General features: G+C 71.5%; 51 protein-coding genes and 2 pseudogenes (2 of these 53 cut by a window edge). 11 read left to right on the top strand and 42 right to left on the bottom strand.

Annotation, left to right across the window (positions count from 1 at the left end):
* From ACNTMW_RS16780 to ACNTMW_RS16790, 3 genes are all read right to left on the bottom strand, one after another.
* On the bottom strand, positions 1–2141 hold the 5' portion of the coding sequence (locus tag ACNTMW_RS16780) for a sodium-translocating pyrophosphatase (protein WP_426634555.1). The gene continues 205 nt to the left of window position 1, outside the view; 2141 of the gene's 2346 nt are visible here — the first part of the coding sequence; its start codon is at positions 2139–2141; the stop codon falls past the left edge of the window.
* Positions 2142–2620: 479 nt separating this feature from the next.
* On the bottom strand, positions 2621–3097 hold the full coding sequence (locus ACNTMW_RS16785; RefSeq protein ID WP_426634556.1) for an ATP-binding protein: 477 nt from the start codon (positions 3095–3097) through the stop codon (positions 2621–2623).
* A 4-nt stretch (positions 3098–3101) separates the two neighbouring features.
* Positions 3102–3464, bottom strand: coding sequence for an STAS domain-containing protein (locus ACNTMW_RS16790; RefSeq protein ID WP_426634557.1), 363 nt, complete (start codon positions 3462–3464; stop codon positions 3102–3104).
* Positions 3465–3628: 164 nt separating this feature from the next.
* Here ACNTMW_RS16790 and ACNTMW_RS16795 point away from each other — a divergent pair, with 164 nt between their 5' ends.
* Positions 3629–6049: a DEAD/DEAH box helicase gene (locus ACNTMW_RS16795; RefSeq protein WP_426634558.1), complete on the top strand. Its 2421-nt coding sequence runs from the start codon at positions 3629–3631 to the stop codon at positions 6047–6049.
* An 83-nt stretch (positions 6050–6132) separates the two neighbouring features.
* On the opposite strand, the gene ACNTMW_RS16800 is transcribed toward ACNTMW_RS16795, so the two are convergent.
* The 7 genes and pseudogenes from ACNTMW_RS16800 to ssd all read right to left on the bottom strand — a co-directional run bounded on the left by ACNTMW_RS16800 (position 6133) and on the right by ssd (position 10864).
* Positions 6133–6501 (bottom strand): Rv3654c family TadE-like protein, encoded by a 369-nt coding sequence (locus tag ACNTMW_RS16800; protein WP_426634559.1) that lies wholly within the window; start codon positions 6499–6501, stop codon positions 6133–6135.
* Between the two features lie 65 nt (positions 6502–6566).
* Complete coding sequence (locus ACNTMW_RS16805) at positions 6567–6884, bottom strand: TadE family type IV pilus minor pilin (protein ID WP_426634560.1); 318 nt, start codon at positions 6882–6884, stop codon at positions 6567–6569.
* 173 nt (positions 6885–7057) lie between these two features.
* A complete protein-coding gene (locus ACNTMW_RS16810) occupies positions 7058–7234 on the bottom strand; it encodes a DUF4244 domain-containing protein (RefSeq protein WP_426634647.1) in 177 nt (58 codons plus the stop codon).
* A 48-nt stretch (positions 7235–7282) separates the two neighbouring features.
* A complete protein-coding gene (locus ACNTMW_RS16815) occupies positions 7283–7930 on the bottom strand; it encodes a type II secretion system F family protein (RefSeq protein ID WP_426634561.1) in 648 nt (215 codons plus the stop codon).
* A gap of 74 nt (positions 7931–8004) precedes the next feature.
* Positions 8005–8601, bottom strand: a complete 597-nt coding sequence (locus ACNTMW_RS16820; protein ID WP_426634562.1) for a hypothetical protein — start codon at positions 8599–8601, stop codon at positions 8005–8007.
* 116 nt (positions 8602–8717) lie between these two features.
* Positions 8718–9746, bottom strand: a pseudogene (locus tag ACNTMW_RS16825) (TadA family conjugal transfer-associated ATPase); the annotation flags it as partial.
* 23 nt (positions 9747–9769) lie between these two features.
* The gene (gene ssd, locus ACNTMW_RS16830; protein ID WP_426634563.1) at positions 9770–10864 is read right to left on the bottom strand and encodes a septum site-determining protein Ssd; all 1095 of its coding nucleotides are present in this window, start codon (positions 10862–10864) and stop codon (positions 9770–9772) included.
* 785 nt (positions 10865–11649) lie between these two features.
* Between ssd and ACNTMW_RS16835 the strand changes: the two genes are divergently transcribed.
* Both ACNTMW_RS16835 and ACNTMW_RS16840 read left to right on the top strand, forming a co-directional pair.
* Complete coding sequence (locus ACNTMW_RS16835; protein ID WP_426634564.1) at positions 11650–12480, top strand: HAD family hydrolase; 831 nt, start codon at positions 11650–11652, stop codon at positions 12478–12480.
* 685 nt (positions 12481–13165) lie between these two features.
* The gene (locus ACNTMW_RS16840) at positions 13166–13825 is read left to right on the top strand and encodes a hypothetical protein (protein ID WP_426634566.1); all 660 of its coding nucleotides are present in this window, start codon (positions 13166–13168) and stop codon (positions 13823–13825) included.
* On the opposite strand, the gene ACNTMW_RS16845 is transcribed toward ACNTMW_RS16840, so the two are convergent.
* Positions 13794–14546: a Fic family protein gene (locus ACNTMW_RS16845; RefSeq protein ID WP_426634567.1), complete on the bottom strand. Its 753-nt coding sequence runs from the start codon at positions 14544–14546 to the stop codon at positions 13794–13796. The genes ACNTMW_RS16840 and ACNTMW_RS16845 overlap by 32 nt on opposite strands.
* 311 nt (positions 14547–14857) lie before the next feature.
* Here ACNTMW_RS16845 and acs point away from each other — a divergent pair, with 311 nt between their 5' ends.
* Together acs and ACNTMW_RS16855 are read left to right on the top strand one after the other, a co-directional pair.
* The gene (gene acs, locus ACNTMW_RS16850; RefSeq protein WP_426634568.1) at positions 14858–16822 is read left to right on the top strand and encodes an acetate--CoA ligase; all 1965 of its coding nucleotides are present in this window, start codon (positions 14858–14860) and stop codon (positions 16820–16822) included.
* A 205-nt stretch (positions 16823–17027) separates the two neighbouring features.
* Positions 17028–17948 (top strand): alpha/beta fold hydrolase, encoded by a 921-nt coding sequence (locus tag ACNTMW_RS16855; RefSeq protein WP_426634569.1) that lies wholly within the window; start codon positions 17028–17030, stop codon positions 17946–17948.
* 45 nt (positions 17949–17993) lie between these two features.
* Here ACNTMW_RS16855 and ACNTMW_RS16860 read toward each other — a convergent pair whose 3' ends face one another.
* On the bottom strand, positions 17994–18359 hold the full coding sequence (locus ACNTMW_RS16860; RefSeq protein WP_426634570.1) for a hypothetical protein: 366 nt from the start codon (positions 18357–18359) through the stop codon (positions 17994–17996).
* On the bottom strand, positions 18356–20551 hold the full coding sequence (locus tag ACNTMW_RS16865; protein ID WP_426634571.1) for an SseB family protein: 2196 nt from the start codon (positions 20549–20551) through the stop codon (positions 18356–18358). The genes ACNTMW_RS16860 and ACNTMW_RS16865 overlap by 4 nt, the downstream gene beginning before the upstream one ends.
* A 338-nt stretch (positions 20552–20889) precedes the next feature.
* Between ACNTMW_RS16865 and mycP the strand changes: the two genes are divergently transcribed.
* Positions 20890–22131 (top strand): type VII secretion-associated serine protease mycosin, encoded by a 1242-nt coding sequence (gene mycP / locus ACNTMW_RS16870; protein ID WP_426634648.1) that lies wholly within the window; start codon positions 20890–20892, stop codon positions 22129–22131.
* A gap of 164 nt (positions 22132–22295) precedes the next feature.
* On the opposite strand, the gene ACNTMW_RS16875 is transcribed toward mycP, so the two are convergent.
* The 3 genes from ACNTMW_RS16875 to eccB all read right to left on the bottom strand — a co-directional run bounded on the left by ACNTMW_RS16875 (position 22296) and on the right by eccB (position 24499).
* Entirely contained in the window at positions 22296–22583 is a 288-nt protein-coding gene (locus ACNTMW_RS16875; RefSeq protein ID WP_426634572.1) for a WXG100 family type VII secretion target, read from the bottom strand.
* 19 nt (positions 22584–22602) lie between these two features.
* The gene (locus tag ACNTMW_RS16880; RefSeq protein WP_426634573.1) at positions 22603–22929 is read right to left on the bottom strand and encodes a WXG100 family type VII secretion target; all 327 of its coding nucleotides are present in this window, start codon (positions 22927–22929) and stop codon (positions 22603–22605) included.
* A 148-nt stretch (positions 22930–23077) separates the two neighbouring features.
* Positions 23078–24499 carry a type VII secretion protein EccB gene (gene eccB / locus ACNTMW_RS16885; protein WP_426634574.1) on the bottom strand — a complete coding sequence of 474 codons (1422 nt, stop codon included), beginning with the start codon at positions 24497–24499 and terminating at the stop codon, positions 23078–23080.
* A 63-nt stretch (positions 24500–24562) separates the two neighbouring features.
* Between eccB and eccE the strand changes: the two genes are divergently transcribed.
* The 3 genes from eccE to rarD all read left to right on the top strand — a co-directional run bounded on the left by eccE (position 24563) and on the right by rarD (position 28091).
* Entirely contained in the window at positions 24563–26581 is a 2019-nt protein-coding gene (gene eccE, locus ACNTMW_RS16890; protein ID WP_426634575.1) for a type VII secretion protein EccE, read from the top strand.
* Between the two features lie 78 nt (positions 26582–26659).
* Positions 26660–27040: a phage holin family protein gene (locus ACNTMW_RS16895; RefSeq protein WP_426634576.1), complete on the top strand. Its 381-nt coding sequence runs from the start codon at positions 26660–26662 to the stop codon at positions 27038–27040.
* Positions 27041–27155: 115 nt separating this feature from the next.
* Positions 27156–28091, top strand: coding sequence for an EamA family transporter RarD (rarD, locus tag ACNTMW_RS16900; protein WP_426634577.1), 936 nt, complete (start codon positions 27156–27158; stop codon positions 28089–28091).
* 111 nt (positions 28092–28202) lie between these two features.
* On the opposite strand, the gene ACNTMW_RS16905 is transcribed toward rarD, so the two are convergent.
* The 21 genes and pseudogenes from ACNTMW_RS16905 to mqnC form a co-directional block, all read right to left on the bottom strand.
* Positions 28203–29045 carry an anti-sigma factor gene (locus ACNTMW_RS16905; RefSeq protein ID WP_426634578.1) on the bottom strand — a complete coding sequence of 281 codons (843 nt, stop codon included), beginning with the start codon at positions 29043–29045 and terminating at the stop codon, positions 28203–28205.
* A complete protein-coding gene (locus ACNTMW_RS16910) occupies positions 29042–29554 on the bottom strand; it encodes a sigma-70 family RNA polymerase sigma factor (protein ID WP_426634579.1) in 513 nt (170 codons plus the stop codon). Before ACNTMW_RS16910 ends, ACNTMW_RS16905 begins: the two co-directional genes overlap by 4 nt.
* A gap of 216 nt (positions 29555–29770) precedes the next feature.
* Complete coding sequence (locus ACNTMW_RS16915) at positions 29771–30547, bottom strand: IclR family transcriptional regulator (RefSeq protein ID WP_426634580.1); 777 nt, start codon at positions 30545–30547, stop codon at positions 29771–29773.
* A gap of 433 nt (positions 30548–30980) precedes the next feature.
* Complete coding sequence (locus ACNTMW_RS16920; RefSeq protein ID WP_426634649.1) at positions 30981–32018, bottom strand: polyprenyl synthetase family protein; 1038 nt, start codon at positions 32016–32018, stop codon at positions 30981–30983.
* Between the two features lie 32 nt (positions 32019–32050).
* On the bottom strand, positions 32051–33631 hold the full coding sequence (nuoN, locus tag ACNTMW_RS16925; RefSeq protein WP_426634581.1) for an NADH-quinone oxidoreductase subunit NuoN: 1581 nt from the start codon (positions 33629–33631) through the stop codon (positions 32051–32053).
* Positions 33628–35178, bottom strand: a complete 1551-nt coding sequence (locus ACNTMW_RS16930; protein WP_426634582.1) for an NADH-quinone oxidoreductase subunit M — start codon at positions 35176–35178, stop codon at positions 33628–33630. Before ACNTMW_RS16930 ends, nuoN begins: the two co-directional genes overlap by 4 nt.
* On the bottom strand, positions 35175–37076 hold the full coding sequence (nuoL, locus tag ACNTMW_RS16935) for an NADH-quinone oxidoreductase subunit L (protein ID WP_426634583.1): 1902 nt from the start codon (positions 37074–37076) through the stop codon (positions 35175–35177). Before nuoL ends, ACNTMW_RS16930 begins: the two co-directional genes overlap by 4 nt.
* Before the next feature lie 25 nt (positions 37077–37101).
* Entirely contained in the window at positions 37102–37401 is a 300-nt protein-coding gene (nuoK, locus tag ACNTMW_RS16940) for an NADH-quinone oxidoreductase subunit NuoK (RefSeq protein ID WP_426634584.1), read from the bottom strand.
* Positions 37398–38174, bottom strand: a complete 777-nt coding sequence (locus ACNTMW_RS16945; protein ID WP_426634585.1) for an NADH-quinone oxidoreductase subunit J — start codon at positions 38172–38174, stop codon at positions 37398–37400. Before ACNTMW_RS16945 ends, nuoK begins: the two co-directional genes overlap by 4 nt.
* Positions 38174–38797: an NADH-quinone oxidoreductase subunit NuoI gene (gene nuoI, locus ACNTMW_RS16950; protein ID WP_426634586.1), complete on the bottom strand. Its 624-nt coding sequence runs from the start codon at positions 38795–38797 to the stop codon at positions 38174–38176. Before nuoI ends, ACNTMW_RS16945 begins: the two co-directional genes overlap by 1 nt.
* Before the next feature lie 2 nt (positions 38798–38799).
* Positions 38800–40182 carry an NADH-quinone oxidoreductase subunit NuoH gene (gene nuoH / locus ACNTMW_RS16955; RefSeq protein ID WP_426634587.1) on the bottom strand — a complete coding sequence of 461 codons (1383 nt, stop codon included), beginning with the start codon at positions 40180–40182 and terminating at the stop codon, positions 38800–38802.
* Positions 40179–42650, bottom strand: a complete 2472-nt coding sequence (locus ACNTMW_RS16960) for an NADH-quinone oxidoreductase subunit G (RefSeq protein ID WP_426634588.1) — start codon at positions 42648–42650, stop codon at positions 40179–40181. The genes nuoH and ACNTMW_RS16960 overlap by 4 nt, the downstream gene beginning before the upstream one ends.
* Positions 42651–43967 carry an NADH-quinone oxidoreductase subunit NuoF gene (nuoF, locus tag ACNTMW_RS16965; RefSeq protein ID WP_426634589.1) on the bottom strand — a complete coding sequence of 439 codons (1317 nt, stop codon included), beginning with the start codon at positions 43965–43967 and terminating at the stop codon, positions 42651–42653. It abuts the gene before it with no gap.
* 116 nt (positions 43968–44083) lie between these two features.
* Positions 44084–44758 (bottom strand): annotated as a pseudogene (gene nuoE, locus ACNTMW_RS16970) (NADH-quinone oxidoreductase subunit NuoE); the annotation flags it as partial.
* On the bottom strand, positions 44755–46074 hold the full coding sequence (locus ACNTMW_RS16975) for an NADH-quinone oxidoreductase subunit D (RefSeq protein WP_426634590.1): 1320 nt from the start codon (positions 46072–46074) through the stop codon (positions 44755–44757). The gene ACNTMW_RS16975 and the pseudogene nuoE, both read right to left, overlap by 4 nt.
* Positions 46071–46808 carry an NADH-quinone oxidoreductase subunit C gene (locus ACNTMW_RS16980; RefSeq protein WP_426634650.1) on the bottom strand — a complete coding sequence of 246 codons (738 nt, stop codon included), beginning with the start codon at positions 46806–46808 and terminating at the stop codon, positions 46071–46073. Before ACNTMW_RS16980 ends, ACNTMW_RS16975 begins: the two co-directional genes overlap by 4 nt.
* 169 nt (positions 46809–46977) lie before the next feature.
* The gene (locus ACNTMW_RS16985; protein WP_426634591.1) at positions 46978–47670 is read right to left on the bottom strand and encodes a NuoB/complex I 20 kDa subunit family protein; all 693 of its coding nucleotides are present in this window, start codon (positions 47668–47670) and stop codon (positions 46978–46980) included.
* A gap of 2 nt (positions 47671–47672) precedes the next feature.
* A complete protein-coding gene (locus tag ACNTMW_RS16990) occupies positions 47673–48038 on the bottom strand; it encodes an NADH-quinone oxidoreductase subunit A (RefSeq protein ID WP_426634592.1) in 366 nt (121 codons plus the stop codon).
* A gap of 168 nt (positions 48039–48206) precedes the next feature.
* The gene (locus ACNTMW_RS16995; RefSeq protein WP_426634593.1) at positions 48207–49469 is read right to left on the bottom strand and encodes a geranylgeranyl reductase family protein; all 1263 of its coding nucleotides are present in this window, start codon (positions 49467–49469) and stop codon (positions 48207–48209) included.
* Positions 49470–49775: 306 nt separating this feature from the next.
* Complete coding sequence (locus ACNTMW_RS17000) at positions 49776–50468, bottom strand: demethylmenaquinone methyltransferase (protein WP_426634594.1); 693 nt, start codon at positions 50466–50468, stop codon at positions 49776–49778.
* 503 nt (positions 50469–50971) lie between these two features.
* Entirely contained in the window at positions 50972–52162 is a 1191-nt protein-coding gene (gene mqnC, locus ACNTMW_RS17005) for a cyclic dehypoxanthinyl futalosine synthase (protein WP_426634595.1), read from the bottom strand.
* 144 nt (positions 52163–52306) lie between these two features.
* Between mqnC and ACNTMW_RS17010 the strand changes: the two genes are divergently transcribed.
* The gene (locus tag ACNTMW_RS17010; protein ID WP_426634596.1) at positions 52307–53266 is read left to right on the top strand and encodes an aldo/keto reductase; all 960 of its coding nucleotides are present in this window, start codon (positions 52307–52309) and stop codon (positions 53264–53266) included.
* A gap of 104 nt (positions 53267–53370) precedes the next feature.
* Here the strand turns inward: ACNTMW_RS17010 and paaE are convergent, their stop codons facing one another.
* Genes paaE through paaA form a run of 5 tightly spaced genes read right to left on the bottom strand, consistent with a single transcriptional unit; the run spans position 53371 to position 57048 of the window.
* Positions 53371–54501, bottom strand: coding sequence for a 1,2-phenylacetyl-CoA epoxidase subunit PaaE (paaE, locus tag ACNTMW_RS17015; protein ID WP_426634597.1), 1131 nt, complete (start codon positions 54499–54501; stop codon positions 53371–53373).
* Between the two features lie 3 nt (positions 54502–54504).
* On the bottom strand, positions 54505–54981 hold the full coding sequence (gene paaD / locus ACNTMW_RS17020) for a 1,2-phenylacetyl-CoA epoxidase subunit PaaD (RefSeq protein ID WP_426634651.1): 477 nt from the start codon (positions 54979–54981) through the stop codon (positions 54505–54507).
* Complete coding sequence (gene paaC, locus ACNTMW_RS17025; protein WP_426634598.1) at positions 54975–55682, bottom strand: 1,2-phenylacetyl-CoA epoxidase subunit PaaC; 708 nt, start codon at positions 55680–55682, stop codon at positions 54975–54977. Before paaC ends, paaD begins: the two co-directional genes overlap by 7 nt.
* A complete protein-coding gene (gene paaB, locus ACNTMW_RS17030) occupies positions 55679–55957 on the bottom strand; it encodes a 1,2-phenylacetyl-CoA epoxidase subunit PaaB (RefSeq protein ID WP_426634599.1) in 279 nt (92 codons plus the stop codon). Before paaB ends, paaC begins: the two co-directional genes overlap by 4 nt.
* Positions 55954–57048 (bottom strand): 1,2-phenylacetyl-CoA epoxidase subunit PaaA, encoded by a 1095-nt coding sequence (paaA, locus tag ACNTMW_RS17035; RefSeq protein WP_426634600.1) that lies wholly within the window; start codon positions 57046–57048, stop codon positions 55954–55956. The genes paaB and paaA overlap by 4 nt, the downstream gene beginning before the upstream one ends.
* A 322-nt stretch (positions 57049–57370) precedes the next feature.
* Here paaA and ACNTMW_RS17040 point away from each other — a divergent pair, with 322 nt between their 5' ends.
* Positions 57371–57671: the beginning of a hypothetical protein gene (locus ACNTMW_RS17040; RefSeq protein WP_426634601.1), read on the top strand. Its footprint extends 629 nt past the window's final position; 301 of the gene's 930 nt are visible here — the first part of the coding sequence; the start codon lies at positions 57371–57373; the stop codon falls past the right edge of the window.

The raw sequence follows: 57671 nt of genomic DNA on the forward strand, positions 1-57671 counted from the left end.
ACCAGGTTCATGACCTTCATCAGCGGGTTGATCGCCGGGCCGGCGGTGTCCTTGAACGGGTCACCCACCGTGTCGCCGATGACGGTCGCGGCGTGCGCGTCGGAGCCCTTGCCGCCGTGCGCGCCGTCCTCCACCATCTTCTTCGCGTTGTCCCAGGCACCACCGGAGTTGGCCAGGAACAGCGCCATCAGCGTGCCGGTGCCGACGACACCGGCCAGGTAGGCGGCCAGCGGACCGATACCGAGGCCGAAGCCCACCGCGACCGGGGCCATGACCGCGAGCAGGCCCGGCGTCATGAGCTCGCGCTGGGCGTCGCGGGTGCAGATGTCGACGACCTTGCCGTACTCCGGCCGCTGTGCGCCGGTCATGATGCCCGGCAGCTCCCGGAACTGGCGGCGCACCTCGAACACCACCGCGCCCGCGGACCGGGACACCGCGTTGATGGCCAGGCCGGAGAACAGGAACACGACCGCCGCGCCGACCAGCAGGCCGACCAGGTTGCCCGGGTTGGCCAGGTTGAGGATCTGGTCCATCGACGTACCGACGTTGGCGTTGCGCAGCGCGGCGGTGACGGTGTCGGTGTACGACCCGAACAGCGCGGTCGCGGCGAGAACCGCGGTCGCGATGGCGATGCCCTTGGTGATCGCCTTGGTCGTGTTGCCCACCGCGTCGAGTTCGGTGAGGGTGTGCGCGCCGTGCTCGTCGATCTCACCGGACATCTCGGCGATGCCCTGTGCGTTGTCGCTGATCGGGCCGAACGTGTCCATGGCCACGATCACGCCGACCGTGGTGAGCAGGCCGGTACCGGCCAGCGCCACCGCGAACAGCGACAGCGTGATGGAGCCGCCGCCGAGCAGGAAGGCGCCGTACACGCCGGCGGCGATGACGATCGCGGAGTACACCGCGGACTCGAAGCCGACGCTGACACCCGCCAGTACCACGGTCGCCGGGCCGGTCAGCGCGGTCTTGCCGATGTCCTGTACCGGGCGTCGGCCGGTCTCGGTGAAGTACCCGGTGAGAGCCTGGATGACCGCGGCGAGCACGATGCCGATGACCACGGCCACGATGGCGATCATGCGAGGATTGCGGCTGACGTTCTCCAGCGGGGAGTGGTGCAGGCCGCCGAAGGTGGTGGGCAGGTAGGCGAACGCCGCGACGGCCACCAGGATCGCCGAGATCAGGGCGGACGCGTAGAAGGCCCGGTTGATCGCGGTGAGGCCGGACCGGTCGGACTTGCGCAGCCGGGTGATGAAGACCCCGATGATCGCGGTCAGCACGCCGATCGTGGGGACGATGAGCGGGAAGACCAGCCCTTCGTCGCCGAACGCCGCCTTGCCGAGGATGAGCGCGGCGACGAGGGTCACCGCGTACGACTCGAACAGGTCGGCTGCCATACCGGCGCAGTCACCGACGTTGTCACCCACGTTGTCGGCGATCGTCGCCGCGTTGCGCGGGTCGTCCTCGGGGATGTTCTGCTCGACCTTGCCGACCAGGTCGGCGCCGACGTCCGCGGCCTTGGTGAAGATGCCGCCGCCGACCCGCATGAACATGGCGAGCAGGGCGGCGCCGAAGCCGAAGCCCTCCAGAACGGTGGGGGCGTCGCCCTTGTAGAGGTACACGACGACCGACGCGCCGAACAGGCCGAGACCGACGGTGAGGAACCCGACGACACCGCCCGTCCGGAACGCGATCAGCATCGCCTTCTCCCGGCCGCCCTCGGCCTCCCGGGCGGCCGCCGCGACCCGCAGGTTCGCGCGGGTCGCCATCGCCATCCCGGCAGCGCCGATGAACGCGGAGAAGGCCGCGCCGATGATGAAGAAGAGCGCGCGGCCGATCTTGATCGCCGTCTCGCTGCCTGCCGACTCGTTGACGGGGAGCAGGAACAGCAGCACGACCGCGATGACGACGAAGATGCCGAGGGTCTTGAACTGACGGAACAGGTACGCCGTAGCGCCCTCCTGTACCGCCCCGGCGATCTCCTGCATTTTCTCTGTACCCCGGCCGGCGCCGAGCACCACCTTCACCAGTGCCGCCGCGAAACCGAGGGCCACCAGGGCGATGACCGCGGCGATGATGATGTAGGTCAGGTTGTTGCCGGTAAGGGCCACCTCGCCGTCCTGGGCGAGATATTGCCTGGACATTCGCGTCCTCCTGATACCAAGCACATGACAGGTACCGCGGGCGACACGCCAGCGATCCAGTCTTCACGCGGGGCGTCCCGACATCCACTTCGCCCCCCGTGCGGGACCCGGGATGTCACATATGACCCGCGTACTGTAGCCGCATTACGTGTGCCCGGTCACACCGACGACCCCCGTGTCGCATCGGTGATCGTTAACGTAGTAGCTGCGGTACCTACTGGGAAGTAGCCGCAGTACCCGCTGGAACCGCTCCCAATCAGGTTGGCAGTGCCGGAACGAAGCGGTGACCTGCATGATCGGTACGGGATGACCCGCGAGGTGCCCTGCCTGACGCAGCGGTCCGGCTCCGGCCGGAACCGCGCAGCGGCTGCCGTTTTGCGCAGCGCAGGGGGCGGCGGGCGCTCTGTCCCGGGCCGGATGGATCTCTCGGGCGCCGGTGGGCTTACGGTGCCGGGCCGGTCTTACGCGTGCCGGGCCGGTCAGGCGTCGGTGGGCTTACGCCTGACCGGCCAGGACATGCTGACCTCGGTGCCCACGCCGTCGGCGGCCGGGTTGACCTTGAGGTCGTCGACGAGACCGGCCAGCAGCGCGAGCCCCATCCGGGCGGCGACCGCCTCTTCAGAGAGCGCCTCGGCCCCCCCGGGCGCGGTAGGCGCATCCACCAGGAAAGCGGCGGGGTCGGTAGCCGCCGCGGCGGCACCCGGACCTTCGGTGGCCCGGTCGACCACTCGTACGGTGAACCGGTCGCCGTCGTCCATCGCCATGTCGACGAGGCTTGCCGTGCCCTGCGAACGGTGCAGCGCGACCGCGCGGGAGCATGCCTCGCCGATCGCCAGCCGGATCTCCTCCAGCAGCTCGTCGGCCACACCGGCACGACGGGCCACCGCGACCGCGACGAGCCGTGCGGTGCGGACGTGAGCCGGTGCCGGGGAGAACGACAGGCGGACCGTCGGCATCGCGTTACGCCGGCTGGCCCGCGTCAGGACCCGTCGCCGCGGTGGCCGCCTCGACCGAGTCGTACAGCGCGAAGACCCGGTCCAGCGCGGTGATCCGGAAAATCTTGAGCAATCGCTCGTGGCCGCAGACCAGGGCCAGCGTGCCGCCTGCGGCGCGCAACCGCTTCAGCGCACCCACCAGGACACCCAGTCCCGTCGAGTCGAGGAACTCGACGCGGCTCAGGTCGACGATCACGCTGCGGGCTCCGGCCTCGACCAACTCGACGAGGCGCTCACGCAGGCGCGGCGCGGTGTAGACGTCGACCTCGCCACCGACCTCGAGCACCGTGTGATCGCCGACGGTGCGGGTCGACAGCGACAACTCCATGCGGACCTCCTCAACCGTGACACCGCAGGCGCGGTGCCAAAGTCCCTGCGGGCATCTAACCACCGGCCGACCGGCCGGGCGACGCGTCCCTGGTCGTTCGGGCATGGTGAACCGTGTCCGAACGGCTGGACCGACGTGGACGATATCGCCCGGGCGGTGTCAGAGTGCAGGTCGTGACGAGCGTATTGCCCCAGCCTGCCGAACTGTTGGACCGGCTGCTGCACGGACGGCAGGCGACGCCGCTCACCCACGTCGAACGCGTACCGGCACGCCCCGGTGTCCGCGCGGCCTGGCCTGAATGGGCGACCGAGCAACTGCGCGCCGCCTTCGCGAACCGGGGCGTCGACGCCCCCTGGCAGCACCAGGCGCGGGCGGCGGACCTGCTGCACGCCGGTCAGAGCGTGGTGATCGCCACGGGCACCGCGTCGGGCAAGTCGCTGGCCTATCACCTGCCGACGCTCGCGCGCCTGCTCGACGACCCGCGCGCCAGCGTGCTGTATCTGGCCCCGACCAAGGCCCTCGCGGCCGATCAACTGCGCACCCTGACCTCTCTGGACCTGCCGGGCATCCGCCCGGCGAGCTACGACGGGGACACGCCGCGCGAAGAACGTGAGTGGATCCGGCAGCATGCCAGGTTCGTCCTGACCAATCCTGACATGTTGCATCATGGCATTTTGCCGGGTCACGCCGCCTGGACCGGTTTTCTCCGCCGGTTGTCGTACGTGGTTGTCGACGAATGCCACGCCTACCGGGGTGTCTTCGGTTCCCACGTGGCACACGTCCTCCGCCGTCTGCGCCGGGTTGCGGCCCGGTACGGTCGCGACCCGGTCTTCGCGTTCGCCTCGGCGACCGCCGGCGATCCGGCCGGCACCGCCGAGCGACTGGCGGGCGTACCGGTCACCGCGGTGACCGAGGACGGCTCCCCCCGGGGCGGGGTGACGTTCGCGCTCTGGGAGCCACCGCTGCTCGACCCCGCGACCGGGCTCGCCGCGGGCCCCGGCCGGTCCGACACCGCCGGGACCGACCGGCCGGACACCGCCGGGACCGTGGTCGACGCCGCCCCGATCCGCAGGTCGGCGCTGCGCGAGACGGCGGACCTGCTCGCCGACACCGTGACCCACGGGGTGCGGACCCTGGCGTTCGTGCGGTCCCGGCGCGGCGCCGAGATCGTCGCGTCGATGGCCCGGCGGTCGCTGGAGGAGGTGGCCCCCGGCCTCGGCGACCAGGTCGCCGCGTACCGCGCCGGCTATCTGCGGGAGGAACGCCGGGTACTGGAACGGGCCCTGCTCGACGGCTCGCTGCTCGGGCTCGCCGCCACGAACGCGCTCGAACTGGGCGTCGACCTGTCCGGCCTGGACGCCGTCATCCTCGCCGGGTACCCGGGCACGCTCGCCTCCCTGTGGCAGCAGGCCGGGCGGGCGGGCCGGTCCGGCCGGGAGTCACTGTGCGTACTGGTGGCTCGCGACGATCCGCTCGACACGTACCTCGTCCACCATCCGGACGCGCTGTTCCGGCGACCGGTCGAGGCCACCGTGCTCGACCCGGGCAACCCGTACGTGCTCGGCCCCCAGTTGGCCTGCGCCGCCGCCGAGCTGCCGCTGACACCCGCCGACCTGGAACTGTTCGGCGGCCGGGTCGCCGCGTCGGCGGTGGAGGGCCTCGTCGCCGCCGGTGCGCTGCGCCGGCGGCCCACCGGTTGGTACTGGACCCAGCGCGGCCGGCCGGACGTCGACCTGCGCGGCGCCGGCGGTGCCCAGGTGTGCGTGGTCGAGGCGACGACCGGCCGGCTGCTCGGCACCGTCGACGGCGCCTCGGCACACTTCCAGGTCCACCCCGGTGCGGTGTACCTCCACCAGGGCGTCTCGTACGTGGTCGACGACCTCGACCTCGACGACGCCTGCGCCCTGGTACACGCCGAAGAGCCCGACTTCACGACCCACCCGCGGGACGTGACCGACCTGTCGGTGCTGTCGGTGCGCGACTACGTCGATGCCGGCCCGGTCGGTCTGTTCCTCGGCGAGGTGGAGGTGACCAGCCAGGTGGTGGGGTACCAGCGGCGTCGGATCAGTACCGGCGAAGTCATGGACACCCGCCCGCTCGACCTGCCGGAGCGCTCCCTGCGGACGGTCGCCGTCTGGTGGACGGTCTCCCCCGGCGCGCTGGCCGACGCCGGCGTCGCGGCCGCGGACTTCCCCGGCGCGCTGCACGCCGCCGAGCACGCGGCGATCGGCCTGCTGCCGCTGGTGGCAACGTGCGACCGGTGGGACATCGGCGGCCTGTCCACGGCCGCCCACCCCGACACCGAGGCGCCCACGGTCTTCGTCTACGACGGCCACCCGGGCGGCGCCGGCTTCGCCGAGCGCGCCTTCGGAATCGCATCCGAGTGGCTCGGCGCCACCCGGGCCGCGATCGCCTCGTGCGGGTGCGAGTCCGGGTGCCCGTCGTGCGTGCAGTCACCCAAGTGCGGCAACGGCAATTCGCCCCTGGCCAAGGACGACGCCGTCACCGTGCTCGACCTCGTACTGGGTGAGCTCGCCGCCGGCCGGGCCACCCGGCGGGCACCGGACCACCCGACAACTTCATGATCACCGAGACTTCGCGGTGTCGCAGCCCACGAAGTCTCGGTGATCATGCGGTGAGTGGCGAGGTCACGGGGGCGGCGACGGGCTCACAGGGAGCTCGGTGACCGGATGGGCCCGGCCCGTGCCCGTGCCCGTCCCGGACCGACCGGACGCCCCACGCCCGCCGGTTCGACCTCCACGTCGACGACCACGTCCAGCCCGTCGAGCCGGCACTCCATCAGCCGGGCACCGTTGGCGGCCGCGACCTGTCCGGCCCGGTCGCAGGCGGCGGAGCGCCCCTCGCCGGCGCGCGCCGCACCCGCGAGCGCACCGAGGTCCGCGGCGGCCTCGGCCCGATGGTCGGCCACCAGCACCGAGCCGACTGCCGCCACGGCCCCCGCGAAGGTCAGGACCGCGAGCCCCACGCCGAGTACCCACAGCGACGCCGACCCCCGCTCGGAACCGGACGCCCGCATCGACACCCACCCGTGGCCGGCCCGGAAGGCCCCGTTATGGCCGGCCCGGCCGCCTCCGTGCCTCATCACGGCGAGTCCGGCTCACGCGCCGCGACCGCGTACGCCTCGACGTCGAACCCCGGCAGCCGACCACCCAGCGGGTGCACCGCCGTCCGGACCGTCGCGCGGACGAGGTCTCCGTCCGAACCGACCGTCACGATCGCTCCAGCCGGACCGGCCCGCTCCCCGGCGGTGACCCCCCAATCCCCGCGCGCCTCGGCGAGCGCGGCTTCCCGGGCAGCGTCGACGCAGCGCATCTTTGTCGTAACCGCGCCGATCGTGGTCAGGCCGGCCATCAGGAGGAACAGCAGTACCGGCAGGGCGACGGCCAGTTCGGCCGTCACCGATCCGCGCTCGCCGGCCCGCTGCGAAGCCCCGGCGCGCCCCGTGACACGGGCGGCGACGCGTGACCTGACGCGGGCGTGGACGCGTGACCTGACGCGGGCGTGGACGCGTGACCTGACGCGGGCGTGGACGCGAACCGTGGCCCGGTCCGCGTCCACGCCGGGCACTCCCCTCACTTCAGCGCCCGTTGGATGATCTCGGCGAGGGCGGTGCGGACCGTGTCCGACGTGACGACCTTGAGCAGCAGCCCGGCGAAGGCAACCGCGGCGAGGGTGCCGACGGCGTACTCGGCGGTGTTCATACCGGCGTCGCCGCGCAGCCGGCGCAGCAGGTTGCGGATGACCGTCATCCCCGTCGCGGGCGTTTTCGTTGTGGATGTCCGCATTGTTACCTCTCCTCAGCTTGATCGAAGGACGTCGCCGAGCACGGCGACGACCACCGGCACGACGCCGGTGAGCAGGAAGGCGGGCAGGAAACACAGGCCGAGGGGAAGCACGGCGAGCACGCCCAGGCGCTGGGCCGCGGCCTCGGCCCGCGCCGACCGGGCAGCCCTGAGGTCGTCCGCGAGCCGGCTCAGCGCCGAGGTCATCGCCGCCCCGCTGTCAGCACTGCGAACGGCCGCCCGGCGTACCCGCTCGGCGCCCGGGACCGCGGCCAGCGGCGCCCATGCCTCGTCCGGTGGGATGCCCAGCCGCAGTGCCGTGCCGACACGGACGAGGCGGCGGCCGAGCGGGCCGCCGAGTGCCTCACCGACCACCTCGGCGGCCCGTGCGGGTGGGGCACCGGCACGGAGTGCGGCAGCCAGCAGGTCGACGGCTATCGGCAGGTCGGCGGCGGCCAGCAGGTCCTCGTGGCGATCCGCCGCCGACCAGCGCCACCCCGCCCACCACAGGACCGCGGTGACGAGCAGGCCGACGACCGGTCCTTCCCAGCCGCCCAGCAGACCCGCCGTTGCCGCACCCGCGGCGACGGCGGCGCACACGACCGGCCATCGCCGGCCCGGCGAAGCCGCGTAACCAGCGACAGACCGCTTCCGACCCGACATGACGACACGACCGGCGACCCGCCTCCCGCCCGGTGTGACAGCACGACCGGCGACCGGGTGCCTCCGGAGTCCGGTCACGACGCCCGCTCCACCGCGTTGCGGCACAGCCGGCCGGTCCAGCTCAGGCCGCCGTACTGCAGCGCCAGCGCGCCGAGGGCGCAGGCCGCCCCGGTCGGGGTACGGAACAGCGTGTGGACCGGCTGCGCGCCCATCGCGTAGCCCAGCCCGACCCCGGCGAGGGGCAGCAGCGCCAGCAGCGCCGCGCTGGCGCGGGCACCGGCGGTCTGCGCGGTGACGGAGGCCCGGACCCGCTCGACGCCACGCAGATCGCTTTCGACCCGGTCGAGCAGGTCGGCCAACGGCGCGCCCAGCCGCTCGCTCACCTCACAGGCGGCACGGAGGCGGTCGAGCGTACGGCTCACCGCGGTGTCCGGCCCACCGGCCGACAGTGCCTTCCGCGCGGCCTCGACCGCTGCCGTTGGCGCCACGCCGGCTCGCAGTTCGGCAGCCAGGCCACCGACCACGTCCAGCGCCGCGCCGCGGGCGGCCGCGACCGCGCGATCCGCGAGCACCCGCCGGATCGCGCGCAGACCGAGGATCGTGTACCCAAGGGTGACGACCGCGGCGACGACGCCACCGGGTACCCCGGCCGCGACGGTGACCAGGGCCATGGCGACCACCGGTACGGCGACCGTGCGGCGCCGGGCCACGACGCCGGCGCGGCGCCGCCCTGGTGACCGCCGGACCGTCAGCCCGGCCAGCCTTCTACGAGCGGCCCGACCCCGGATCACGTCGGCTCCCCGCGGAGAACCACCGGCGGCGTCACTCCGCCACGGATCAGCAGGTCAGCGAGGGTCGGCGCGGCCGGCCCAGCACCGAGCCCACGCTGCCAGGCGGGTATGGCACGGACGAGACCGGTCTGGGTGGACGCCAGCAGCAGGCACACCTCGTCCACGACCCGGCCGGTCATGGTGGCCCGAACCTGCATCACCACCCGCAACGCCGCGGCGATCTGTGCGTGCAGCGCCTCGCGGGGCACGCCGCCGAGCAGCCCGAGCGCCTCCAGCCGGGCCGGCACGTCGGCGGAACTGTTGGCGTGCAAGGTACCGGCGCCGCCCTCGTGCCCGGTGTTCAGCGCACCCAGCAGGTCGATGACCTCAGCGCCGCGGCACTCGCCGACAACGAGCCGGTCCGGACGCATCCGCAACGCCTGCCGCACCAGATCGCGCAGGGTCACGGCCCCCGCACCCTCGACGTTGGAGGGCCGCGCTTCGAGAGTCACGACGTGCGGGTGTGCCGGCCGCAGCTCGGCCGCGTCCTCCACGACGACGATGCGCTCGTCGTGTGGCACCAGCGACAGCAGCGTCGCCAGCAGGGTGGTCTTTCCCGCTCCGGTACCGCCGGTCACGAGGTAGGGCAGTCGCGCGGCAACCACCGCGGCGATCAGGTCCGCCACGCCGGCGTCGAGGCTGCCGGCGGCGACGAGCTCGGGCAGGGTGAACGCGCGGCGACGCAGGGTACGCAGCGACAGGTACGGGCCGTCCCGGGCGATCGGCGGCAGGACCGCATGCAGCCGGGTCCCGTCGGGAAGCCGGGCGTCGACGAACGGGCTGCCCTCGTCGAGGCGACGGCCGGCGGCAGCCGCCAGGCGCTGCGCGAGCCGGTGGACGTCGGCCGGGGTGCCGAGCCACACGCCGGCCCGCCGCAGGCCGTGGCCCCGATCCACCCACACGTCGGCGCCGTTGACCAGGACGTCGGTGACATCGGCCTGGGCGAGCAGGGCCATCAGCCCGCCGGCGCCACCGGCGCCCCGCCCGGACGGCTGGACAGCCTCGACCGTCATGCCACCGGCTCCCGCAGCCCGAGGTCCAGGTCACCGAGGACCCGCCGGCACAGCGCGGCCAGGGGTCCCTTGCCCGTACCGGCCGGTGGCTGGCCACGCTCCAGCGCACGTGCGAGTTCCGGTTCGGTACGCAGCATGCCGGCCAGGGGAAGCCCCAGTGCCCGGGCGATCTCCTGCGCCTTGAGCCGCCCGGGTGCCGGCCCCCGCACCACGACCGAGAGATCGCTGGTGTGCCCGACCGCGACGGCGGCAACCCGGGCGGCGGCTGCGCAGGCGCGTAGCTCGGCGGGCACCAGCAGAAGCGTGCGGTTGGCGGCGGCCAGGGCCAGCACGGCGGCGTCATCGAGGCGCCGGGGCAGGTCGACGACCACGACGTCGCGGCTGGACCGCCCGGCGTCCAGGGCCGCCGCCATCGCGTCCGCCGGCACCGTGAGCAGGTCTCCCCGGTCCCAGGAGAGCACCGCCAGCTCGCCCCGGTTGGGCAGCGCGTCGACCAGCGCCGGCGGTGCGACGCCGGTCGAACCGTGGGAGAGTGCGGGCCAGCGCAGTCCGTCCAGCGCCTCCCAGCCGAGGACGAGATCGGCTCCGCCGCCCATCGGGTCGGCGTCGACCAGCAGGGCGCGCAGCCCCGCCCGGGCGGCGGTGACGGCCAGGCCCGCGGCCAGGACGCTGGTACCCGCACCGCCGCGCCCGCCGAGTACCGCGACGACGGCGGCCGGGCGGGGCACCGCGGTCGCGGTGATCAACCGGTCCGCCAGCCACGGTTCGGCCGCGGGCAGCACGGCGACGTGTTCGGCGCCGATCGCATCGGCGAGGTCCCACGGCGGCGGCTCCACCGGCCCGGCGAGGACGAGCACGATGCCGAGCCGGTGGGGCAGGCGGGCCCGGGCGCACGCCGGGGCCGCCCGTAGTCCCACGAGGACCAGTGGCGCCGCGCCGAACCGCGCCCGGGCAGCGACCGGATCGGGTGCCACCTCGAGCTCCACCCGTGCGTCGGCCGCGACGCGGAGCACCTCGTCGAGCAGGTACGGGTCGTCGGTGACCAGGAGCGGGCGGACCTGTTCGCAGACGACTGGTTGGCGAGCGGCCACGGCGGCCTCCGGGGACGAGAGGGAACGGACCGGCCCACGGTGCCCGCGCCGGGACGCGCCGCGCGGCCCGTACCCACGGGTCTGTGGACAGCGAGGGTGCCTGTGGACAGTCCGGGACTCCGGCAGTTGATCTGGTATGTCGAACGCGCGTCGGGACGCCCATCGGGACGTGACCGGAGTCAATGATTTTCGTCACACGGGTGGTTGCCCGGGTGACGAACCGGCCCCGCTGGCGGAGGCGCGGTCGCCGTTCGGCCCGCCCGTACGGCGACGATCCGCACCGGGCGACCGACGCCGCCCCGCCGTCGGCGGCCGTGCGCGACCGCCCCCGACCGGATCATCTGCCGCCGGCGCGGCCGTCCGCCCCTACCGGCGAACCGGACGGGTACGCGGATCGAACCGGCTCGGACGGACGGCCACGACCGGACCGGACGGCGCGACCAAGAGCGGGTCTGACCAGGCGATATAGGGGTAACCAAATGGGGACGACCCCCGCCGGGGGGAGGCGGGGGTCGTCGTGGGTCCGACTCCGGGGGGTTGAGCCGAACCCGCTCGGCAATCACGGGGGGTGTGAACGCCGAGAGATCGTGAGTGCGAACGCGAAACGGACATACCGGCTAGGACATGAAACCGCGTCGCAAATATAAGCATGCCCGAGGTGCCGCCACACGTCGAGTAGCGCCGGCTTTGACTATCTGCAACTTCACATCGATCTGTCCTGATATCTGATTGATGAGTCCGCATATGGCCGCAGATGGCGAACACGGATGGTTAGACTGCGGCCCGTGGGTCGCAGCGCTGCATTTTTCGACCTCGATAAGACGGTCATCGCGAAGTCGAGTGCGCTCGCGTTCGGAAGGCCGTTCTACCGGGACGGTCTCATCGGGCGTCGAGACATGATCAAGGCTGCGTACGCGCAGCTCATGTTCCGTGTCGGCGGCGCGGATGACCAGCAGATGGCCCGCATCCGGGACGCCGTCGCGCAACTGTGCAAGGGCTGGCGGGCCGAGCAGGTGCGACAGATCGTCAACGAGACGCTGCACGAGCTGATCAACCCCTACGTGTACGCCGAGGCCGCCGCACTGATCGTGGAGCACCGCGCGGCGGGCCGGGACGTCGTTCTCGTGTCATCGTCCGGTGACGAGATGGTACGGCCGATCGGCGAACTCCTCGGGATCACCGACATCATCGCCACCCGCATGGTCGTCGAGGACGGCAGGTACACCGGCGAGGTGGAGTTCTACGCCGCCGGCCCCAACAAGGCGACCGCGGTGCAGGCGCTGGCGGCCGAGCGCTCGTACGACCTGGCCGACTCGTACGCGTACTCCGACTCGATCAGCGACACGCCCCTGCTCGGGACGGTCGGCCACCCGACCGCCGTCAACCCCGACCGGGCACTGCGGAAGGTGGCGATCGAACGGGGCTGGCCGATCCTGGAGTTCCGCCACCCGATCCCGCTGATGCGCCGCCTGCGTGACCGCCCGGCAGTGCCGGTGGCCGCCGCAGCGCTCGGCGTCGGACTCGGGGTCGCGATCGGGCTGGCCGTATACGGTCGCTACCGGCGCGCCCGGTCCGCCGCCACGGCGCCGCGGCGCCCGGTCCCCGCCAGGGCATAGCGGGAACGCCCGCCGACCCGCCACGTCCGGCCCCTGATCACGGTGCCGTGGCACCCGACCGAGCATGGCGCGCGGCAACCCGGCCACCACAACAGCCCGCACGAAGCGCCGATAACCACCTGGTAACGGCACGAAAACCTATGTTGACCACTTACTGGCGCATGGGGTCTGACCAGCGTAGAAAATAGGCACTGGCCCGGTCACGGGTCTGCGTACAGCCACCGGGCACCCAGACGTGACCAGTTCCGGCGGGCGCCGGCGGCACGAGCCCACAGACCGCCGACGGCGATCTGGCGGGGTCCCGCCCGGCGATCCGGTGGACCACATGGGCAGCGGCCGTACCTTTCGTCGAGACGCCTGCCTTCCGCGTGTCGCTCGCTCCGGGTGATCGTTAGACGGTTGATCGCTGCTCGCTGCCGCACGCTCGCGGGGCAGCCGCCCCTCGGGCAGCACCGGGCGGCCGGCACACGGGCGGCACGGAGCAGCACGGACAGCACGGGCAGCACGGAGCAGCCGACACACGGGCAAGCGACACACGGGCAAGCGACACACGGGCAGCAGCTCGTGGGCGGCTTCTCCGCAACCTGGCCGCACCGCGCCGGAACCAACTCAACCGGGGGACAGAAAGTGTCGGTCCCCCGGCCTAACGTGACAGCCGTTGCATGGATCAAGGCGAGGAGACGGAGTGGCCCCACTGCTGACCCTGATCACGTTTCTGGTCGCCGCCGCACTGGCAACCGGGTACGTGTGCGAGACCGGCCTACCGTTCTGGCGCCGCACTGCGGCGGCCACGTTCGGGCTGGTCCTCGCCGTCGGCGCAGGCCAACTGCTGACCACGTCCGATCCCCTGCTGGCATACGCGTCGGGCATCCCGTCACTGTTCGCCCTCGGTGTTGTCATGATCGCGCCGGAGCGTCGACGCAGTCCCCAGCACCCCATGGAGCGGCCGACCGTCACACCGACCCGGCCCGCGGCCGGGACAGACGCGCCGCAGGAGTTCGACCGCCGGGCGGCCCGTCGTCGCGCGGCGCTGCCGATCGGCACCGAGCCCGGCGCGGCGCGGCATTCCGCGTCGGCGCCCGGGATCGCACCGTTGACCGGGATCGCACCGTTGACCGGGGTCGCACCGTTGACCGGGGTCGCACGGCGGTCCCGGTCCGCCCAGGCTCCCGGCGCCGGGGAGGGCACCGGCGAACCGGCGGCAACCCGCCGGCCGGGCAGCACGCTGGCCAGCGCCCGCGGCATCGGCGACCTCCGCCTCGCCGCGCAGCGTCTGCAGAGCCTCGCGGGCCGGCGCGGAGCGCCCCGGTCCCTCAGCCGGATATCGCGTTGCAGATGTCGTTGAGCTCGGCCGCCCCCACTTCGACCGCTGTCGCGTAGTGCCGCAGCCAGGAGCGCACCCCGTCGGGTGTACCCGTGGCGAACGCACCGGCCGCCCCCACGTACTCGGGTTCGCGCGTCCGGTGCCCGCTGTCCACGGCCAGCAGGCCGCGCGGGTCCAGCCCGGCGGCGATCAGCGTCAGCCGGCCGGCGGCGCGGGCGACCACCCCGTTCGGGCCGGCGAAGGCCCGCAGCGCGAGGAGTTCACCGTGCACCACCGCGGCCTGCAACAGCGCCGGCGCGCCGGCGTCCTGGCCGCCTGCCTGGGCGGCGACGAGCTGGGCGAGTGCGTCCAGCCGCGCCGACACCACCGGGTCGGCCACCGGACGCCCCAGCTCCGCCTCATCCACCGCGCCGCGGGCGGCGAGTACGTGCAGCCGCGCGAGCGCCTGGAGCGGTGAGCGCAGCCAGGTCCCGCTCAGTCCGTCAAGCGCGGCACTGACCCGCAGCGCACCCTGCAGTACCGGGTCGGTCACCAGGCCGGCGCGGACCTGCTCCAGGTCGTACCCGTGCCCGTCGAGGGCCGCGCTGGCCACCGCCGACCGCAGGCTGGCCTCGGCGGCGACCTGGCCGCCGGAGCGGCGCAGCGCGCGGTGGCGCATGGCCGTGTCGGCGGCCTGGCGGGCGCGGTCCAGGGCGGGGGCCACGTCGGCGAGCTGGAGCAACGGAGCGAGCGGGTTGGTCACGGTGGCGATGATTCCACCCCGCCGATTCCACCCCGCTCCGGCCCGTCCGCAGCCCGTACCCGAACCAGTCGCTGCGCGGTACTGTTCGAATCAGGCGTGGAACGGCAACATATGAGCAACACGATGCCGGTCGGCGCACATTAGTGAACGCTCGACGCTGGGCGAGCACGCCCCTCGCTCCGACCGTCGTGCCGCCATTAGCCTGCAAGGCGACAGACCCGGAGCACTCCAGGGGAGCACCACGTGATGCGTGCGCGCAGCGAGCGAACCACCGGGCTTGTCGCGGCTTGTGAGCACAGCGAGGAGACGCGATGAGCGAAACTTTGGCCAACCTGCTCAACGAAACGCGGCAGTTCGCGCCGCCGGCCGAGCTGGCCGCGAACGCCAACGTCAAGGAGGACGCATACGCGCAAGCCGGGTCCGACCGGCTCGCTTTCTGGGAGACCCAGGCCCGCCGGCTCACCTGGGCAAAGGACTGGGACCAGGTACTCGACTGGTCCAACCCGCCGTTCGCGAAGTGGTTCGTCGGTGGGCAGCTCAACGTCGCGTACAACTGCCTCGACCGCCACATCGAGTCCGGCCGCGGCAGCAAGGCCGCGATCTACTGGGTCGGCGAGCCCGGCGACACCCGCTGCCTGACCTATGCCGACCTGCACCGGATGACCTGCCAGGCCGCCAACACGCTCACCGAGCTGGGCGTGCGGGCCGGCGACCGGGTCGCCATCTACCTGCCGATGATCCCCGAGGCCGTGGTCGCGATGCTCGCCTGTGCCCGCATCGGCGCCACCCACAGCGTGGTCTTCGGCGGCTTCTCGGTCGACGCGCTCGCCAGCCGGATCACCGACGCCGACGCCAAGGTCGTGATCACCGCGGACGGCGGGTACCGGCGCGGCAACCCCAGCGCGCTCAAGCCGACCGTCGACGAGGCGGCCGACCGCTGTGGAAGCGTCGAGCACGTCCTGGTCGTCCGCCGCACGGGGCAGGACGTCGCGTGGCGGGACGGCCGCGACCTGTGGTGGCACGAGACGGTCGAGCAGGCGAGCACCGAACACACCGCGCAGCCGTTCGACGCCGAGCACCCCCTGTACATCCTGTACACCTCGGGTACGACCGCGAAGCCGAAGGGCATCCTGCACACGTCCGGCGGCTACCTGACCCAGGCGAGCTGGACCTTCCACGCGGTCTTCGACCACAAGCCGGACACCGACGTGTACTGGTGCACCGCCGACATCGGCTGGGTCACCGGGCACAGCTACATCGTCTACGGCCCGCTGTCCAACGGCGCGACCCAGGTGATGTACGAGGGCACGCCGGACACCCCGCACAAGGGCCGGTTCTGGGAGATCGTGCAGGAGTACGGCGTCACGATCCTGTACACCGCGCCCACTCTGATCCGCACCATGATGAAGTGGGGCGACGACATTCCGGCCGGGTACGACCTGTCGTCGCTGCGCATCCTGGGCTCGGTCGGTGAGCCGATCAATCCCGAGGCCTGGATGTGGTACCGGGAGAACATCGGCCGGGGTGAAACCCCGGTCGTCGACACCTGGTGGCAGACCGAAACCGGCTCCATCATGATCAGCCCGCTCCCGGGCGTCACCGCGACCAAGCCCGGCTCGGCCATGACGCCGCTGCCCGGCATCGCGGCCGACGTCGTGGACGACCAGGGCAACTCGGTGCCCAACGGCGGGGGCGGCTACCTGGTGCTGCGCGAACCGTGGCCCAGCATGCTGCGCACGATCTGGGGTGACGACCAGCGCTTCATCGACACCTACTGGTCGCGCTTCCACAACATGTACTTCGCCGGCGACGGCGCCAAGCGCGACGCCGACGGCCACATCTGGCTACTCGGCCGGGTCGACGACGTCATGCTGGTCTCCGGCCACAACATCTCCACCACCGAGGTGGAGAGCGCCCTGGTCAGCCATCCGAAGGTGGCCGAGGCGGCGGTGGTCGGCGCCACCGACCCGACGACCGGGCAGGCGATCGTGGCGTTCACGATCCTGCGCGGCGGTGTGCCCGAGGACGAGGCCGGCGGTGAGGCGTTGGTCAAGGAGCTGCGTGACCACGTGGCGAAGACGCTCGGCCCGATCGCGAAGCCGCGGCAGATCATGGTCGTACCCGAGCTGCCGAAGACCCGTTCCGGCAAGATCATGCGCCGCCTGCTGCGCGACGTGGCCGAGAACCGGTCGCTGGGCGACGTGACGACCCTGCAGGACTCGACCGTGATGGACCTGATCGCCGGCGGTATGCGGGCCGGGAAGTCCGAGGACTGACCCGACGGCCGGCCCCGCCACGTGCGCGGGCACCGACCGAGGTCACGGCCCACCCCCACGACATCGTGGGGGCGGGCCGTGACCATGACCCATCCGTGATCGTCACAGCACCAGGTGTGAGCGACACCATCGCGCGCCACGCCCACGGCATGACGGACTTCACGCCGTGGATGCGAAGTAGCGCGATTTCCGTACGCTGAGCCTCATGACTCCCTTGGTCGACGAGTCCTGCGTGCTGCTCGACGGCCCGTGGAGACATCGCTTCGTCAGTGCCAACGGCACCCGCTTCCACGTCGTGGAGGCCGGCAGCGGGCCGCTGGTGCTGTTCCTGCACGGATTTCCCGAGTTCTGGTGGGGTTGGCACCACCAGCTCCGGCTGATCGCCGAGGCGGGCTTCCGTGCCGTAGCGATCGACCTGCGGGGATACGGGGCCAGCGACAAGCCGCCCCGTGGCTACGACGGCTACACCATGGCCGGGGACGTGGCCGGACTGATCCGCGCCCTCGGCGAGCGCAGCGCGATCCTGGTCGGCGCGGGGTACGGCGGCACGATCGCGTGGACGACCGCGGCCTTCCACCCCACGCTCGTACGCCGGCTCGTGATCCTGAGCGCGGCCCACCCGCTGCGGCTGCGGGCCGCGCTGGCCAGCGACCCGCGCGGGCAGCTCGCCGCGTCGCTGCCCCTGCTGCGGTTCCAGGTACCCCGCTTCGAGCACGTCCTGACCCGGGACAACGCCGCCCTCGTGGGCGAGTACCTGCGACGCTGGGCCGGACCGGCGTGGCAGGCGAGCGACGACTTCGCCGACTACGAGCGGCGCTGCCGGCAGGCCATGCGGATCCCGCAGGCGGCGTTCTGCGCGATGGAGACCTACCGCTGGGCGGCGCGCTCGGTGCTGCGACCGCACGGGTACCGCTTCGTCAAACTGCTCCAGCAGCCGATCGTGGCGCCGACCCTGCACCTGCACGGGGAGCTGGACGCGGCGGTGCTGCCCCGCACCGCCCAGGGCTCGGGCCGGTACGTGCTCGCCCGGTACGAGTGGCAGTTGCTGGACGGGATCGGCCACTTCCCGCACCTGGAGAGCCCCGGCCTCGTCGCCGGCGAGATCCTCCGCTGGGCCAAGGAATAGCCACGCCAAGGAGTAGCCGTCGGCGCGGGCGCCGGGATGGCGCCGTCAGACCCGGTACTCCCGCAGCTCGGTGACCTCGTCGCGGGCCACCCAGCCCTGGTACACGCCGAAGTCGAACTCCTCCAGGCCGAGCCGCGCGGCGACCGGGGCCAACCCGCCGGTGTACTCCACCCGCAGCCACGACTCGTGCTCGGCCAGCACGATGAACGGCTCGTCGCGCCACATGCAGGTGGTCCGCACGTACACCAGCTCGTCGACCTCGCTCGCCGGCACGCATCGGCGGTACCGGTCGGGGTGTACCTCCTCGAAGCCGTCCTCCGGGTCGGGCCGGTAGATGCGCACCTGCTCGCCGTCGGGGCTCGCCTCGTACTCGCGGCCCCGCCAGCGGGCGGCGTACCCGTCCCGGATCACTGTTCACCCACCCGCTGCCAGCGCGGCCAGTCCGCGTCGAAGACCGCCACGAGCTTCTCGTTGCCGTCCCGGTCGACCTGCCACAGCTCGGCACCGTGCGGCAATCGGGCGCTGTCGACCTTGAACTCGGCGATCACGTCGCGGCTCTCGCTCGGCGCGAACCCGTTACCGCGGAACGGCGCCCGCTCGATCACCCAACCCTGCATCGCGTGCATGGCGGCTTCGTGCTGCCCGCCGTACGGGATGCGGTATAGGTTGCCCCGGTGCGCCGCCCAGCGCAGCACGTACACCTCGGGATCGTCCGGGGAGAACTTCGAGTCCGAGTAGTTCAGCCCGAGCGCGTTGTACAGCTCGGTCGGGGTGCGCAGGTGCGTGACCTCGCTGGCCCGGTGCACGAAGCCGGAGATCCGGTCGTAGCCGCGGTCGAGGTAGTACGGCACCTGCGAGGCGGGGATCGTCTTCTGCATGACCACCGGGCCGACCGGCGGCGACGGCGTACTCTCCGGCCGAGGCGGTTCGGGCTCCGGGGCCGGTGCCTCCGGCTCGGGCCGCTCGTCGGTGAGTCCCTCCCCGGCCGCCCAGGCGGCGAGCGCGACGACCTGGCTGCCGGGCAGGGTGGCGCCGATCGGCGTACCCGGGTTGACCGCGAACGACAGCGCCTCCCGCGGCCACGCGTTGATCAGCTGGGTGAACTTGATCCAATCCGCGGGGCGGTCCTCGCCGAGGTGGGCGCGCAGGCGCTCGGCCGAGGTGAAGACCACGACGTACGGCTGACCCTCGATCTCCTCGGTGCGCCACTGGTCGATGTGCGCGATCGCGTCGTCGTGCGGTCCGGGTACCAGCACCTTGGCCAGCAGCAGGGTCGACAGGAAGCTGTCGGTACTACCCTCGCTCGCGGCTTCGAGCAGGCTCTCCTCCACCTGGTTGGCGGCGGTGAAGTCGGGCGCCGGGGCGGAGACCGCCGCGGGTGCGGGCGCCGGGGCGGAGACCGCCGCGGGTGCGGGCGCCGGGGCGGAGACCGCCGTCGGAGCCGGCGCCGGCTGCGCGGACGGCGTACCGGCGGGAGGACCGCCGGCGGGTGCCGGTCGGGACGCGGGTGCCGGCTGCGGCTCCCACCGGTCGGTGGGCAGCGACTGCGGCTGCGGATCCCACAGGTCGGTGGATCCGGGCCGGGCCGCAGGTGCCGGCCGCGGTGCGTGGGCGGGGTACGCGGGAGACCCGGCCGCCCGGGGCTCCGGTACGGAGGCCGTAGGGGCGACCGGGTCCGGCTGCCCGTGCCGTGGCGCGGGGGTGACGGGGTCGGTGCCCGGACCGTAGTCGGCGCCGCCGACATGGTCGGGCGCCTGCGGACGGCTCTGGACCGCGGTGCCGGACGGTGCGTGACCGGCTCCCGCGGCCGGGTAGGGCACCGCGCCGACGTGGTCGGGGCCGTCGTCGCCGGGCGACGCCGCGGCCACCCGGCCGTTGTCCGGAGTCGCACCGATCGCCCGGCCGTTGTCCGGAGTCGCACCGATCGCCCGGCCATTGTCCGGAGTCGCACCGATCGCCCGGCCGTTGTCGGGCCGCGGCGCGTTCGCTGAGCCGGGGAGCTGGAAGCCGTGCCGGCCGAGCAGCTCGGCGCGGCGCGACAGCGCCCGCCCGCCGCTGGAGCGCAGGGAACCGTCCGCTGACGACAGTCCGGAGCCACGTGCACCGGCCGACACGCCGGAGCCCCGGCCGGTCGGTGGCTCGGCGGCCGGGGCGCCGGACGCCCGCGACACCACCGCCTGCTCCATGCGGGCCCGTGCGCCGAGGGTGCGGCCGGGCAGTCGCACATCACCACGGCTGATCTGGGCCACGAACCACGGCGGCAGGTAACCCTCGATCGGTAGGCCCGGGTTGACGGCAAGCCACCACTCCACATCGGGCCAGGCGATCGCGAGGTCGTGGAACGGCAACGTGCGGAACGTACCGGCGTGCTCGGCCAGGCAGGCGGCGAGCGCCGCGGGCGAGGTGAAGGCGAGCACGTGCGTGCGGGACTCGGTGGTCCAGGTGCCCCAGCCGGCCGGCGCGCGGCCGGCGAACGCCTCGGCGTCCACCGGGAGGACCAGCTCGGCCCGGGCCAGCAGCCGGAAGTACTGCTCCTGATCTCCGGCGCGAAGCGCGTCCCGCATCGCGGCCTCGGTCTCGGTGGCCGGTTCCCACTCGCTCACGGCCACCCTCCTTTTCGGTCTCGGACGGTCGCGCTGCGACCTAACCTACAAGGACTTCGACCACAGGGCAGGTTCTGGAGTGGACTAATTCCACTGTCCAGACCCGCCACACGCGCCGAGGTCGATGAAGTTATACCGTGACCGGTTCCACCGCCACACCGCACCCGGCTCATCCGGGTCGCCACCGCCCCCGACGACCGGCCACCCGCGGCGGCGTGCGAGCGATACCATCCCGAACCGGCGGGTGCGCCTCATGCGTCCCGCGGCGGGGGGAGGCGCTGATGCGAAACCGCGCCCGGCAGGCGGCCGGGAGGCAGGGTGCACGGGTGGTCGGGCGGATGGTCTACGCCGCGGCGGTACTGGTGACCGCGATGACCGCCGGCGTCGTACCCGTCGGTCCGCGCCCGGCCGCGGCGGCTCCGGCGGGCTGCCCGGTGGCGCCACCGCAGTCGCTGCCCGCCGCAGGCGACACTCCCTGGGCGCAGCAGCGCTTCAACCCGGCCCGGTTCGCTCCGTTCGCCGACGGTCGCAACATCGTCGTGGCGGTCATCGACTCCGGTGTGGACGCCGAACACCCGCAGCTACGCGGCCACGTGGCGGCCGAGGGCAAGGACTACATCGACGCGGCGGCCGCCGGCCGGCAGGACTGCGTCGGCCACGGTACGGCCGTCGCGAGCCTGATCGCGGCGCAGCAGGTCACCGGTACCGCCTTCCGCGGTCTCGCGCCGGGCGTGACGATCCTGCCGATCCGGGTCACCGAACAGGTGGACGTGCAGGGCAACGTCACCGGGCGCACGGCCGCGCAGCCCGAGGCGAGCTTCGCCGCCGCCATCCGGTACGCGGTCGACCACGGCGCCCGGGTCATCAACATGTCCGTCGTGCTCGGCCGCGACGACCCCGAGGTGAAGAGCGCCACGGCGTACGCCGTCGCCCGCAACGTCGTGGTGGTGGCGGCGGTCGGCAACGGGCACGGCAAGGCCAACGCGGCGGACACGGACGAGTCCGGCGCCAAGGACGACCCGGCGCTCTACCCCGCCGCCTACGACGGCGTCATCGGGGTCGGCGCCATCGACCGCAACGGTGTGCGGTTCGAGGCGTCCCAGGTGGGCAAGTTCGTGGATCTGGTCGCACCGGGGGCCGAGATCACGGCGGCGGTCCCCGGCCGTGGCTACCAGGTCTTCAACGGCACGAGCATGGCCACGCCGTTCGTGTCGGCGGCCGCGGCGCTGGTCATCCAGTACCGCCCTGACCTGTCCGCGCGCGAGGTGGCCGCCCGACTGCTGGCCACGGCCGACCCGGCCCCCGGCGGACCGGGCAGCCACCAGTACGGCGCCGGTGTGGTGAACCCGTACCGGGCGCTGACCGAGGGGATCTCCTCGGAGCCGCCGAAGAGCCCGGCGCCGATCCCGGCGGTCCGGCCCGACCCGGATGCCGAGGCGGCCGCGGCGGCCGCCGCCCGGACCCGTACGGTGGCGCTCGTGCTGGCCGCCGGGGTCGCCGGCCTGGCCCTGGTCGTCGTGCTGGTCGCCGTCGTGGTGCCGCGCGGCCGTCAGCGCGGCTGGCGGCCGGGTGCCGGCTGACCGGCGCGCGACGGAGGAATGACCGACGGCGGCCCGGCCGTCGAGGACGACGCCGCGGCCCGGCGGGCGGGTGGCGCTGCCCGGCGAGCGGCCAACGACGAGTGGTGCGGCGACGGCCCGGTCGGTCGACCGGGCCGTCGCCGCACCACTCGGCTCAGCTGAGGTCAGCTGAACAGGTTGGCGTTCGTCTTCTCGGTCTGGATGTAGTCCTGGGTGGACTCCACCAGCGCCTTCTTGATGTTCTGCAGGATCTGGGTCAGGTCCTGCGCCGCCCGCGTCCACTGCTGCTGACGCTGCTGGTAGGCGGCCTGCGCCTGGCCCTCCCAGGTGTCGACCAGCGGCTTGGCGCTCGACTCGAGGTCGCTCAGCTGCGTGTGCAGCGCGCTGATCGCGGTCTCGATGTGACCGGCGGCCGCCTGAAGCTGACCAAAGTTGACAAGAAGATCGGCCATGACTGAATCCTCCCCGTCCCTACAGCGGCAGCGTGATGTTCGAACCGCCCTGGAAAGCGTTCAGGCGGTTGGCGGATTCGGAGTCCGACGTGGTGTAGTAGGTCCCCGCCTTGTCGATGGCGTTCGCCGTCTCTTCCAGCGCCTGGTGCAACTGCTTCATGTCCTGGTCCCAGTTCAGCCGGGCGTTGTCGAACGCCTGGGCACCCCGGCCCCGCCAGCCGGCGCGCAAACCGTCCAGCTCGCCCATGAGCCGCGTCAGCATGCCGTTCAGGTCCTGGTTGGTCGATCGGAACTTGTTGGCGGTCTGCGCCATCACCGCGGCTTCTGACCGAGTCTGGTCTGCCAACCGAATTCACCCCGTTTCGTGTAAACCATCAGGTCGGACATTGCGTGCCGCCGATGACGGTAGCGGTCCGGCTCAAACTCCCGCCAGCCCCCTACCTCGAAGTGTGTGGATAACTTCGGACAGTTGGTGCGGATCTCCGCGAATATTTTCAGGAGCTCGCACGTTGCCGGGCGTCCGCGGGGTCGAGCGCCGGACCGGCCGGCAGCAACGCCACCAACTCGGCCGGCATCGTCGCCGGGGTGACTCCCGCGTAGCCCAGCGTCGCGGCCAGATCCCGGTTCGCCAGCGGGTATCGGATGCCGCGATCGGTCACGAGGCTCACCGCGCCGCCCGGCGCGCCCGGCGCGCTGACGGCCTCCACGAGCACGCCGTGCCCGGCGGGAATGACGATCCGGTCGGCCAGGATGCCGCCGTTGGCCGTCCGCGCGGGCGTGACGGCGGCCGCGCTGCTGTCGGGCAGCTTCGGATCGACCACCACCTTTTCGACGCCCTGCGCGTCCGAGATCGACACACACACCGAGCCCGGCGTCGGACGCAGCACCGGCGCCTCGTCGAACGGCAGGGCCGCCGCGAGCCCGGTCGCCGACTTCTTCGCCACGCTGTACTCGGTCGCGCTCAGGTCGATGGCCTGGCCGTCGGAGCTCGCCGGGGTCTCCGGGTCGGCGAGGAGCAGATCGGACTGCGCCTTGGTGATGTTGGCGAGCCCGTCGGCCAGCAGGACCGAGTACTGGCCGGCGTTGGCCAGCCGGTACACCTGCCCCACCTTGGCCCCGGGCAGTACCGAGGACCGCTCGCCCCGGCGCGGGATCGGCAGCAGCTTCAGGTCCGGGCCGGCGGGCAGCGCGTTGACCAGGGCCGGAGAGACCGGCAGCGGCGACGTCGCCGCCCACCGGAACGCCGCCAGTACCTGGGTGGGCTGGGTCACCTGGTAGCGATGCTTGTTGTACACCAGGTAGCGCTTGCCGTCCGGAGTGGACACCAGCAGCGCGGTGGGCTGGGTGGACCTGCCGGCCGGTACCAGCTCCTGACCGCCCGTGACGCTGTCACCGACGAGCAGCACCGACTGCGGTTTGCCGGCGGGGTCCGTGCCGTCCGCGGACTTCTGCGAGCACAGGGTCCACTCCGACCGGACGAGGTGCTTGGTGTCGGGCAGCGAGTCCGGCGCGCCGACGATGCCCATGGGCGCGCCGCGCCTGGCACCGTCGAGCGCGGACTGCGACCAGGTCACCACGGTGGGCTTGGCGGAGGAGCCGGCGATCAGCAGGGCCGACGTGTAGTTGATGACGGGGTGGAGGCTGTCGTCCGGCTTGTAGAAGACGTACCGGGTGCCGGTCCCCTTCTCGATGATGACCTGGCCCTCGGTACGCCAGTTGCCGGAGCCCCCGGCGAACACCCCGTACAGGGCGGCGCCGGCGAGCGCCAGCACGGCCACGATCGCGCCGGCCGTGGTGGCGCCGGCGACCCGGCGGAACGGCGACTGCGCGGGATCGGTCTCCCGCATGACCAGGGCCGCTACGACCCGCTGCACCGTGAACTGGTACGAGTGCAGCTGATCCTGTCGCGATGGCATTGACCCTCCCCGTAGGGCTCGCCCCCGCACGATGGGCGGCCGAGCCATACGATAGGCGCCCGGATGAAACGGCGGGAGGTCACGGCGGTGTCGATGGGACAGCCGACGGTGTGGCAGGCCGGCAACGCGGGCCAGCCGGTACCGCAACAGACCGGCTGGGCTGCCGATGGCATCCCCGACGATCGGGGCGGCACGCCGCCCCGGGTGTCCGGGCCGGTCGACGGCGGCGGCCGGACCGGCAAGCCCGCGCGCATCCGTCGCCGCGGCACGCTCCTCGGGCTGCACAGCGGCCAGCTCGTCGCGGCCGAGTCCGCCGCGGTCGTGCTGCTCGCCGCCGCGGGTGGCGGCACGCTCTGGCTCGCCGCCGCGGCTCCGGTGGCAATGGTCGTCCTGTTGCTGGCGTTCGGCCGGATCAGGGGCCACTGGGCGTACGAGTGGCTGGCCCTCGGCTCGCGGTACCTGGGCCGCCGGCGCACCTTGCCGCAGGGCGCGGACGCCGCCGCCCTCCTCGACCTGGTGCGCCCCGCCGCGGTCGTGAGCAGTGTCGAGGTCGACTCGGTGGCCGTCGGCGTGATCGCCGACACCTACGGGCTCACCGCGGTACTCGAACTGGGTGACCCGACCGCCGTGCTCGCCGACGCCGTGCCGCTGGCACCCTCCCCGGCCGAGCTGCTCCCACCGGCGAGCGCCGATCAGCCGCAGGTCCGGCTGCAACTGCTCGTGTCGGGCTTTCCCGCGCCCGCGCTGCACACCGGCTCAGGCTCACCGGCGACGTCGTACCGCCAGCTCACCGAGGGTCGGGTGCTCGCGATGCAGCGCTCGTTCCTGGCCATCCACATCCGACGGTCGGGCGGGTTCGGCGAGGCCGAGCTGCGCCGGGCACTGTCGAGCGCGGTCCGCCGGGCACGCCGCCGGCTCGACCGCGACGGCCTGCCCTGCCGGGCGCTGAGCGCGGAGCCGGCGCTGCGGGTTCTGGGCGAGCTGGCACACCTCGACGGGGCGTCCGGCCTGGAGGAGGAGTGGTCGGCGGTCGCCTCCGGCGGGCTGCGCCAGGTGAGCTTCCGGCTGCGCCGCTGGCCCGACGTGGCCGGCGACCTCGGCCGCGGGCTGCTGACCCGGATGCTGACGCTGCCGGGCGCCGGCACGACCGTGTCGTTGGCGGCCGAACGGCTGGACGCCGAGGAGGTCCGGGTCGAGCTGGTCGTCCGGCTCGCCTCCCCGGGACCGCAGAGCCAGGCGGCGGCACTGGGCGCGTTCCAGCGCCTGCTCGGGGCGGCCGGTGCCCAGGCACGGCGCCTCGACGGCACCCAGCTCGCCGGGCTGGCCGCCACCCTTCCCCTCGGCGGTGCCGCCGACCCCGGCGCGGCGGGTCTTGCCGACGTGATGGACCGGTCGGCCGGCGCGGCCCTGGTCGGGGACGCCGGTATGCGGGCCACGACCCGGGCGCTCGCCGCCCTGGAGCTGCCCACCGGTGGCGCCGGCCTGATGCTGGGCGTCAACCGGCGCGGCGAGCCGTCGACGGTACGGCTGTTCCGGCCGGAGCCGACCCGGGTGGCACTGTTCGGCGGCCTACGCTACGCCCAGCTCGTGGTGCTACGGGCGATGGCCGTCGGTACCCAGGTGGTGGTGCAGACCGGTCGCCCGCAGGCGTGGGAGCCGTTCGACCGCGCCATCGGGGGCGCCGCGAACGACCTGCTGATCGTCGCGCCCAACCGACCGCTGGAACTGACCCCGGCCACTCCGCTGCGACCGCAGCTGGTCGTCGTCGACGTGGGCCCGGTGGGTGCCATGGGCGCGCCCGTCCTCGAGACCGCGTGGCGGTCGACGCTCGTCGTCCGCGACGAACTGGCGTCGCACGACATGGACGTCCTCGCCCGCGCCGACCTGGTGGTGCTGCCACCGCTGTCCGCGCCGGAGGCGGAGATCGCGGGGTACGCGCTGGGCCTGCTGCAGCTGGCCGGCAACCTGCCCCGGGTGCGGCCGGACATGGTCGGTGTCGTGGTGGGTCGGCGGACGCTGCGCTGGACGCTGCTGTCGCCGACCCCGATCGAACAGCAGCTGATCGGCACCATCATGCGCTGAGGACCCCGGACGGACGGGTGGCGACACCGGACTTCCGGCGGCTGCCGCGACTGGCGCGGGCATGAGACGATCACCGGCATGGGCATCCTCATCAGGCTCGTCGTCAACGCTGCCGCCTTGTGGGTATCGACGCTGATCCTCAAGGGCATCACGGTCGACGAGACCGACACGGTCAAGAAGATCGGCACCCTGCTGTTGGTGGCCGCGATCTTCGGCATCGTCAACGCCGTGCTGCGCCCGATCATCAAAGTGTTCGGCTGCTGGGCCTACATCCTGACGCTCGGCCTGGCCGCCCTCGTGGTCAACGGGCTGCTGTTCATGCTCACGAGCTGGATCGCCGGCCAGCTGGACCTGCCCTTCCACGTCGACAAGTTCTGGCCCACGGCGGTGCTCGGCGCGCTGCTCGTCAGCGTGATCAGCTGGGTCCTCAACCTGGTCGTCCCGGACGGCGACGACTGACCGGTCACCGGCGGATCGACCGCCGGCCGGCCCACCGTCGGATGTGAGCCGCCACACGGGCTCACCTGCGGTTATTGCCGGAAGGCTCGCCGGCCCTTACCGATACGGTTGGCGCGTGAGTCAACTGCGCCGGGGTTACGTCTTCGGGTTCGCCGCCTACATGATCTGGGGATTCTTCCCCCTGTACTGGAAGCAGCTCGCGGACGCGGGCCCGATCGAGATCCTGGCGCACCGCATCGTCTGGTCGGCGGTGTTCGTCACCGTCCTGCTGCTGGCCATGCGCAACTGGCGGTTCCTGCGGCCACTGGTCCGCCGGCCGCGCATGCTCGCCGGCATCACGCTGGCCGCCGTGATGATCGCGATCAACTGGGGGATGTACATCTACGGCGTCAACTCCGGCCACGTGGTCGAGACGTCGCTTGGGTACTACATCAATCCGCTCGTCACGGTGCTGCTCGGCGTCGTCGTGCTCCGGGAGCGGCTGCGCACGGCACAGTGGCTGGCGCTCGCCGTCGGCGCGGCCGCCGTGGCCGTCCTCGCCGTCGACTACGGCCGGCTGCCGTGGATCGCGCTCAGCCTCGCGGTCAGCTTCGCGCTGTACGGCCTGATCAAGAAGAGCCTCGCGCTGCCCGCCGCCGAGGGCCTGTTCGTCGAGTCGCTGGCGCTCACCGCACCGGCCCTCGGGTACCTCGGCTGGCTGGCCGCCCAGCACCGGTCGACCTTCGGCCACGGGTCGGCGCTCCAGACCGCCCTGCTGGTCCTCGCCGGGGCCGTCACCGCCATCCCGTTGCTGATGTTCGCCGGCGCGGCGAACCGGATCCCGCTGTCCAGCCTCGGCCTGTTGCAGTACCTCACCCCGACCCTGCAGCTCGGCTGCGGAGTCCTGATCTACCACGAGCCCATGCCCGCGACCCAACTGGCCGGCTTCGCGCTGGTGTGGGTGGCGCTGGCCGTCTTCGCCTGGGACGGGATCCGCCACTCCCGGGGACTGGCCCGGCAGCGGGCGGGCGCACAGGCGGAGGAGGTCGCCGCGACCGCCAGCGCCACCTGACGGCGCGCCGGTCGCATCGACCACCGGCAGGCACCGCCGGGCCCGTCCTGCGGGACCCCGCACCCGCCGCGCTCGTCCGCCGTACGCCCACGCCGGCCCGCGCAGGGGCGGCTACGCGCGCTCGTACACCAGCAGCGGGGTGTTGTCGACCTTGCGGATCTCGATCTTGCCGATGTCGGCCGGCGCGATCCGGGTGGCCGCCGAGACGGTCACGTCGTCCCCGTGGGCGGCCGTCCAGCTGGAGACCTGTTCGGGCGCCTCGCCGTTCTTCGGGTACACGATCATCCGCAGGGACCAGCGCGGCCCGCCCGCGCTACCGCCGTTGTAGACGCAGTGCATCCGCACCTCGGTACCGCCGGCGAACGGGGCGAGAGCCACCTGGGCGGTGATCGGTACGGACGCCGCGACCGGCTGCATCGCCGTCATGTCCGACGGACGGGGGCCCACCTCGGGGGCGAACAGCCGGGCCCCGAGCAGGATGCCGACCGCCAGGCACGCCGCGGCGGACAGCCCCGCGACGACCGACCGCCACCGGCTCGGGCGGCGTTGTCCGCCGCGCTCCTGCCAGCGGGTGCCACGCGGGCCGGGATCGAACCCGGTGTCAGCGCGCGGCACCGACGGCAGCGGGCGCAGCGGTACGGGCGGCATCGGCTCCGCGTCCTCGGCGTGCCGGCCGCGCCGTGCGGCCCCCGGGTCACCGGCGCCACGCCGGTATGCCCCCAGGTCGGCGACCCCGCCCCGGCCGGAGCGGCGGGGCTCCGGCTCGTCGGCGCTGAGCGCCATGGCCTCGTCCGGGCCGAGCTGTGCGAGCACCGCCGGCAGGCCGGAGAGGTCGGCGACCTCGCGCTGGCAGGCCGCACAGGTCGCCAGGTGCCGCTCGTACGCGGCGTGCTCGTCGGGATCGAGGATGCCGAGGACGTAGGCGCCGGACTCGGTGATCTGGTCACAGCTCACGACGTCACCCCCAGTTCCGCCAGGACGAGCTTCAGCGAGCGCAGCGCGTAGTAGGTGCGGGACTTCACGGTGCCGGGAGGCACTCCGAGCCGGCTGGCCGCCTCATTGACCGAACGACCCTGGTAGTAGCACTCCACGAGAACCTCCCGGTGTTGCGGTGAGAGGCGGGACAGCGCCTCCGACACGATCCAGGAGTCGACCGCACGGTCCGTCTCGTCCGCCATCGGCCGCTCCGGCGGCGTGTCGGTGATCACCTCACCGACCCGCGCCGACCGTCGCCGCCAGTTGTCGATCGCCAGGTTGCGCGCCGTGGTGAACAGCCAGGCCCGCACCGAGCCACGTGCGGGGTCCAGCGCCTCGGGATGCTGCCACGCCCGCAGCAGCGTCTCCTGCACCAGGTCCTCCGCACGCTGTCGATCTCCCCCATTCAGGCGGAGTGCGTGCGCGTACAACGCATCGCCGTGCTCAGCGTGCAGTACGCGTAGCTGATCGGCGTCTTCGTCGCCCACGCCAGGCATCCTCCCACCGTTGACCCGTAATACGTAGGTCGCGCCGGAACGGTTCAACGCCCGGCCGACATTCGTCCGGGCGTCCCGTGGATCTTTCGACGCGCCGGTCCGCCGAGTCTTCCAGGTCGCGTTGATATTGCAACCCGCGCCCGTACGGCGGTGGCGGCGCGGGTACCGCACACGTGCTCCGTCTGGTACCCGTCCGGCCGCGCCGCGTCAGTCCTTGAGCGCCTCGGCGACCGCCCCGGCAGTGGTCAGCAGCCTGGTCCGTACGACGCGGGCCGAGGTCATCAGCTCGCCGGCCGGTAACGCGCACTGCAGGACGACCCGGCGCTCCGGGTCCCGGTCGTTGACGGCCAGGACGGCCGCGCCGGCGAGTCCGTTCCGGTACTGGTTGATCTCGATCTGCATGCCGCGCCGCTCCCCCGCCGCCAGGTCGGCCTCGAACGCCTCCACCGAGGTGATCGTCTGGGGCGTGTAGGTCTGCATCCCGCTCTCCTTGAGGAACCTGGCCCGCTGGTCCGCGTTGAGCGTGGCGAGCAATGCCTTCCCCATGGCGAGGGCGTGTGCGGCGTCGTCGAAGCCGGGGATCAGGTCGTCCACGTACGGCGAGCGTGGCCCCTCGGCCGCCGCCGTGATCGTGGGGCGGCTTCCGACGAAGCGGGCGAGGTGGTGGGTATAGCCGGTCTCGGCGGCCGCGCGCCGCAGCGCCTCGGTCACCGCTGACGGGCCCCGGAAGGCGACGACCAGTTCCCGGAACCGGTCGGCGATCTCGAGCCCGACCACGTACGTGCCGTCCTCACGCCGGATCACGTATCCCTCGTACGCCAGGGTGCGCACGAGGTGGTACGTGGTCGCGACAGTGAGCTGGCAACGACGCGCCACCTGTTTGACGGTGAGTCCGCGCTCGGACTGTCCCACCGCTTCTAGTACCCGCAGCGCACGCGACACGCTGCGGATCAGATCCGAGGGCTCCGCCTGTGGATCTCTCACCGCCGCACCTCCCCAGCCGCAGCAGCAACAAGATTTACACCATATGAAATTGGCTACGGGCTACGGAACCTTTCTGTCGACGAAAGGGTGATGTGCAGGGACCAAAAGGCTAAGCACAGACAATAAATGGGTGACGCATAGGTAATTACTCAGTGCGACACGCCGACGACACGCCGTGGACATGTCCGCCAGCGGCCTCCCGCCGTTTGCCGTATCGGTAATCCCGGCGACTGGGGTAGGTGATCCCGGAACGGGCCCGGTGCGCTGGTTCGGGCCGCGCTGCGCCGGTCCGGCCCGCTCCCGGACGTTGATCCGGCCCACTCCCGCCGGCCCGCCGGATACGCCCGCGAGTAGTCGCACCGGGCCGGGACGCCGACGCCCCGGGCGCGCGCGGCCGGGGCGTCTCGTCGAAGCAGCGGGAACGTCGTGGCGATCAGCCGGTGCGCTCGGCGATGAAGTCGCACAGCGACTCCAGCGCCTGGCGGGCCGGGTGCTCGGGCAGCACCGCCAGCGAGCAGCGGGCCCGGTCGGTGTACGAGCGGACCGTCTCCCGGGCCCGCTTGATCGCCGCCGACTCCCGCAGCAGCCCGAGCGCCTCGGCGTGCAGCACGTCGTCGGTGATCGGGCCGGTCTCGAGGATCTCGCGCAGCCGGACCGAGGCGCTGTCGACGTCGCCGTCGGCCAGCGCGTACAGCACCGGCAGCGTCGGCACACCCTCCCGCAGGTCGGTGCCGGGGGTCTTGCCCGACTGCGCCGACTCCGAGGAGATGTCGAGCAGATCGTCGGAGAGCTGGAAGGCGATACCGATCGTCTCGCCGTACTCGGCCAGGGCGTTCATCTGCTCGGGCGTCACGCCGCCGAACATCCCGCCGAACCTGGCGCTGGTCGCGATCAACGAACCGGTCTTCTGCTCGATCACCCGGAGGTAGTGGCCGATCTTGTCCTCGCCCGCCAGCGGCCCGGAGGTCTCGGCGATCTGGCCGTGCACCAGCCGGGAGAACGTCTCCGCCTGGATGCGCACCGCCTCCGGCCCCAGGTCGGCGGCCATGTCCGCGGCCCGGGCGAACAGGTAGTCACCGGTCAGGATCGCGACCACGTTCCCCCAGCGGGAGTTGACCGAGGGCGCGCCCCGGCGCACCGGGGCCTCGTCCATCACGTCGTCGTGGTAGAGCGTCGCCAGGTGGGTCAACTCGACCACGATGGCCGCCTTGACCACCTCGGGCGCCGTCGGTTCGCCGAGGTGCGCCGCCAGCGCCACCAGCAGCGGGCGGAACCGCTTGCCGCCGGCGTCGACGAGGTGCCGCGCCGCCTCCGTCACCAGCGGGTCGGCGCTCAACACGGTCTGGCGCAGGTCATCCTCCACCGCCGCCAGGATACGGCCGACGCCGGCCTCCAGGCCGGCGTCGGCGAAGTCAACGCCGATTGCTGTTCGCGTCTGTTCGGTTTCGGTACCCGCCACGCCACTCACGATCCCACACCGTAGCCCTTGCCCCCGTGAGGGCCTCAGCGAATGAACTCTGCCGCCCTGGTCGCGATCGGGAGCAGCAGCGTCGGGGCCACCCCTAGCGCCAGAGTGGCGAGCGTACCGATCATCAGTGCGGCCGACGTCAGCGCACCCGGGATCGACACGGTCGGCGTGCTCTCACCCGGCTCGGACAGCCACATCAGCACGACCACCCGCAGGTACGGGAAGGCCAGGATCGCGCTCGACACCACACCCGCGATGACCAGCCAGGTCTGCCCTCCGCTCACACCGGCGGCGAACACCCCGAACTTGGCGGTGAAGCCGCTGGTCAGCGGGATACCCGCGAAGGCCAGCAGGATGAACGTGAACACGCTCGCCAGCAGCGGCGAGCGCCGCCCCAGGCCGGCCCACCGCGACAGGTGGGTGGCCTCACCGTCGGCGTCGCGGACCAGGGTGACCACACCGAACGCGGCGAGCACCGTGAACCCGTATGCGACCAGGTAGAACAGCGAGCTCGACAGGCCGTCCTTGTTCAGCGCCAGGACACCGATGAGCAGGTAGCCGGCGTTCGCGATGGACGAGTACGCCAGCAGTCGCTTGATGTCGGTCTGCGTGACGGCCAGGATCGCACCGAGGATCATCGTCAGGACCGCGATGGTGCCGAGGACCGGCTGGAAGTCCCACTGGGAGCGCTCGAACGCCACGTACAGCACCCGCAGCAGCCCCCCGAACGCCGCGACCTTGGTGCAGGCGGCCATCAGCGCCGTCACCGGCGTCGGCGCGCCCTGGTAGACGTCCGGGGTCCAGACGTGGAACGGCACCGCGGCGGCCTTGAACAGCAGGCCGATCGCGAGCATCGCGAGACCGACGTAGAGCAGCACCGGGCTGGCCGACGAGCCACCCACCGCCGCGTCGATGCCGGCGAAGTCGACCCGACCGGCGTACCCGTAGATCAGCGCGACGCCGAACAGGAAGAACGCCGAGGCGAACGAGCCGAGCAGGAAGTACTTCATCGCCGCCTCCTGGCTGAGCAGGCGCCGGCGGCGGGCCAGCGCGCACAGCAGGTACAGCGGCAGTGAGAAGACCTCCAGGGCCACGAACATGGTCAGCAGGTCGTTCGCGCAGGCGAACAGCATCATGCCGCCCAGCGCGAACGCCGCCAGCGGGAACACCTCGCTGGCACCCTCGGCCCTGGCCGCCTGCTCGCGGTCGGCCTCGGTGTTGGCGGTCACCGCGGCCTGCGCCACGAACGCCCCACCGGGCTCCAGCGTGCGCTCGCCGATGAGCAGCAACGCCACGATGCCGAGGACCAGGATCGAGCCCTGCAGGAACAGCCCCGGCCCGTCGATGGCGATCGCACCGCCCGCGGTGACCGTGTGCTTGCCCGCCGTCCAGATCACCACGACCAGCGCGGCGACCGCGCCGGCCAGGGTCAGCGGTAGCTGGATCCGGGCCCGCGGGAAGCGCCGGAAGGCGGCCTCCACCAGTACACCGAGGCAGCCGACGCCGAACAGGATCAGCATCGGGGCCAGGGCCGCGTAGTCGATGGGCGGCAGTTGGAACTTCTCCTCCGCGCCTGGCGTCTGGGCCAGCGGAACGAGAGCGAGAACCGGGCTCACTTGCCCGCCTCCTTGGTGGCCGTACCGACGGTGGGGGCCGGGTCGCTCTTGCCGACATCGGAGAGCGTGGCCTTGACCGCCGGGTTGATGACGTCGAGCACCGGCTTCGGGTAGAAGCCGAGGACCAGGATCAGCGCGATCAGCGGGGTGACCACCACCGCCTCGCGCAACGACAGGTCGCGCTTCATGGCCTCGACCTTCTCCAGCGCCGGGTTCGGGGTGCCCTGCGTGGTGCGCTGGATCATCCACAGCACGTACCCGGCGGCCAGGATGATCCCGAAGGTGGCGATCACGGCCACCGTCTTGTTCACGGTGAACGTGCCGACCAGGACCAGGAACTCCGAGACGAACGGCGACGTACCGGGCAGCGCCAGCGACGCCATACCGGCGAAGAAGAACACGCCGGCCAGGACCGGCACGTACTTTCCGGCGCCGCCGAAGTCACCGATGAACGCGCTGCCCCGCCGGGCCACGAGCATGCCGACGACCAGGAACAGCAGGCCGGTGGCGAGGCCGTGGTTGAACATGTACAGCACCGCACCGCTGGCCGCCTGGCTGGTGAAGGCGAAGATGCCCAGGCCGATGAAGCCGAAGTGGGCGATCGAGGTGTAGCTGACCAGCCGCTTCAGGTCGTTCTGGCCGATCGCGAGCAGGGCGGCGTAGATCACGCCGACCAGCGCCAGCGCCAGCCCGAGGGGCGCGAAGTACTTCGACGCGTTCGGGAACAGCGGCAGGCAGTACCGCAGGATCCCGAACGTGCCGACCTTGTCCATGACGCCCACCAGCAGCGCGGCCGCACCGGCCGGAGCGGCGCCACCGGCGTCCGGCAGCCAGGTGTGGAACGGGAAGAACGGCGCCTTGATCGCGAAGGCGAGGAAGAAGCCGAGGAACAGCCACCGCTCGGTGCCGGTGCTGAAGTCCGCCTTGATCAGCGTCTGCCAGTCGAAGGTGTGCCCGCCGACGACCCACAGACCGACCACGGCGGCGAGCATGAACAGGCCGCCGAGCAGCGAGTACAGGAAGAATTTCACCGCCGCGTACTGACGGCGCTGGCCGCCGTAGGAGCCGATGAGGAAGTACATCGGCACCAGCATGACCTCGAAGAACACGTAGAACAGGAAGACGTCGGCGGCCGCGAAGACGCCGATCATCGTGCTCTCCAGGAACAGCATCAGGGCGAAGTACAGCGGCACCGAGCGCTGGATCTTCCCGCCGGGCCCGCCGTCGACGTCGTGCCACGAGGCCAGGATCACCAGCGGTACCAGCAGCGCGATCAGCACGAGCATGACCAGCGCGATGCCGTCGGCGGCGAAGGTGAACCGCACGCCCCACGCCGGGATCCACGGGTACGACTCGCGGAACTGCATCCGCGGGCCACCGGCCTTGAAGCCGAACCACATCGCGACGGCGAACCCGAAGACCACCACCGACCAGGCCAGCGCGACGCGCTTGACCAGCTCCGGCTTGTCCTTGGGCAGCAGCGCCACCACGAGCCCGCCGACGGCCGGCGCGACCGTCAGAACCGAAAGGTATGGGAAGTTGCTCATCCGAGCGTCACCGCCAGCATGGCCGCTACCACGAGCAGCGCACCTCCGAGGATGGACAGGGCGTACGACCGCACGAAGCCGGTCTGGAGCCGGCGCAGTCGGCCGGAGCCGCCGCCGACGGCCGCGGCCAGCCCGTTGACCAGGCCGTCGACGCCGCGGTTGTCGAGGTAGACCAGCGCCCGGGTCAGGTACGTGCCGGGCATCTCGAAGGCGACCTCGTTGAACGCGTCCGCGTACAGGTTGTTGCGCGCGGCGGTGACCACCGGCCCGGCCGGTGCCTCCTCCGGCGCGGTGCCCCGGCGGAACAGGGCCCAGGCCAGGCCGATGCCGGCCAGGGTGACGAGGATCGTCGCGCCGGTGACGAGCCAGTTCTCGCCGTGCTCGACCTGCTCGCCGAAGACCGGGGTCAGCCAGTCGACCACGGAGAGGGACATCAGGCCACCGGCCGCGACCGAGCCGACCGCGAGCACGATCAGCGGGATCGTCATGATCGGCGGCGACTCGTGCGGGTGCTCGACGTCGTCGGTCCACCGCTTCGGCCCGTGGAAGGTGAGCACGAACAGCCGCGTCATGTAGAAGGCGGTCAGCCCGGAGCCGATCAGCGCGGCGGTGCCGAGCACCCAGCCCAGCCAGCCCTCGTGGTGGTAGGCCGAGACGATGATCGGCTCCTTGGAGAAGAAGCCGGACAGCGGCGGGATGCCGATGAGCGCGAGGTAGCCGAGGCCGGTCGTGGCCCAGGTGATCGGCATGTATCTGCGCAGTGCCCCGAACCGGCGGATGTCGGTCTGGTCGTTCATGCCGTGCATGACCGAACCGGCGCCCAGGAACAGCCCGGCCTTGAAGAAGCCGTGGGCGAGCAGGTGGATCAGGCCCAGGGCGTACGCGACGCCCCCCAGGCCCACCGCGAGGAACATGTAGCCGATCTGGCTGACCGTCGACCAGGCGAGGATCCGCTTGATGTCGTCCTTGGCGCCACCGATGGTGGCACCGATCAGGAGCGTCAGCGCGCCGATCACCACCACCACGGTCTTCGCGGCCTCGGAGGCGTCGAAGATCGGGTGCGAGCGGGCGATCAGGTACACGCCGGCGGTCACCATCGTCGCGGCGTGGATGAGCGCCGACACCGGGGTCGGGCCCTCCATCGCGTCCGGCAACCAGGCCTGCAGCGGGAACTGGCCGGACTTGCCGCACGCGCCGAGCAGCAGGAGCAGGCCGATCGCGGTCACCGTGCCGGCGGACAGCTTGTCGACGTTGTTGAACACCTCGTCGTACTGGACCGTGCCGAGCGTGGCGAAGAGCAGGAAGATGCCGATCACGAAGCCCGCGTCACCGACGCGGTTCATGATGAACGCCTTCTTGCCGGCCGTCGCGGCCGCCGGCCGCAGGTACCAGAACGAGATGAGCAGGTAGCTGGCGACGCCGACGCCCTCCCAGCCGACGTACAGCATCACGTAGTTGTTGCCGAGCACCAGCAGCAGCATGGCCGCGACGAACAGGTTGAAGTAGCCGAAGAAGCGCCGCCGGCCCGGGTCGTGGGACATGTACCCGACCGCGTACAGGTGGATCAGGAAGCCCACACCGGTGATCAGGAGCACGAACACCGCCGACAGCGGGTCGTACAGCAGCCCGACGTCGACCTTCAGCCCGCCGACCGGCATGAACCGGAACAGGTTGGTCGAGACGCCGTGCCGGTTGTCCATCCCGTACAGGGAGAAGAAGTAGACCAGCCCGAGCACGAACGACACACCCACGCTCGCGACGCCCAGCAGGTGGCCCCACCGGTCGGCGCGACGGCCGAGCAGGAGCAGGATCGCGGCGCTGACCAGCGGTATCGCGATGAGCAGCCAGAAGCTGGACAGCACGCCACTCGGGGACGCGAAGCTGACCGCTTCAGCCAACGTCGACGTTTGCACCGCAGCCCTCTCAGTACTTCAGCAGGTTCGCGTCGTCGACGCTCGCCGAGCGTCGAGTCCGGAAGATCGACATGATGATGGCCAGCCCCACCACGACCTCCGCGGCGGCCACGACCATGACGAAGAACGCCATGATCTGGCCGTCGAGAGTGCCGTTGATGCGACTGAAGGTCACCAGCGCCAGGTTGGCCGCGTTGAGCATCAGCTCGATGCACATGAACAGCACGATGGCGTTGCGCCTGATCAGCACGCCCACGGCGCCGATCGTGAACAGGATTGACGCCAGGATCACGTAGTTCGTGGCGGTCATTTCTCCGTACCCTTCGGTGCCCGCTCGGCGGAGGTCAGCTCGCGCGCCGGGACGATCGTGGGGATGCTGCGCTCGGTCAGGGAGCCGTCAGGCAGCCGGGCCGGCGTGGCGACCGAGTCGGACGTGGCGAAGACGCCGGGGCCGGCCTTCGGCGCCGGGTAGTTGCCGGGCGCGAACCGCTCCCGCATCAGCTCCGGCTGGCTCTTGCGCTCGCCCTTGCGCCGCTCGACGTGGGCCAGCAGCATCGCGCCGACCGCCGCGGTGATCAGCAGCGCCGAGGTGACCTCGAACGCGAAGACGTACTTGGTGAACAGCAGCTTCGCGATGCCCTGGACGTTGCCGCCGGCGTTGGCCGTGGCCAGCCCGACCGAGTTCACCGAGCCCAGAGCCCGGAACAGGCCGGTGCCGACGAGGCCGGCGAAGCCGAGGCCGAGCACGATCGCCGCCATCCGCTGCCCGCGCAGCGTCTCGATCAGCGAGTCCGACGAGTCCCGCCCCACCAGCATGAGCACGAACAGGAACAGCATCATGATCGCGCCGGTGTACACGATGATCTGCGCGAACCCGATGAACGGGCCGGCCTGGACGATGTAGAACACGCCCAGGCACATCATCGTGACGACCAGGAACAGCGCCGAGTGCACGGCGTTGCGCGCCCAGACCATGCCGATCGCGCACAGCACCGCGACCGGTGCCAGGATCCAGAAGACGGTCGCCTCGCCGCCCTTCATGGCGCCCTGAGCGGCGGCGAGGACCAGCTCGTGGTGCTGCATCACTTGTTCCCCCCGAACTGCTCGGCCTGCGCCAGCTCGGCCCGCGCCGCCTCCGACCGCAGCCGCTGCGAGTCGGTCTCCGAGTTGCGGACCCGTTCGGCGCCCACGGACATGCCCGGGTTGTCGAGCGCCCCGACGTAGTAGTCCTTCTCGGAGTCGCCCAGCCGCATCGCGTGCGGCGGCTGCTCCATCCCCGGCAGCAGCGGCGCGAGCAGCTGCTCCTTGGTGAAGATCAGGTCCTTGCGGTTGTCGCGGGCCAGCTCGTACTCGTTGCTCATGGTCAGCGACCGGGTCGGGCAGGCCTCGATGCACAGCCCGCAGAAGATGCAGCGGGCGTAGTTGATCTGGTAGGTCGCGGCGTACCGCTCACCGGGCGAGTAGCGCTCCCGGTCGGTGTTGTCGGCGCCCTCGACGTAGATGGCGTCCGCCGGGCAGGCCCACGCGCACAGCTCGCAGCCGACGCACTTCTCCAGCCCGTCCGGGTGCCGGTTGAGGATGTGCCGCCCGTGGTAGCGCGGCGCCACCGGCTTGCGCTTCTCCGGGTACTCCTCGGTGACGACCTTCTTGAACATGTGCGAGAAGGTGACGCCGAAGCCCTTCATCGCACCACTGATCGCACCCACGACTATCGGCCTTCCTTGTCGGTGGAGCTCTCGTCGCCACCCGCGGACCCGACGGGTACCGGCTCGCGGTCGGCGGTCAGCCGCGGCGCCCGCGGGCTCGGCGGCACCTCGAGGTCGAGCGGCGGCAGCGGGAAGCCGTTGGCGCCGCCGACCCGGCCGGCCGGGTCGACGCCCTCGATGCCGGGCGTGGTCTGCGGCTTCTCCTTGGCCGGCCACAGCACCCAGACCGCCGCGACGATGAGGATCACGGCTGCCGTGACGAACAGCTTCATCCGGCTCTCCAGCTCGGAGTTCTGCACGGTCTTCAGGCCCGCCAGCGCGAGGATCCACACCAGGTTGACCGGGATGAGGACCTTCCAGCCGAACCGCATGAACTGGTCGTAGCGCAGCCGGGGCAGCGTGCCGCGCAGCCACACGAACACGAACAGCAGGATCAGCACCTTGGCGGTGAACCACGCCAGCGGCCACCAGCCGGAGTTGGCGCCGGCCCAGAAGGTGGTGATCGGCGCGGGTGCCCGCCAGCCGCCCAGGAACAGGGTCGCGCACAGGCCGGAGACGGTGACCATGTTGATGTACTCGGCGAGGAAGAACATGGCGAACTTGAACGACGAGTACTCGGTGTGGAAGCCACCGACCAGCTCCGACTCCGCCTCGGGCAGGTCGAACGGGGCACGGTTGGTCTCGCCGACCGCCGAGACGAAGTAGATGAGGAAGCTCGGGATGAGCAGGATCGCGTACCAGCTCGGCGCGGTGGTGTGCCACCCGAAGATGGTGATCGGGTTACCGTGCGCCTGCTTCTCCACGATCTCGCTGGTCGACATGCTGCCGGCGGTCATGAAGACCGCGACGATCGACAGGCCCATCGCGACCTCGTACGAGATCATCTGGGCGCTCGACCGCAGACCGCCGAGCAGCGGGTAGGTCGAGCCGGAGGCCCAGCCGGCCAGCACGATGCCGTAGACCGCCATCGACGAGCACGCCAGGATCAGCAGCACGGCGACCGGGATGTCGGTGAGCTGGATCGGCGACCAGTGGCCGAACCACGACACGCTCGGGCCGAGCGGGATCACCGCGAAGGCGGTGAACGCGCAGGTCGCGGAGATGACCGGGGCGAAGAAGTACACCACCTTGTCGGCCGTCTTCGGGATGATCTCTTCCTTGAGCCCCAGCTTCAGGCCGTCGGCCAGCGACTGGAGCAGGCCGAACGGGCCGTTGCGGTTAGGGCCGGGCCGCACCTGCATGTAGGCGACGACGCGGCGTTCGTACCAGATGGTGAACAGCGTCATCACCACGAGGAACGCGAAGATGCCGATGACCTTGATCAGGACGAGCCACCCCGGGTCGTGGCCGAACTGGTCCAGCGAGCCGGCTGCGACGAGCTTCACTCGGCACCTCCTGTGCTGATTTCTTCAGTGCCCGCTGCCGCGGTGGTGATCTCCACCTCGGCGCCCGCGGTGACGCCCAGCGCCCGGCGGACCGTGGAACCGGCCGAGTTGGTGGGCACCCAGACGACACCGTCGACCATGTCGTCGACGATCATGGCCGGGAGCGTGATCGCACCCTGGCCGGAGCGGACCGTGACGGGGTCGCCGTCGGACAGGGCCAGCCCGCTCGCGGTGGCCTTGGACAGGGCCGCGACCACCGGCCGGGCGGTGCCGGCCAGGTGCTCGTCGCCGTCGGACAGCGAACCCAGATCGATGAGCTGGTGCCAGGTCGAGAGGATGGCCCGGCGACCGCCCGCGACGACCGGCCCGGCCGGCGGCACCGCGACCGCGGCCGGCGCGACCCGCGGCGGCGCGGGCCGTTCGATGGTCAGCGCGGACAGCGCGGCGAGCTGCCGGCGCACCGCGAGCACGTCGCCGCAGCCCAGGTCCACGCCCATCTCGGCGGCGAGCGCGTCGAGGACCCGCGCGTCGCTCATCGCGGTCGTGCGCAGCACCGCGTCGAACGGACGGACCCGGCCCTCCCAGTCGATGTACGCCCCGGCTTTCTCGACCGCCGGCGCGATCGGGAAGACCACGTCGGCGCGGCGGGAGACGGCGCTACGCCGCAACTCGATGCTGACCAGGAAGCCGACCCGGTCGAGCGCCTCCTCGGCGACCTGGGGCCGGGTCAGGTCTGCCGGGTCGACGCCGGCCACGATCAGACCGCCGAGAGCGCCGCTTCGCGCCGCATCGATGATCGCGTCGGTGTCCCGGCCCGGCTGGCTCGGCAGTACCCCGGCTTCGAGGTCCCACGCGTGGGCCAGCTCGGCGCGGGCACCGGCCGAGGCGACCGGCAGGCCACCGGGGAGCAGGGTGGGCAGGCAGCCGGCCTCGAGCGCGCCCCGGTCACCGGCGCGGCGCGGTACCCACGCCAGCTTGGCGCCGGTCTCCTCGGCCAGCCGGGCGGCGGCGGACAGGCCACCGGGGACCTCCGCCAGCCGTTCGCCGACGAACAGGATCGCGCCGGGCTCGCTGAGCGTGGCGCGGACCAGCCCGCTCTCGGCGAGCACCGTGGCCTCGGCACCCGGGACGGTCGGCACCACGGCGGCACCGATCTTGGCGTACCCGCGGGTGGTGAACGGCGCGACGGCGACCGTGCGCAGCTTGTTCCTGCGCCACGCCTTGCGCAGGCGCAGGAACAGGATCGGGCACTCCTCCTCGGGCTCCAGACCGACGATCACCGCGGCCGGGGCCGTCTCGACCTCGTCGTAGGTGACCTCGACCCGGCCCACCACGGAGCTGGCGAGGAATGCGGTCTCCTCGTCCGAGACCGGCCGGGCCCGGAAGTCGATGTCGTTGGTGCCCAGTGCCAGACGCGTGAACTTGGCGTACGCGTACGCGTCCTCGACGGTCAGCCGGCCACCGGTGAGCACGCCGACCCCGCCGTTGTCGCGCGCGGCGGCCAGCCCCTCGGCGGCCACGGCGAGCGCCTCGGGCCAGCTCGCCTCGCGCAGCTCACCGGTCTTGGAGTCGCGTACCAGCGGCACGGTGATCCGGTCGAACGCGTTGGCGTACTGGAAACCCCAGCGGCCCTTGTCGCAGTTCCACTCCTCGTTGACGCCTGCGTCGTCGCCGGCCAGCCGGCGCATGACCTTGCCGCGCCGGTGGTCGGCGCGCACCGCGCAGCCGGCCGAGCAGTGCTCGCACACGCTCGGCGTGCTGACCAGGTCGAAGGGCCGGGCCCGGAACCGGTACTGGGCCCCGGTCAGCGCGCCGACCGGGCAGATCTGCACGGTGTTGCCGGAGAAGTAGGAGTTGAACGGCTCGTCGTCCACCGGGGAGTCGTCGTCACCGCGGAAGACCCCGATCTGCTCGGCGGCGCCGCGCTCCATCAGGTCGATGAACTTGTCCCCGGCGATCTCCTCGGAGAACCGGGTGCAGCGCTGGCACAGCACGCACCGCTCCCGGTCCAGGAGCACCTGCGAGGAGATGGCCATGGGCTTGGCGTACTCGCGCTTGGGCTCGTGGAACCGGGACTCGGGCCGGCCGGCGGACATCGCCTGGTTCTGCAGCGGGCACTCGCCGCCCTTGTCGCACATGGGGCAGTCGAGAGGGTGGTTGATCAGGAGGAACTCCATGATCCCCTCTTGCGCCTTCTTGGCGACGTCGGAGGTGAGCTGGGTCTTGACGACCATCCCGTCGGCGACCGGCTGGGTACACGAGGCGACCGGCTTGCGCTGGCCCTCCACCTCGACCAGGCACTGCCGGCAGGCACCGGCCGGCGCCAGCAGCGGGTGGTCGCAGAAGCGCGGGATGGCGATCCCCATCTGCTCGGCGACCCGGATGAGCAGCGTGCCCTTGGGCGCCTCCACTTCGATGCCGTCGATCGTGAGCTTGACGGTGTCGGTGGCTTTCTCGACGTTAGTCATTTAGTGCGCACCTACCAGTTCACCCGCGCCGAACATCGGGGCCTTGCGACCCTCGATGTAGTCGAGGTAGTCCTGCTTGAAGTACTTGATCGACGACGTCACCGGGCTGGTCGCACCGTCACCGAGGGCGCAGAACGACCGGCCGAGCAGGTTGTCGCAGGCGTCGAGCAGCGTGTCCAGGTCGGCGTGGGTACCCGCGCCCGACAGGATCCGGCGCAGGACGTGCGCCATCCAGTAGTTGCCCTCGCGGCACGGGGTGCACTTGCCGCACGACTCGTGGTGGTAGAACTCGATCCACCGGTAGGTCGCGTAGACCGGGCAGTCCTGGTCGCTGAAGATCTGCACCGCCGTGGTGCCGAGCATCGTGCCGGCCGCGGCCATCGACTCGAAGTCCATCGGCACGTCGAGGTGCTCGGCGGTCAGCAGCGGCGTCGACGACCCGCCGGGTGTCCAGAACCTCAGCTCGTGGCCGTCCTGCATGCCGCCGGCCAGTTCCAGCAACTCGCGCAGGGTGATGCCGAGCGAGCACTCGTACTGGCCGGGGTTGCGCACCCGGCCGGAGATCGAATAGATCTTCGGACCGGGCGACTTCTCCGTGCCCATCGTCTTCCACCAGGTCGCACCGCCCAGCACGATGTACGGCACGCTGCAGATCGTCTCGACGTTGTTGACCACCGTCGGCGAGCTGTAGAGGCCGTGCGTGGCCGGGAACGGCGGCTTGAGCCGGGGCTGGCCGCGGAAGCCTTCGAGGGAGTCCAGCAGCGCCGTCTCCTCGCCGCAGATGTACGCGCCCGCGCCGCTGTGGACGACCAGGTCCAGGTCGAAGCCGGAGCCGAGGATGTTACGGCCCAGGTACCCGCGCGCGTACGCCTCGTCGACCGCGTTGCGCAGCCGGCGCGCGGCGTGCATCGCCTCGCCCCGGATGTAGATCGCGGCGAAGTTCGCCCGGATCGCGTACGCGGCGATGACGATGCCCTCGACCAGCGAGTGCGGGTCGGCCATCATCAGCGGCAGGTCCTTGCAGGTGCCCGGCTCGCCCTCGTCGGCGTTGACCACCAGGTAGTGCGGCTTGCCGTCGTTCTGCGGGATGAAGCCCCACTTCATGCCGGTCGGGAAGCCCGCGCCGCCGCGGCCGCGCAGCCCCGAGTCCTTCATGAGCGCGATCAGCTCGTCGGGGTGGGCCTTGAACGCCTTGCGCAGCGCGGTGTACCCGTCGAGCCGCTCGTACACGGTGAGCTTCCACGCGTCCGGCGACAGCCAGCGCTTGGTCAGCACGGGGGTGAGCTTGGCGAGAGCGCCCTGGGATGGGTTGCTCACTTGGACTCCTTACCAACCGCCGGCGCGTCACCGGCGGGCTTGCCATCTGAGGCCGGTTTCGGCGCCGCCGGGGGGACGGTGTTGCCGGGGCCCGAGCCCTTGTCATCGCGGGGGGCGATCGGGGTGTTCGGGTCGAAGCCCGGCACCGAGATGCCGTACTTGTCGGCCAGCCGGCTACCGGCGAGGGTCGGCTCACCGGCCGGCCCCTCCCCGACCGCACCGTTCCGGTCATCGGCCCAGCCCGCGAGCTGGAGCGACGCCTCCTTGAACGTGCACAGCCGCGGCCCGCGGCTGGGCTGCGGGCGCTCGCCGTTCTCGAGCTGCTTGACGATGTCGAGCGCGGTGTCGGCGTCGATGGAGTCGAAGAACTCGTAGTTGACCGTCATGACCGGCGCGTAGTCGCAGGCCGCGAGGCACTCCGCGTGCTCCAGCGTGATCCGGCCGTCCTCGGTCGTCTCGTCGTGCCCGACGCCGAGATGCTCGCTGAGCGCCTTGTACGCCTTGTCACCACCCAGGACGCCGCACATCGTGTTGGTGCAGACGCTGACCAGCCAGTCACCGACGGGGCGGCGCTTGTACATGGTGTAGAAGGTGGCCACCGCCGCCACCTGGGCCTTGGTGATGCCCAGCATCTCGGCGCAGAACGCCATGCCCTCCGGCGAGACGTACCCCTGCACCGACTGCACCAGGTGCAGCATCGGCAGCAGCGCCGACCGCTCCCGGCCGGCCGGGTAGCGGGCCATGATGGCACGGGCCCGCTCACGGGTCTCTTCGGTAAAGACGTCGCTCATCGGTCACATCCACCCATCACGGGGTCCAGCGAGGCACCACCGGCGATCACGTCGGCGATCAGACCGCCTTCGGCCATCGCCGGGAGCGCCTGAAGGTTGACGAAGCTCGGCTCGCGGTAGTGCACCCGGTACGGCCGGGTACCGCCGTCGGAGACCGCGTGCACGCCCAGCTCTCCGCGCGGCGACTCGATCTGCACGTACACCTGGCCGGCCGGCACCCGGAAACCCTCGGTCACCAGCTTGAAGTGGTGGATGAGGGACTCCATGGACTGACCCATGATCTTGGCGACGTGTTCGAGCGAGTTGCCCATACCGTCGGCGCCGACGGCCAGCTGCGCCGGCCAGGCGATCTTGCGGTCGGCCACCATGACCGGCCCCGGCTCCAGCCGCGCCAGCGCCTGCTCGATGATCCGCAGGCTCTGCCGCATCTCACCGAGGCGCACCTGGTAGCGGCCCCACACGTCGGCGTCGGTGCTGGTCGGCACGTCGAAGTCGTACGTCTCGTAGCCGAGGTACGGCATGGTCTTGCGCAGGTCCCAGGGCAGACCCGCCGAGCGCAGCACCGGGCCGGTGATACCCAGCGCCAGGCAGCCGGCCACGTCGAGCACCGCGACACCCTGGGTGCGCCGCTGCCAGATCGGGTTGCCCGACAGCAGGTCCTCGTACATGCTCAGCCGGTCCGGCATGAACTTGACGAACTCGCGGATCCGCGCGATCGCCTCGTCCGGAATGTCCTGCGCCAGGCCGCCCGGCCGGATGTACGCGTGGTTCATCCGCAGGCCGGAGGCGAGCTCGAAGATGTCGAGGATGTACTCCCGCTCACGGAAGCCGTAGATCATCATCGACAGTGCGCCCAGCTCCATGCCGGTCGTCGCGAGCCACACCAGGTGCGAGGAGATCCGGTTGAGCTCCATCATCAGGATCCGGATGGTCTTGGCCCGGTCCGGCACCTCGACGCCCAGCAGCTTCTCGACCGCCAGGGCGTACCCGGTCTCGTTGAAGATCGGGGCCAGGTAGTCCATGCGGGTGACGAACGTGCTGCCCTGGGTCCAGTTGCGGTACTCGAGGTTCTTCTCGATGCCGGTGTGCAGGTAGCCGATGACGGCGCGGGCCTCGGTGACCGTCTCACCCTCGAGTTCGAGGATCAGGCGGAGCACGCCGTGGGTCGACGGGTGCTGCGGGCCCATGTTGACGACGATCCGCTCGTCGGAGAGCGGGTCGGCGCCGCCGACGACCTCGTCCCAGTCACCACCGGTGACGGTGAAGACCTTGCCTTCGGTGGTCTCACGCGCGCTGGCGTAATCGGTACTGCTCACTGGTAGCTCCTGCGCTGGTCGGGCGGCGGGATCTCGGCGCCCTTGTACTCGACGGGCACGCCACCGAGCGGGTAGTCCTTGCGCTGCGGGTGCCCCTCCCAGTCGTCCGGCATGAGGATCCGGGTCAGGTTGGGGTGACCGTCGAAGACGATGCCGAACATGTCGTACGCCTCACGCTCCTGCCAGTCGGCAGTCGGGTAGACGCTGGTTACGCTCGGTAGGTGCGGATCCTCGGCCGACACCGCGGCCTCGAGCCGGATCCGCCGCCGGTAGGTCATGGAGGTCAGGTGGTACACCGCGTGCAGGCGCTTGGCGTCACCGCCGAGGTAGTCCACCCCCGACACCGACGAACACAGCTCGAACCGCAGCGCCGGGTCGTCGCGCAGCGCCTGCGCCACCTCGGCGATGCGCTCTGCCGTGACGTGCAGAGTCAGCTCGCCCCGGTCGACGACGACCTTCTCGATCGCGTCGTGGAAGCCCGGGTACGCCGCTTCGAGGGAGTCGACGACCTCGTCGAAGTACCCGCCGTACGGCCGCGGCGTGTCCAGCGCGACGCTGCGCCGGCGGACCAGGCCACCGAAGCCGGAGGTGTCCCCGGAGCCGCTGACGCCGAACATGCCCACGCCCGCGAGGGTCGCCGGCGGGTAGTCGGCCGGCGCGCCGGTGTAGGCGCCCTCCGGCTCCGCGGCCACCGGCACGCCGTGCCCGTCCGGTGCGTCGGCGACCGGCTTCACCCCGGCCGGTCCGCCGGCCGCCGGGCTGGCTTCCTCGATGGGCGCCTTGGCGACGGCGTCCGGGTCGGCCGGGTTCACCGCGCCACCCACCGGCTCGCCCGAGTTCGGTGAGCTCACTGTGCCGCCTCCTGTTCGCGACTGCGGGGCTCGCTCCGCTCACTCCTCGCGCTCACCGCGATCCTCCGTTCTTGCGCGGCACGGTGCCCGCGATACGCGCCCGCTCCTCCATCCACTTCTGGATGCGCAGCTGCTCCTCGCGGCCCTGAGCGGCGGCCTTCAGCCACTCGGCCTTGCGCTTGGAGTCGAACCGGTAGCTCGACGGCATCTCGCCGGGCTCGACCACCGGGGCGCCCTCGCGCTCGCGCTTCACCTCGAGCTGCTTGCGGCGCTTCTCACCGAGCGGGGAGTGCATGACCTTCTCGTGCAGCCGCAGGATCGCGTCGATCAGCATCTCCGGCCGCGGCGGGCAGCCCGGCAGGTACATGTCGACCGGCACGATGTGGTCGACGCCCTGCACGATGGCGTAGTTGTTGAACATGCCACCGCTGCTCGCGCAGACCCCCATCGACAGCACCCACTTGGGCTCGGGCATCTGGTCGTAGATCTGACGCACCACCGGAGCCATCTTCTGGCTGACCCGACCGGCCACGATCATGAGGTCGGCCTGGCGCGGGCTCGGCCGGAAGACCTCCATGCCGAAGCGGGCCATGTCGTAGTGGGCGCCGCCGGACGCCATCATCTCGATGGCGCAGCACGCGAGGCCGAACGTCGCCGGCCACATGGACGCCTTACGGGACCAGTTCACCAACTTCTCGACGCTGGTGAGCAGGACACCACTGGGGAGTTTCTCTTCGATACCCATGATCAATCCCAGTCCAGCCCGCCGCGCCGCCAGACGTAGGCGTAGGCGACGAACACGGTCGCGATGAAGATGACCATCTCGACGAACCCGAACAGGCCGATCACACCGAAGGAGACCGCCCACGGGTACAGGAAGATGATCTCGATGTCGAACACGATGAAGAGCATCGCGGTCAGGTAGAACTTGATCGGGAAGCGGCCACCGCCGACGGGCTGCGGGCTCGGCTCGATACCGCACTCGTACGCATCGAGCTTCGCGCGGTTGTAGCGACGCGGTCCGACGATCGGGGCGATCGACACCGAGAACAGTGCGAACGCGGCCCCCAGGGCCAGCAGCCCCACGATGGGTATGTACGCCGAGAGCGACATGGCTTTAGCCTGCTCCGTCCTTTCCTGTTCCGGTGTCCCGGTAGCCGTGCCTCGGCGTGTTACCGATCACGTGTTGGGGACTTCACACTATTCCTGCTCTTGCACGCCTTATCGGCGGGGTGCACTACGCCTTTCGGCCTGATCTGTCACGCCTTCCGGAGAGGTGCGTCACGCCGCGGGTGCCACCCTGGTCAGCGCGTTGATGACCCGGTCCATCGCGTCGCCTCCTCGGGGATCGGTGAGGTTGGCCAGCAGCTTGAGCACAAATCGCATCAGCATCGGGTGCGGCATGCCGTGCTTGGTGGCGATGCGCATCACCTCCGGGTGCCCGATCAACTTCACGAACCAGTTGCCCAGCCGGTAGTAGCCGCCGTAGCGGGCCTTGAGCTCGGCCGGGTAGACGGCGAACGCGCGCTCCCGGTCCAGGCCGGCCGGGCGGGCGAGCGCCTGGACCGCGACCTCCGCGGCCAGTTCGCCGGACTCCATGGCGTACGCGATGCCCTCGCCGTTGAACGGGTTGACCATGCCACCGCAGTCGCCGACCAGCAGTACGCCACGGGTGTAGTGCGGCACCCGGTTGAAGCCCATCGGCAGCGCCGCGCCCTGGATCCCGCCGTCGGCGTGCGCCTCGTCGTTGAGCTGCCAGTCGTCGGGCGTCGAGGACAGCCAGTCGGTGAGCAGGGTCCGGTAGTTGGTCTTGCCGTAGGCGACCGAGGAGTTGAGCACGCCGAGGCCGACGTTGACCCGGCCGTCACCCAGCCCGAAGATCCACCCGTACCCGGGCAGCAGCTTGTCGGGGTTGTCCTTGCTGCGCAGTTCCAGCCACGACTCCAGGTAGGTGTCGTCGTGCCTGAGCGGGCTGCGGTAGTACCGCCGGACGGCGACACCCATCGGCCGGTCCTCGCGCTTGGCCAGGCCGAGCGCGAGCGGCAGCCGGCCCGAGACGCCGTCGGCCGCGATCACCAGCGGGGCGTGGAACTCCTGCGGCTCGTCGCCGGGGCCGTTGGCCTTCACCCCGGTCACGCGACCGGAGCCGTTCAGGATCGGCCCGGTGACGTTGGTGTTGGTCCGCAGCACCGCGCCGGCCTCGACCGCCCGGTTCGCCAGCAATTGGTCGAAGTCCATGCGGGTACGGGTCAGCCCGTAGTTGGGGAAGCTCGCGAGCTCCGGCCAGTCCAGTTCCAGGCGGACCCCGCCACCGATCACCCGCAGGCCCCTGTTGTGCAGCCAGCCGGCCTTCTCGGAGGTGTCGACCCCCATCTTGACCAGCTGCTTGACCGCGCGAGGGGTGAGTCCGTCGCCGCAGACCTTCTCCCGGGGAAACTCGGTCTTCTCCAGCAGCAGCACGTTGAGCCCGTGCCGGGCGAGATGGTATGCGGCGGAGGAACCGCCCGGTCCCGCGCCCACGACGATGACGTCGGCGTCGCTCACAGCGTCCCCCGATCACTCCGCTCGACCGCGGCGGGTCGTACCACCGCGCGCCGCCCTCCGGCCTTGTCGGCACGTCGCGTCGGCCCCGGCCTCGCCGCGGCCCCGCTGCGCTCACTCATAGCCACCTCCTGGCCACGTGTGGCACATCCCAGCCCGTTCCGGCCGCTCGTGAAAGTCTTCACAAGCGCCCCGGCGTGAAGTGTAGAACCGGGATGTGACGTAGGTCTGGTAAGGCACACCTAACGTCGAAGAATTTGCATCGCCCCGCCGCCGTGACCTGCTGCCGCCGGGGACGGGTGCGGGGTGCTACGGCCGGATGGCGCGGTGCAGCGCCGCGATCCCGCCCGTCAGGTTCCGCCAGGCCACCTTCTGCCAGCCGTTCGCACCGATGCGGGCCGCCAGTCCCGCCTGGTCCGGCCAGGCCCGGATCGACTCGGCCAGGTAGACGTAGGCATCCGGATTGCTCGACACCCGTCGCGCCACCGCGGGAAGCGCCCGCATCACGTAGCCCATGTAAACGGTATGGAAGGGAGTGACGGTCGGGTGGCTGAACTCGCACACCACCAGCCGGCCGCCCGGACGGGTCACCCGCGCCATCTCCCGCAGCGCAGCGTCGACGTCGACGATGTTGCGCAGCGCGAAGGAGATCGTGACCGCGTCGAAAGTACCGTCGGCGAACGGAAGCGCCAGCGCGTCGCCGGCCAGCAGCGGCACCTGCGGACGGCGCGCGTGCCCGGCCTGGAGCATCCCCAGGGACAGGTCGGCACCCACCGCGTACGCACCGGACTGCGCCAGCTCCTCGGTCGACACACCGGTGCCGGCGCCCAGGTCCAGTACCCGCTCGCCGGGCTTGAGGTCGAGAGCCAGCCGGGTGGCGCGGCGCCACCCCCGGTCGCGGCCGAACGACAGGACGGTGTTGGTCAGGTCGTACCGCCTGGCCACGCCGTCGAACATCGCCGCCACCTCGTGCGGCTGCTTGTCCAAGTTGGCACGTGTCACGAGGTACCACTGTGCCAGCGCCGCCGGCGGCGGGGATCGCCGGGGCGCCGGGCGCTCACCGGCCACGTGCCGGCGGCCGGCGCTCGCACGCGCCGGCCGCCGGCTCTATGTGGTGGTGCACTAGTCAGTGGGCGTCCACATGCCCGCCAGCCGCGGACCAAAACCATCCGTACCGTCCGGAACGCGGCCATCACTCCCAGCTCGGCACGGTCGGCACCACGGCGGCCGGGGCCTGGACGGCGATCGCGACGATCCCGGTGGGAATGGCAGACGGCGGCAAGATATCGAAGCGCGATCCGAGCCGCGAGCCCCTTCAAAAATCCCCCATAAGGGGCTCAGCACCGGATATCTACCAACGGCACGGGCCACGTTCAGCGCAAGCCCCCACAATCCCGGCGTGATCCGTTACGAAAACGGAACCACGCCGGGGAGCGCACCGCGATGACGCCCGCGACCGTGACGGCCCACCGCCTGCCGGCCCGACAGGCCGGGTTCCGATCGGATCAGCGCGTCTCCACCAGCGGCAACGACGTCCCCGCGCCCCCGCCGGGCATCGCGATCGACGAGAAGTGCGAGACCACGCGCTCGTCGGTGGGGTCGTCGGCCGGCGTCCAGTGCACCTTGACGTGGTTGTACAGCGTGTCGCGCTGGGCGGGGATGCGGCCGGCGGTGCGGATCATCTCCACCAGCTCGGTCAGCTTGGAGCGGTGCCGGGCTCCGGCCGAGGAGATGACGTTCTCCTCCAGCATGATCGAGCCGAGGTCGTCGACGCCCATGTGCAGCGACACCTGGCCCACGTCCTTGCCGGTGGTCAGCCACGACGACTGCAGGTGCGCGACGTTGTCGAAGAACAGCCGGGCGACAGCGACCAGTCGCAGGTACTCCAGCGAGGTGGCCTGGGTGCGGCCCTTGAGGTGGTTGTTCTCGGGCTGGTACGTCCACGGGATGAAGGACCGGAAGCCACCGGTACGGTCCTGTACGTCCCGGATCATCCGCAGGTGCTCGATGCGCTCGGCGTTGGTCTCGCCGGTGCCCATCATCATCGTCGCGGTGGACTCGATGCCCAGGTTGTGCGCGGCCTCCATGACCTCCAGCCAGCGCTCACCGGACTCCTTGAGCGGCGCGATCGCGGTACGCGGCCGGGCCGGCAGCATCTCCGCACCCGCACCGGCGATCGAGTCCAGGCCGGCGGCCTTGATCCGGCGCAGCGCCTCGGAGATGGACACGCCCGACACCTTGGCCATGTGCAGGACCTCACTGGGCCCGATCGAGTGGATGACCAGGTCGGGGAAGTCGCGCTTGACGGCGCTGAAGAGCTCTTCGTAGTACTCGACCCCGAAGTCGGGGTGGTGGCCACCCTGGAGCATCACCTGGGTGGCGCCGAGCGCGACCGCCTCGGCGCACCGCCGCAGGATCTCCTCCATCGGGTGCGCCCAGCCCTCGGCGTGCTTGGGCGCCCGGTAGAACGCGCAGAACTTGCAGGCCGTCACGCACACGTTGGTGTAGTTGATGTTGCGGTCGATGATGTACGTGACGATGCCGTCCGGGTAGCGGCGGCGGCGCACGGCGTCAGCCGCTTCACCCAGCGGGTGCAGCGGTGCGTCGGTGTAGAGCAGCAGCGCCTCCTCGGGGCTGATCCGCCCGCCGTCGGCCGCACGCTGGAGGATGTCGTCGAGCTCCCGGTTCCCACTCACGCTTCGAAGGGTACGCAATATCCCTGCGCCGGCCGCGACCGAGTGACGCCCTCCTCAGTTTCTCCACAATCCCCACCCCGGTCCGGCGAAGCGGGTGTCGCCGTCACGGGACCCCTGACCGGCACGCGAGATAGGGTTTGGATCATGAGTGAGATGCGGTTCCGCCGCCTCGGCGACTCTGGCCTCGTCGTGTCCGTCGTGGGCGTCGGATGCAACAACTTCGGCACCCGAATCGACGCGGAGCGCACGGCGGAGGTGGTGAACGCCGCGCTCGACGCCGGGGTGAACTTCTTCGACACCGCGGACATCTACGGCGACCGGCCCGGCCACTCGGAGGAGCTGCTCGGCGCCGCTCTGGGCAGCCGCCGGGCGGACGTCGTCGTCGCCACCAAGTTCGGCATGGACATGCAGGGTGCGAACGGCCCCGACTGGAACGCCCGGGGGGCGCGCCGGTACGTCATGCGGGCGGTCGAGGCGTCGCTGCGCCGGCTGAACACCGACTACATCGACCTGTACCAGATGCACACACCCGACCCGGGCACGCCGATCGAGGAGACGCTGAGCGCCCTCGACGACCTGGTGCGGGCCGGCAAGGTGCGCTACCTCGGCAACTCCAACTTCGCCGGCTGGCAGGTGGCCGACGCCGAGTGGACGGCACACGCCGGAGACCTCCACCGCTTCATCAGCGCGCAGAACGAGTACTCGCTGCTCAGGCGGGACGCCGAGGGCGAGCTGGTACCGGCGTGCGAGCGCTTCGGCCTCGGTGTGCTGCCCTACTTCCCGCTCGCGTCCGGCCTGTTGACCGGCAAGTACCGGCGCGACCAGGCCCCGCCGGCGGGCACCAGGCTGGCGGCCGACCGGTTCGCCGCGCGGCTCGCCGCCGCGCCGTGGGACACGATCGAGAAGCTGGAGGCGTACGCCACCAAGCGGGGCCTCAGCCTGCTCGACGTCGCGATCGGCGGCCTCGCCGCCCAGCCGGCGGTGGCGTCGGTCATCGCCGGGGCGACCAGCCCCGAGCAGGTACGGACGAACGTGGCGGCGGCCGAGTGGCAGCCGACGGCCGAGGACCTGGCCGAACTGGACGAGATCACCAAGCCGTCCTGATCGCCTCTTGATCGTCACAACTTCCGGGAAGTTGTGGCCTCCGGCCCGGGCTGAGACCACAGTTCCCGGGAAGTTGTGACGATCATGACACGGTGACGACCGGGTCAGGCGTCGTAGTCGACGCTCACCCGGTCGGTCAACGGGCTCGCCTGGCAGGTCAGCACGTACCCGGCGGCCAGCTCGTCGGGTTCGAGGGCGAAGTTGCGGGCCATCCTGACCTCGCCCTCGACGACCCTGGCCCGGCAGGTCGAGCAGACGCCGCCCTTGCAGGCGTACGGAAGTTCGCCGCGCACGCGCAGGGCGGCGTCGAGGATCCGCTCGTCGCGGCGCATCGTGAAGGTGGAGGCGCGGCCGTCGAGGACGATGGTGGCCTCCGCCTCCGCCCCGGCACCCGCCCCGTCGGAGGAGACCCCGTCGGCGGACGACTCGCGCTGCGGGACCGGTGCGTCCTCGACGTGGAACAGTTCGGCGCGCATCGCGTCGTCGGGCACGCCGGCCGCCGCCAGTACCGCCTTGGCGTCGAGGACCATGCCGTACGGGCCGCACAGGAACCACTCGTCGACGCTGCCGGCGGGTAGCAGCCCGTCGAGCAGGCGACCCAACCGGTCGGCGTCGAGGCGCCCGGACAGCAGCTCGGCGTCCTGCGGTTCGCGGGAGAGCACGTGCACCACGTGCAGCCGGGCCGGGTACCGGTCCTTGAGGTCGGCCAGCTCCTCGGCGAACATCACGCTGCGGGCGTACCGGTTGCCGTAGAGCAGCGTGAACCGGCTCTCCGGTTCGGTCGCCAGAGCGGTGGCCAGCAGCGAGAGGACCGGGGTGATGCCCGAGCCGGCGACGACCGCCGCGTAGTGCCGGCTGCGGGCCGGGTCGAACGCGGTGGTGAAGTGTCCGAGCGGCGGCAGTACCTCGACCACGTCGCCCTCGCACAGGGTCTGCGCGTACGTGGAGAACGCCCCGCCGGCCACCTGCTTGACGCCGATCCGCAGGCTGCCGCGCTCGGCGAGATCGGTGGGGGTGGAGCAGATCGAGTACGACCGGCGCACGTCGGCGCCGTCGACGAGCCGCCGGACGGTCAGGTGCTGGCCGGCGGAGAACGCGAAGACCTCCCGCAGCCGCGGCGGTACGGCGAACGTGACGGCGACGGCGTCGTCGGTGAGCCGGTCGACGGCCGTGACGCGCAGTTCGTGGAAGACCGGCCGGCGCCGCTGCGGCCGGGAGATGGTGACGGTGCTCATGAGTCAGTACGCCTTCACGTGGTCGAACGGCTCGGTGCAGGCGCGGCAGCGCCACAGCGCCTTGCAGGCGGTGGAGCCGAACCGGGACAGCTCCTCGGTGTCCGGTGATCCGCAGTGTGGACACCGCACCCGGAACGTCAGCGCGACCGGGCCCCGGGACGGCCCGGGCGGCGCGATGCCGGCGGCGGCGAGCTTCTCCCGGCCGGCCGGGCTGATCTGGTCGGTGCTCCACGCCGGCCGCAGCCTCGTGACGATCTCGACGTCGTCATAGCCGGCACCGGCCAGGGCCCGCCGGATGTCGCTCCGGATCACGTCCATCGCCGGGCAGCCGGAGTACGTGGGCGTGACGGTCACGGTGACGTGCGCGCCGTCGACCGTCACGTCCCGCAGGACGCCGAGGTCGCCGATGGTCACCACGCGGAGCTCCGGATCGAGCACCGCCGCCGCGACGTCGTACGCGCTCACCGTGGTGCTCACCAGCTGGCTCCCGGATGCGCCCGGTGCACCACCTGCATCTCCGCGAGCAGGTAGGACAGGTGCTCGGTGTGCAGCCCCTGCCTGCCGCCGTCCGGCGCCCAGCCGCCGTCGGCGGGCCGGGTCAGCGTCGCCTCGTCCAGGACCGCGCCCACCGTCTCCAACCACTGCGGACGCAGGCCCTCGGGCTCGCTGTCGAAGAGCTCGTACGTGTACGGCCAGAGCCGGTCGACGGCGTCCTGCATGCGCCGGTGCGACTGTTGCGTGCCGTCGCCGAGCCGCACCGTCCACAGCGACGCGTGGTCGAGGTGGTACGCCGACTCCTTGCGGGCCTTGGCGGCGATGGCCGACAGTCGCTCGTCGGTCGACGCGACCAGCCACTCGTAGCGCAGCTTCTGGTACGCCGACAGGAACAGCAGCTTGGCCATCGCGGCCGCGAAGTCGGGCTCGGGCAGTTCGACCAGCAGGCAGTTGCGGAACTCGCGGTCGTCGCGAAGGTACGCGAGGTCGTCCTCGTCGCGCCCCTTCCCCTCCAGCTCCCCGGCGTACGTGAGCAGTAGCCGGGCGACGCCGAGCTGGTCGAGCGCGATGTTGGCCAGCGCCACGTCCTCTTCCAGCTCCGGCGCACGGGAGCACCACCCGGACAGCCGCTGGGCCGCGACGAGCGCGTCGTCGCCGAGCCCGAGCACGTACTCGAAGCTGGTCATATGTGCCCCGCGCCGTCGGGTACGTCGTAGAAGGTCGGGTGCCGGTACACCTTGTCGGCGGCGGGGTCGAAGAAGGCGTCCTTCTCGTCGGGGCTGCTCGCCGTGATGGCGGCGGCCGGCACGACCCAGATGGACACCCCTTCCTGGCGGCGGGTGTACAGGTCCCGCGCGTTGCGCAGCGCCAGCTCGGCGTCGGGGGCGTGCAGGCTGCCGACGTGCGTGTGCGCCAGCCCGCGCCGGGGCCGTACGAACACCTCCCACAGGGGCTGACTCACGCGGCCACCTCCGGCACTCGTTCGGTGTGTTCGGTCGCGCGGGCGGCCCGCTTCGCCGCGTACGCGGCGGCGGCCTCGCGTACCCAGGCGCCTTCCTCGTGTGCCCGCCGACGGTGCTCCATGCGCTGCCGGTTGCACGGGCCGTCGCCCGAGATCACCCGCATCAGCTCGGCGTAGTCCGGCTCGGTGTAGTCGTAGTGGCCGCGCTCGGCGTTCCAGCGCAGGTCCGGGTCCGGCAGTTCGAGCCCGAGCACGGACGCCTGCTGCACACACATGTCCACGAAGCGCTGGCGCAGCTCGTCGTTGGAGAAGCGCTTGATCTTCCACAGCATGGACTGCGCGGAGTGGGTGGAGTCGGTGTCCGGGGGCCCGAACATCGCCAGCGACGGGTACCACCACCGGTTGACCGCGTCCTGGGCCATCGCCTTCTGCTCCGGCGTGCCGTGGGACAGGGTGTGCAGGATCTCGAATCCCTGCCGCTGGTGGAACGACTCCTCCTTGCAGATGCGGATCATCGCCCGCGCGTACGGTCCGTAGGAGCAGCGGCACAGCGGCACCTGGTTGACGATCGCGGCACCGTCCACCAGCCAGCCAATCACGCCGACGTCGGCCCAGGTCAACGTCGGGTAGTTGAAGATCGACGAGTACTTCTGCCGCCCGGACAGCAGCAGGTCGACCAGTTCCTCCCGGGACACGCCGAGCGTCTCCGCCGCGGCGTACAGGTAGAGCCCGTGTCCGGCCTCGTCCTGCACCTTGGCCAGCAGGATCGCCTTGCGCTTCAGCGACGGCGCCCGGGAGATCCAGTTGCCCTCCGGCTGCATGCCGATGATCTCGGAGTGGGCGTGCTGGGCGATCTGGCGGATCAGGCCCTGCCGGTACTTGTCCGGCATCCAGTCCCGGGGCTCGATCTTCTGGTCGGCCTCGATGACCGCGTCGAAGTAGCTCTGCAGCCGGTTGTCGCCGGTAACCCGGCGCTCGGCGGCCGACCGCAGCTCGCGTTCGGCGTCCTCGACCTGGTCGAGCAGGCTGCGACCGGTCGCGCGGGCGGCGGCGTCCGGCTCGTCGGGTACCGCGAAGTCGTTGCCGTACACCCCCTCAGTGTTACAGCCCACATCTCATGACGCAACGAGCTGTAACACGCAACCTACCGGGCGGCCCACCGCGTTAAGTCCTTGCCGGCGACACGCTGCGTGCTCACCGGTGGCGCCGGGTCCTCGCCGATGACGCCAGCCGCATGCCAGATATTCGCCCGGACGGAGCCACGACCATCGAAAAGACCGACATAAGGGAGCGAACGTTGACCCTTACCGATCAGATGTCCCACCTTTTCGGTTACTCTGCGACAGGCATGTCCGCGTCTGGTAGATCAGGAGCCCGTCGCAGCACCACCGCCCACCGCCCCAGGAGTTTGTCGTGCGAGTGATCAGACCGGTCGCGGTCCTCACCGCGGCCGTCACCGTGGTGGCCGTGCTGCTAGCCGTGCCGAGTCTGCGCGCCGAGGTGCTCGACGCCCTGAACCTGAGCGACGACGCGGCCGGCGCCGCGGCGATCCTCCCCGACGGCCGCCTGGCGGGCCACGGCAACCTGCGCATCGCCGCCCAGCCCGCCCCGCCGCCGCGGACCGTGCTCACCGCGACCACGGTGACCGTGGACACGAAGGGCAACTTCTACTCGTGGGCCCTGCTCGACCGGCAGACCGGCAAGATCGCGGGCT

The organism is Planosporangium spinosum, assembly GCF_049999945.1.
In the GTDB taxonomy this organism is placed as follows: domain Bacteria; phylum Actinomycetota; class Actinomycetes; order Mycobacteriales; family Micromonosporaceae; genus Planosporangium; species Planosporangium spinosum.

Excerpts from the sequence above, each read along its gene's own strand:
- ACNTMW_RS16785 (WP_426634556.1), bottom strand. The coding sequence starts at position 3,097 with ATGCCGACGGTCCGCCTGTCGTTCTCCCCGGCACCGGCTCACGTCCGC.
- ACNTMW_RS16790 (WP_426634557.1), bottom strand. The coding sequence starts at position 3,464 with ATGGAGTTGTCGCTGTCGACCCGCACCGTCGGCGATCACACGGTGCTC.
- ACNTMW_RS16800 (WP_426634559.1), bottom strand. The coding sequence starts at position 6,501 with ATGCGGGCGTCCGGTTCCGAGCGGGGGTCGGCGTCGCTGTGGGTACTC.
- ACNTMW_RS16810 (WP_426634647.1), bottom strand. The coding sequence starts at position 7,234 with ATGACGGTCATCCGCAACCTGCTGCGCCGGCTGCGCGGCGACGCCGGT.
- ACNTMW_RS16815 (WP_426634561.1), bottom strand. The coding sequence starts at position 7,930 with ATGTCGGGTCGGAAGCGGTCTGTCGCTGGTTACGCGGCTTCGCCGGGC.
- ACNTMW_RS16820 (WP_426634562.1), bottom strand. The coding sequence starts at position 8,601 with ATGGCCCTGGTCACCGTCGCGGCCGGGGTACCCGGTGGCGTCGTCGCC.
- acs (WP_426634568.1), top strand. The coding sequence starts at position 14,858 with ATGAGCGAAACTTTGGCCAACCTGCTCAACGAAACGCGGCAGTTCGCG.
- ACNTMW_RS16855 (WP_426634569.1), top strand. The coding sequence starts at position 17,028 with ATGACTCCCTTGGTCGACGAGTCCTGCGTGCTGCTCGACGGCCCGTGG.
- mycP (WP_426634648.1), top strand. The coding sequence starts at position 20,890 with ATGGTCTACGCCGCGGCGGTACTGGTGACCGCGATGACCGCCGGCGTC.
- ACNTMW_RS16875 (WP_426634572.1), bottom strand. The coding sequence starts at position 22,583 with ATGGCCGATCTTCTTGTCAACTTTGGTCAGCTTCAGGCGGCCGCCGGT.
- eccB (WP_426634574.1), bottom strand. The coding sequence starts at position 24,499 with ATGCCATCGCGACAGGATCAGCTGCACTCGTACCAGTTCACGGTGCAG.
- eccE (WP_426634575.1), top strand. The coding sequence starts at position 24,563 with ATGAAACGGCGGGAGGTCACGGCGGTGTCGATGGGACAGCCGACGGTG.
- ACNTMW_RS16895 (WP_426634576.1), top strand. The coding sequence starts at position 26,660 with ATGGGCATCCTCATCAGGCTCGTCGTCAACGCTGCCGCCTTGTGGGTA.
- ACNTMW_RS16930 (WP_426634582.1), bottom strand. The coding sequence starts at position 35,178 with ATGAGCAACTTCCCATACCTTTCGGTTCTGACGGTCGCGCCGGCCGTC.
- nuoK (WP_426634584.1), bottom strand. The coding sequence starts at position 37,401 with ATGACCGCCACGAACTACGTGATCCTGGCGTCAATCCTGTTCACGATC.
- ACNTMW_RS16945 (WP_426634585.1), bottom strand. The coding sequence starts at position 38,174 with ATGCAGCACCACGAGCTGGTCCTCGCCGCCGCTCAGGGCGCCATGAAG.
- ACNTMW_RS16960 (WP_426634588.1), bottom strand. The coding sequence starts at position 42,650 with ATGACTAACGTCGAGAAAGCCACCGACACCGTCAAGCTCACGATCGAC.
- ACNTMW_RS16985 (WP_426634591.1), bottom strand. The coding sequence starts at position 47,670 with ATGGGTATCGAAGAGAAACTCCCCAGTGGTGTCCTGCTCACCAGCGTC.
- ACNTMW_RS16990 (WP_426634592.1), bottom strand. The coding sequence starts at position 48,038 with ATGTCGCTCTCGGCGTACATACCCATCGTGGGGCTGCTGGCCCTGGGG.
- ACNTMW_RS17010 (WP_426634596.1), top strand. The coding sequence starts at position 52,307 with ATGAGTGAGATGCGGTTCCGCCGCCTCGGCGACTCTGGCCTCGTCGTG.
- paaE (WP_426634597.1), bottom strand. The coding sequence starts at position 54,501 with ATGAGCACCGTCACCATCTCCCGGCCGCAGCGGCGCCGGCCGGTCTTC.
- paaC (WP_426634598.1), bottom strand. The coding sequence starts at position 55,682 with ATGACCAGCTTCGAGTACGTGCTCGGGCTCGGCGACGACGCGCTCGTC.